We start from the raw sequence: 57215 nt of genomic DNA on the forward strand, positions 1-57215 counted from the left end.
ATCGTCGATATATCCGAGAAATCGTTGATATATTGTAAGTTATGATAGATATATCGAAAAAATCGTTGATATATCCCGAGTTACGATAGATATAATTGAAAAATCGTTGATATATTACTCCGCATTAACGGGCAGTAAAACTTCCACCTTAAAATTCGGCTGGAGCAAAGAAGTTAGTTGGGAAATAAACTGCCCATAAATGCCCGATTGGTTCAACTAATAATCAGTGGGGATTCCCCCCACTGATTAAAGTTTCACTTTATCGTTTCTCAATCGCCACAATAAATGGCGGGTTGTTTTGTTGGTTAATGAAGCCATATCGCAGTACGTGAGCTTGTTTTTGGTCTAGCTCTTCTGCAAATTTGAGAACAGCGTCGCGTTCTACTTGTCCTTCTGGGTGTCCGTGGTAAATGACGAGGACGATGATACCTTCAGGTGCCATTACTTCTAGTAATTGTTCAATTGCCGAAATTGTTGAGTTCGGTTTTGTAACGATATGCTTGTCACCGCCAGGAAGGTAACCTAAGTTGAAGATAGCGCCTGTTACTTTTCCTTTTGCGTCTTCTGGTAGTACGGATAGAAGTGTATCGTGACTATCGTGAACTAAAACAGTACGTTCAAAAAGTTCTTTTTCTTTTAGACGAGTTGTTGAGCTTTCAATCGCTTCTTTTTGAATATCAAATCCAAATACTTTTCCGCTATCCCCAACAATTTCAGCTAGGAAGCAAGTGTCATGACCATTTCCAAGTGTTGCATCTACAGCGTAGTCGCCTTCTTTAACAGCCGTTTGCAGCAGTGTGCGAGCAAACGGTAATACACGTTCTAATTTCATTGTTGTTTCTCCTCATTTGCATATTTTCCTTGCCAGCTTCCGCGGCGTACAAATTCTGCATCGATGGAATTTAATACTTCCCATTTATTTAAGCTCCACATTGGACCAATCATTAAATCAGGTGGGCCGTCACCTGTGATACGGTGCACAATTACGTCTTCTGGAATAATTTCAAGTTGGTCAACAACAAGACTTACGTAATCCTCAAGAGAAAGGAATTCGAGTTGTCCTTTTTCATATTGCTTCACCATTGGCGTTCCTTTTAATAAGTGAAGTAAGTGGATTTTAATTCCTTGTACATCAAGTTTCGCTACTTCACGAGCTGTTTCCATCATCATGTCGTAATCTTCAAGTGGAAGACCGTTAATAATATGAGAGCAAACTCTAATGCCGTGCTTACGTAATTTATTTACGCCTTCCACGTAAGACGGATAATCGTGAGCGCGATTAATAAGGTTTGCAGTGCGTTCATGAACGGTTTGTAGTCCAAGTTCAACCCAAAGATACGTACGTTTATTTAAGTCCGCTAAATATTCAACGACATCGTCTGGTAAACAATCTGGACGAGTTGCGATAGAAAGACCGACAACATCTTTTTCTGCTAGAAGCGGTTCGAATTTTTCTTTTAACACTTCAAGTGGTGCGTGTGTATTTGTGTACGCTTGGAAATAAGCGATACATTTTCCATCTTTCCACTTTGAGCGCATTTTTTCTTTCATTTCATGATATTGTGTTATAACATCATCGCGGCGATCACCAGCGAAGTCGCCAGATCCGGCAGCGCTGCAAAATGTACAACCACCGTAAGCAACTGTACCATCACGGTTCGGACAATCGAAGCCAGCATCTAATGAAACTTTAAAGATTTTTTCACCAAATTCATTTCGTAAATGGTAATTCCATGTATGATAACGTTTATTGTCGTTTGTATATGGAAAAGGGTTTTGAACCTTCATTATTTTCCCTCCTAAGCCGAGTCAAAATGAAACAAAATCCATTATAACATACTCATAAGGTAGAGATGGAAGGGACACACTAAAGGGGAATTGAAGCAAGGAGGGACAATTATGGCAGAGCGTCAATCACTTGAATCGTATATTACACAAGCGGAACAAGCGGTGGAATATGCAAAAGAACAATTAGAACAAGGCATGAGACAAGAGCATTACAATACGATGGAGTATTCAGATGCACAGTTACAATTAGAACAAGCGTATAACGATTTACAAACGATGCAACAACATGCGAATGATGAGCAACGTGAGCAATTAAATAGAGCACGTATGGCAATTCGCCAATTGCAACATCAAATGATTATTACACCGCACTAATAAGGAGTGAATGTAATGGCGAAACGTTCAGATCAAAATAACCCAGAGCAAAAAACACAAAATGGACATAACGCTGAGTTTTCGAATGAACTTGATCCCATTGTTCAAGTAAAACAGCGTAATAGTAAAAAAGGACAACCTCAAAAATCAAAACAATCAGAGTAAACCAGGTCGCAATATGACCTGGTTTTATTTTGTTATATGACAATAATGTAAGATTCCTGTAAGGTTTGCCGATAGTTGTAAGCTTACTTTTCCAGTAGAGTAAGGGAGGATTAAATTTTGGACAAGGAGCTGCTTTATGGGGAACAATATTACAAACAAACGAATTGATGAGTTAGATTACATTCGTGGCTTCGCATTACTGGGGATTATTTTAGTAAATATTCTAGCGCTACTTAATATTAAAACTCCAGATCCTAATACAGTAGATGCTAGCTATCAAAGATTTTTATACTTATTTGTAGAAGGTCGTTTCTTCTCAATCTTCTCATTCTTATTTGGAGTGGGATTCTATATCTTTATTTCAAGAGCGATTGCGAAAGGGAAGAATGGCTATGTTTTATTTTTACGTCGCTTAGTAGCATTATTTATTTTTGGTTTAATTCATCAAATGTTTCAGCCTGGAGAAGCACTAGCGTTATACGCAATTTGTGGGTTAATCGTTTTGCCGTTTTATAAAGCGAAAAAAGAAGTGAACCTAGCACTAGGACTTATTTTGACAATTGCCTTCAGTGTAATGGGAGTTAAAGAACTATTACCACTTGGCTTAATTTTATTAGGACTTGCTGCAGGACAATATCGTGTATTTGAAAATCTTTCAAAAAACATAAAGCAAGTCGCTATTTTTACAGGCATTATGTTTGTTTTAAGTGTGGCAGCTGTATGGTATCAATATGGACACGTGCCTGCTGGCCCATTTGTAAATATGATATTGATGAATGAAGATGGAACAATGGATGCTGCAAGCCAGTTTCTAAAAATTGGTATTACTGTTGGACCAATTATTTCAGCTTTCTATGTAGGAGCATTAATTTTATTACTTCAGTTAAAACCAGTTCAAACATTATTAGCACCATTGAAATACTACGGTCGTATGGCTTTAACAAATTATATCGGACAAACGGCAATGATTTTAATTGCTGGTAGTGTATTTAACTTTGCAGGTAACTTAACATACATGCAGACGCTATATGTATCGCAATTTATGCAATTCAAATTGTGTTTAGTGTAATTTGGATGAAAATCTTTAAAATGGGTCCATTAGAATGGGTTTGGCGTGTTATTACGTACTGGACGGTAACACCTTTAAAGAAATAAAGTGAAACTTTAATCAGTGGGCTGTTCCTTTCGCGGAACAGCCTATTTTTATTGTCATCTTTTGTCGATAAGTCGATATATTTTGGTAATCGCTGATAAAAGTGTAAGAATCGCCGATATATTTGAAAAATCGCTGATAAAAGTGTAAGAACCGCTGATATATTTTAACAATCGCCGATATAATTTCATTTACCGATTTACTATGTCGAAATGTGAACTAGTATGAAAAGCCAACCTTACACGCATCCATTTTCTATCTTACAAAAGTGTAAGGTAATTGTAATGTTAACAAATAGCAGTTCACTTCTAAAAAGCGCAAAATAGGTAATGGAAAAACAAGCGTAGGAGGATATATATGACGAAACCAGTTGTAGACGTGAAAAACGTTCAAAAAGTGTACGGTAAAAAAGGTGAGAACCAATCACACGCGTTAAAGGGTGTTTCATTCTCAATTCAAGAGGGTGAGTTTGTTGGAATTATGGGACCATCTGGTTCCGGTAAAACGACATTATTAAATGTAATTTCAACGTTAGATAAGGCAACAGGTGGCGTTGTTGAAATTGCGGGAACGGATATTACAAAAATGAAGCAAGGTGAGCTTTCAGATTTCCGTTCGCAAAAATTAGGATTTATCTTCCAAGATTTTAACTTATTAGAGAACTTATCTATTTATGAAAACATTGCACTTCCACTTTCTCTTCAAGGTGTCGCATCACGTAATATTGGACCGAAAGTAGAAAAAGTAGCGGATATGTTAGGAATTACAGAAATACTTCAAAAGTACCCATCTGAAGTATCTGGTGGGCAAAAGCAACGTTCGGCAGCAGCGCGTGCTTTAGTGCATGAGCCGGCAATTATTTTAGGGGACGAGCCAACAGGAGCGCTTGATTCTAAAAATGCAACGAGTTTACTTGATGCGATGACAAACTTAAATAAAGATCAAGGCGTATCGATTATGATGGTTACGCATGATCCATATAGTGCAAGTTACTGTCAGCGTATTTTATTCATTCAAGATGGTGAGCTATATAAAGAAATTCATCGCGGTGGTACGCGTGAAGAGTTCTACAAAGAAATTTTAGATGTACTTGCAGATTTAGGTACACAAAAGGCGTAAGAAAGGAGGTTCCAGTATGTTATTTAAACTTTCCATGTCGGGGCTGAAAAGTAAGCTGAAAGATTATATCGTCTTACTTGTCGGTCTTGTCATGTCGATTTCAATTTTTTACATGTTCCAAACGTTAGCACTGAATAAAGCATTTTTAGAATCTAATTCAGTGATTAAATCTATTGGATTCGTATTCCAAGCAGGATCATTTTTATTAGCAATTATAACGTTCTTCTACATTTTATATGCAAACTCTTTCTTATTATCTCTTCGTCAAAAAGAGTTCGGTATGTATATGATGTTAGGTGCGAAAAAACATAAAGTTACATTACTTATGTTTATTGAAACAATCGTATTAGGTGCTGCGTCTCTTGCAATCGGGATTGCAGTTGGAGTAGGACTTGCAGAAGGTATTGGACAGTTATTAATGAAACAGCTTGAATTTGCTGGTGAAGGGTATAAAGCATTTTATCTACCATCTATGACTGTTACTTGCATCTTCTTCTTTGCACTATTTGTATTATCAGCAATTATGAACAGTATTAAATTGTCACGTATTTCTGTATTGCAACTAGTACATGCAGATGCACAAACAGAGCGTGTTGCAGTAAAAGGTAAAAAGACAGTTGTAGTGGCATTCCTTGCTGTTATTTTATTAGGTATAGGTTATGCATCTATGATCTATATGGAAAAACTAAAAGAGATGGGAATCCTTATTGCATTAATTACAACGACAGCTGGTACTTACATGCTATTTGGCTCACTTCTTCCAGTCATTATTAAAAAGTTAAAAAGTAATAAAAAGCGTAGTGAAAAAGGACTTAATGCTTTTACATTTGCACAATTAAACTTCCGAATTAATAGTTTAACAAAAGTACTTGCAACAGTGGCAATGTTAGTTGCACTTGGAGCTGGTGCAATTTCGGGCGGTATGGCGTTCAAAAATAACGTTATAAAAATGGTAGATGGTTTAGTAATATATGATTCAGTAGTTCATAATCCAACAGCTGAAGAAAAGAAAATTTTAGATGGTATTACATTTAAAGAGAAAAGCGAATATCGTTATAAAGTTGATGATAAATACGTTTACTATGTAAAAGAAGATTTAGAGAAAAATCGTCCTTTCGTAAAAGATATGGCAAAGATGAAGTCTATGAAGGATTTAGTAAATACGAAAAAAGTTTCAGAGGAACTACCGGTAGGTGCAGTTTCTAGAGAGATGAATCAAAAAGATGCGAATACTAAAGAACTTTCAGCGGAATGGACAGATGCTTTTAGTACAATCCATCCATATTATTTATACAATGATCATGCAATTAAAATTGTAGATCAAAAAATGTATGATGGGATAAATGGTAAAGAAGGTATAGCATTTATCGGAAAAACAGATGATTTTTTAACATATAAAAAAGAATGGAAAAAACTTGACGAGTTGCAGCTAGATAAATATAAAAATGTAAAAGCTGAACAAATGGATAGTAAATATCAAGCTTATAGTGGGTTCTATGGCATTGCGAGTGGAACAGTATTTATGGGATTCTTCCTTGGAATTGCGTTCTTAGCAATGATGGCAAGCTGTCTTATGTTTAAAATTCTTTCTGGTGCATCAAAAGATATTACGCGTTATCAAATGCTTCGTAAAATCGGTGTGCGCCGTGAGTTATTAACGAAATCGATTTATAAAGAGTTATTCTTAGTATTCTTATTCCCAGCAATTGTGGGTATCGCTCACGTATTAGTTGGTATGAATATTTTCGGATTTATTTTAATCGATCCGTACTTCCGTATTTGGATACCAATCGTAATTTTCGTAGTTATTTATGCGATTTATTACTTCATTACAGTTCAATTGTATAAAGGAATTGTTCTTCCGAAAGAAGATTAATAATAAAAACCGAGCAAAAACGCTCGGTTTTTATTATTTTCAGAAAAAACACTTTAATGTTACTGAAATGTATAATATAATGTAAGTAAGTAACGTAATATAAAAGTAGAAGTAGCTGTATAAGGAAAGGAGGAATCCAATCTGTAGAAAGAAGCTGAACTTTTATCCCCACATTTTTTTACCGCAACGTATTTATACAATCGTAAGTTTCCACATTGAAAGTTTTCAGAACCACCTGAGTATATTGTGAAAATAATGGATAACACATGGAAATCTCATAGCATGATAAGGTAAAATGGACAACATAATGAGAAAATTACCGTTCATAAGATGAGGAGAATACATGTATGGAAGTTGTAGAGGCATTAAAAGATATAAGCCAAATTGAGGCTATGAAAAAATATTTAAAAGAGCACTCCCAGCGAGATTATCTTTTATTTGTTATTGGAATTAACACAGGATTAAAAATTACAGAACTACTTAGCATGAAATTTGAAGATGTATTAAATGAAGACGGGACTGTTAAAGAGTTTTATGCTCTTCCTGTGAAAGATGAAAAATTTAAACAAGATATTTATTTAAATACAAAAGTAAAAGAAGCGCTTTTAGATTACGTACAATCTATTGGCGTTAAAAGAGAAAATTACGTATTCCAATCTAATAAAACGCCAAATTCAATTACGCGCCAACAAGCGTATCGTGTAATTCATAATGCTGCAGAAGCAGTTGGAGTTGTTGGTAAAATCGGAACGAATTCAATGCGAAAAACGTTCGGATTTCATGCGTACAAAAGAGGGATAGCGATTGCACTATTGCAAAAACATTTTCATCACGCGACTCCATCAGAGACACTAAAGTATTTAGGTATCTCAAAGGATGAGAGCTTTAAAACGGAGATTGATGTCGATTTATAAAAGCCGTAACTAAAAAATTAGGAGGCGGAAAATATGAATATTAGAGAGAGTGAACTGCCGGGTATTGGATGTAAGTTTGAAGTGATTACAAAAGGTAATGAAAAGATGGTTATCGTTATTCATGATGATGGCCGAAGAGAAATGTACCATTTTGATGCTGATCATGAAGAGAGTATTTCAAGCGTCTCTCTTCGTGATTCTGAAGCGAGACAAATTGCAGCTATATTGGGCGGAATGGTATATAGGCCACAAGCTTTAGATACGATTGAAATGGCTTTTGAGGGATTATCAATTGAGTGGTTTAAGGTGGAAAATAATGCACCAGTTGTACAAAAAACAATTGGTAGTTTACATGTTCGAAACACATATAACGTAACGATTATTGCCATTTTGAAAAAGAATATGAAGAAGTTCTTTAATCCAGGCCCAGATTCTATCATTGAAGCTGGCGATATGCTCGTATTATCAGGTGAAAGACATGAAGTGAAAAGAATTATTAATGAGTTGCTTTCAGTAGGAGGGGATTCATAATCGATGGATACTTTAATCTTTGAAGTTGGAACTGCGTTAGTATTAGTCGCTTTTGCAGCTATTCTCGCTGCAAAGTTAAAGTTCTCGATTATTCCGTTTCTTATTATACTCGGTATGCTAGTGGGGCCTCATGCCCCAGATTTAGGGCTTATCGATTTAAGATTTATTGAAAGTGGAGAAGTTATTTCCTTCCTCGGCCGTGTTGGCGTCATATTCCTCCTATTTTACTTAGGTTTAGAATTCTCAATTAAAAAATTAATTAAATCAGGAAAATCAATTGCTTTTGGGGGAACTGTTCATATATCGCTTAATTTTATATTAGGTTTACTTTACGGATATATAATGGGTTTCCCCTTATTAGAAACATTAATTATTGCTGGGATCATAACAATTTCATCGAGTGCAATTGTTGCGAAAGTAATTGTTGATTTAAGAAGATCTGGTAATAAAGAGACGGAGCTAATTTTAGGAATCATTATGTTTGATGATATCTTTTTAGCGGTATATTTATCAGTCGTTTCAGGATTAGTACTTGGAGGGGCAACATCATTTGTAGGTGCTCTTACATCTATTTTAATCGCAGTAGGTTATATGCTACTATTCTTTGTAGTTGCTAGAAAAGCTACACGGTTTTTAAATAAAATGTTAGATATTTCGTCCAATGAAATTTTTATTATTGTAATATTCGCTATTTTGTTCTTTGTAGCAGGATTTTCAGAAACGATTCATGTTGCAGAGGCAATTGGAGCATTATTACTAGGACTCGTTTTTTCTGAAACAGAGCATAGTGATCGAATTGAACAGCTTGTCGTTCCGTTTCGTGATTTCTTTGGAGCTATATTCTTTTTCAGCTTCGGTTTAAGTATAGACCCATTTTCACTTGGCGGAGCAGTGTGGTTGGCATTAGGAGCAGTTTTCATTACTCTTATCGGTAATTTTACTGCTGGAATGGTTGCGGGGCGTAAAGCTGGGTTATCGCATAAGGCTTCTACGAATATCGGTTTAACACTTGTATCACGCGGAGAATTTTCTATTATCGTCGCGAATATTGGAATTGCGGGTGGCTTAATGGCAGCGATTAAACCGTTCTCAGCTTTGTATGTTTTAATATTAGCATCGTTAGGACCTTTGTTAACGAAAGAATCTGGGAGAATATACTCGCTACTAGATAAGGTGTTTAAATGGAGTGCTAAAGAACGTGTGAAGCGAGAAAAGGAAGTTGGATAGTACAAATAAGGGTAGATTGCATGAAAATTTCATGCAGTCTACCCTTTTATATATTGTTACTGTTGTCGTTTTTTGTCGGTAAGTCGATATATTTTAATAATCGCTGATATATTTGTAGTTGCGCCGATATATTCTGATAATCGCTGATATAATCCAAGAAGCAACCAATATAAATTCATTTACCGACGAACTATTATCTGAATTTCATCAACTATTAATCAGTTGCCTTCCTATTTAAAAACGACTACAATTTTACTGTTATATATATGAACGAAAAAAATAGAATAGGAGGGGAAGCTATGCCAAGGAAAGTATGGCTATTAGTAGCTGGGATGATTATTAATGTCACGGGTGCTTCTTTTTTATGGCCTTTTAATACAATTTATTTACATGATCACTTGGGAAAATCTTTATCTGTGGCCGGAATGGTATTAATGATCAACTCGCTTACTGGTGTAATCGGAAACTTGCTCGGCGGTGTTTTATTTGATAAATGGGGCGGTTATAAATCAACTTTAGTAGGGATAGTGATTACACTTGTATCAATTTTAGGTCTTGTGTTCTTCCACGGTTGGCCGTTATATGTTGTATGGCTAGCGTTAATCGGCTTCGGTTCTGGAATGGTCTTCCCATCGATGTATGCGATGGTTGGTACGGTTTGGCCAGAAGGCGGAAGACGGGCATTTAATGCGATGTACGTTGGACAAAATGTTGGTATTGCGATCGGAACAGCATGTGGTGGATTAGTTGCATCGTATCGTTTTGATTATATTTTCTTAGCGAACTTTATTTTATACTTTGTTTTCTTCTTAATTGCTTTTATTGGATTCCGTGGTATGGAAGACAAGAAGGAGCCAGGAGTACAAAAAGAAGTGGAAATGAAAAAAGGGTGGTCACTTACACCTGGATTTAAAGCACTTCTTATCGTGTGTGTAGCATATGCTTTATGCTGGGTTACATACGTACAGTGGCAAGGAGCGATTGCAACACATATGCAAGAATTGAATATTAGCCTTCGTCACTATAGTTTATTATGGACGATAAACGGAGCAATGATTGTTTGTGCACAGCCACTTGTTAGTATGCTAATTCGCTGGATGAAGCGTTCTTTAAAACAGCAAATTATGATTGGAATCTTCATTTTTGCAGCTTCATTCATTGTGTTAAGTCAAGCGCAACAATTTACGATGTTCCTCGTTGCGATGGTAACATTAACAATAGGTGAGTTATTTGTATGGCCTGCGGTTCCAACGATTGCAAATATACTTGCACCAAAAGATAAATTAGGGTTTTATCAAGGGGTTGTAAATAGTGCGGCGACTGTAGGGAAAATGTTCGGGCCGGTCGTTGGCGGAGCAATTGTGGATTTATACAATATGGAAGTATTGTTTATAGCAATCATGGTAATGCTTGTAGTAGCGCTTATAGCAACGAGCATTTATGATAAACGAGTAAAAGTAGAAGAAACAGTTGAAGAAAAAATTGCAGTTTAGTTTGACGGAACATGTAACATGTTTTAGAATATATTTAAATAAAACAACCTTTAGAACAAGGGAGATAGCTCGGCTGTCTTAAGATGAATTCGTTAGTTATTAAGAGTAACGATTAACCGAGAAGTCCTCGCTTTAAGTAAGCTCTTAAGAGATACTAGGTGAAGGATAGTTCACGTAACTTATATGTGTAATAACAGTGAGAAGGAGTAGTAGTAATAGAAGCTGGTTTAGAGAGTTGACGGTCGGTGCAAGTCAATCCACGTTTCGTTATGAACTCGCCTTTGAGTTGCAGTTGTGAAACTAATAGTAGCAATTGCCGTTAATCCACGTTACGGATCTAAGCGAATGTATATTTGTACATTAATTTAGGGTGGTACCGCGGGAATCTATAACCTCTCGTCCCTTTTTAGGGATGAGAGGTTTTTTGTATTTTGGGCGGTGAAAATAAATAGAATTTCAAGGAGGGTATCTCATGAGCTTTAATCATCAAGAAATTGAGAAGAAGTGGCAAGGGTACTGGGAAGAGAATAAAACATTCCGTACGCCAGATGAGACAGAAAAACCAAAATTTTATGCACTAGATATGTTCCCATATCCATCAGGTGCAGGCTTACACGTAGGACATCCAGAAGGTTATACAGCGACAGATATTTTATCTCGTATGAAGCGTATGCAAGGATATAACGTTCTTCATCCAATGGGATGGGATGCATTTGGTCTTCCAGCAGAGCAATATGCACTTGATACTGGAAACAGCCCAGCTGAATTTACAGAGCATAATATTAATACGTTCCGTAACCAAATTAAATCATTAGGTTTCTCTTACGATTGGGACCGTGAAGTAAATACAACAGATCCAAACTACTATAAGTGGACGCAATGGATCTTCCTAAAACTATTTGAAAAAGGCTTAGCTTACGTTGATGAAGTACCTGTAAACTGGTGCCCAGCACTTGGTACAGTACTTGCAAACGAAGAAATCATTGACGGTAAGAGTGAGCGTGGTGGACATCCAGTTGAGCGTCGTCCGATGAGACAGTGGATGTTAAAAATTACAGCTTACGGAGATCGTCTATTAGAAGATCTAGATGAGCTTGATTGGCCTGAAAGCTTAAAAGATATGCAACGTAACTGGATCGGTCGTTCTGAAGGTGCAGAAGTACACTTCAACATCGATGGTACAGACGAGAAATTCACAGTTTTCACAACGCGCCCTGATACATTATTTGGTGCAACATACTGTGTACTAGCTCCAGAACATGCACTTGTTGCAGAAATTACAACAGCAGAACAAAAAGAAGCGGTAGAAGCTTACATTAACGCTGTAAAAATGAAGAGTGATCTAGAGCGTACAGAACTTGCGAAAGAAAAAACTGGTGTATTCACTGGTGCTTACGCAGTTAACCCAGTAAACGGTGAGAAATTACCAATCTGGATTGCTGACTATGTTCTTGCAACTTACGGAACAGGTGCTGTAATGGCAGTTCCAGCTCACGATGAGCGTGACTATGAATTCGCATCAGTATTTAATCTTCCAATGAAGGAAGTTGTAAAAGGCGGAGATATTACGAAAGAAGTGTACACAGGTGATGGTGCACACGTAAACTCAGCATTCCTTGATGGTTTAAATAAAGAAGAAGCAATCGCAAAAATGATTGAATGGCTTGAAGTAACGAGCGCAGGAAATCAAAAAGTAACGTACCGTCTACGTGACTGGTTATTCAGCCGTCAACGTTACTGGGGTGAGCCAATTCCAGTAATTCACTGGGAAGATGGTACAATGACAGCTGTGAAAGAAGAGGAATTACCATTAGTTCTTCCGAAAACAGAAAACATCCGTCCTTCAGGTACAGGTGAATCACCACTTGCTAACATTGACGAGTGGGTAAATGTTGTTGATCCTGAGACTGGTAAAAAAGGTCGTCGTGAAACAAATACAATGCCGCAATGGGCTGGTAGCTGTTGGTATTACCTACGTTACATCGATCCAAACAATAGCGAAGCACTTGTAGATCCTGAAAAAGTAAAACAATGGCTTCCAGTTGATATTTATATCGGTGGTGCAGAGCACGCTGTACTTCACTTACTATATGCTCGTTTCTGGCATAAAGTATTATACGATATCGGTGTAGTTCCAACGAAAGAACCGTTCCAACAATTATTCAACCAAGGTATGATTCTAGGTGAAAACAACGAGAAAATGAGTAAATCAAAAGGTAACGTTGTAAACCCTGATGATATCGTAGCAAGCCACGGTGCAGATACACTTCGTCTATACGAAATGTTCATGGGACCATTAGATGCTTCAATCGCTTGGTCTGAAAATGGTCTTGACGGAGCTCGTCGTTTCCTAGACCGCGTATGGCGTCTATTCGTTCAAGATAACGGTGAATTAAGTGAGAAAATTACTGACGCACCAAATAAAGAGCTTGAAAAAGCTTACCATCAAACAGTGAAGAAAGTAACAGAAGACTATGCAGAGCTTCGCTTCAACACAGCGATTTCTCAAATGATGGTATTCATCAACGATGCATACAAAGCTGAAACACTTCCAAGAGAATATGTAGAAGGTTTCGTAAAAATGATTGCACCAGTTGCACCTCATATCGGGGAAGAGCTATGGAGCAAACTTGGATACAATGAAACAATCACATATGCAAGCTGGCCAACATTTGATGAGTCTAAACTTGTAGAAGATGAAGTTGAAATCGTTGTTCAAGTTATGGGTAAAGTTCGCGCAAAACTAACAATGAGTAAAGACGCATCAAAAGAAGAAATGGAACAACTTGCACTTGAAGCAATTCAAGACCAAATTGAAGGGAAAACAGTTCGTAAAGTAATTGTTGTTCCTGGAAAACTTGTTAACGTTGTTGCAAACTAAATCATTTGAAAAAGCTCAGAGCGTTTATGTTCTGAGCTTTTTTGTATAGAAAATAATCTCAGGGTCACCTTCATCTAAGTTTTCAACTATTCCGCTACGTATAAAACCATTCGAGTTAAATACTTTCTGCATACTTTCATTCGATTCGTTCGTTGAAGAAAATATTTTTTGAGTAGGAGAATGACTTAACATATATGAGATTAACGAGCTTGCATAGCCTTGCCTTCTTTTAGTTGGTGAAACAATGATTAATGAGAGGAAAGTACAACCAAAGAAATTTGTATCGTATGTTAGAAAGCCAGAGATAGAATTTTCTTCTGTTACAATGATGCATCTGCCTTCACGGATAGTGTGCTTAATATAATTTCGTCTACTATCGTTTCCAATTACGTCAATATCTATATGGACGATTGAATCTAAATCATTGATAGAAGCCTTTGTTACATTCTTCAATATAAATACCTCCTAGAAAAAATATTCAGTTAATTAATTTTATCATGAATGAAGAAAAAGAAGCGGAATTCTAGTGCAGACAAACACCTATTCTTCTATAGGAAATATGATAAAAAAGGTAGGCTAAATTGAGTAGAAGAGGTGAAAGGAATGAAAGGGATGGACAATAATGCACCACATGGTTTCTTCGGGAGTGGATCGGATAGTTATGAACAAATGATGTTAATGGGAGGAGGACAACAAGGATACGGTGGAATTCCGAGCTGGATGGGCGGAACACCTGGAGGGTTTTCTACATCAGTAGCGGGTGTACAAACTGGAATTCCAACATTAACAGGAGGATTTCCATCATCGGTAGCCGGAGTGCAAACTGGAATCCCAACATTTGTTGGCGGAGCAGCGGGAGGAGTACCAGTAGGCGTACCAACTGCATTTCCATCTTTCGTTGGAGGAGTACAGACAGGATTTCCTGTACCGGGAGTAGGTGTTGTAGCAGGAGGAGTAGGTGGATATCCGCAAGTAGTTCACGGCTACCATGGTCATCATCACCACCATCAAGGTCAACATGGCCATCATGGACATCACCACCATCAAGGTCAACACGGCCATCATGGACATCACCACCATCAAGGTCAACACGGCCATCATGGTCATCACCACCATCAAGGTCAACACGGCCATCATGGTCATCACCATCATCAAGGTCAACATGGTCATCAGGGGCAACAAGTACATCACCACGGTCACCACCACATTCATCCGCAAGCTGTTCTTTATCAAACTCACCAAGGCCAACATCATGGACACCAAGGTCACCACCATCACCAAGGTCATCAAGGCCAACACGGTCATCATGGGCACCAAGGCCAACATCATGGACACCAAGGTCAACAGCACCAACAGCACCAACAGCACCAACAGCACCAACAATATCAGCAATATCAACAACAACAACAATCTTCTCCTTGGACAGGTGGAATTGGAGCAGGAGGAGCAGGGGCAGCAGCAGGAGCAGCTAGTATTAGTGGAGCAGCAGGACACGCAGGGCACGTGGGTCATTAATGATTGGCAGAAAAAAAGCCATAATAAAAAACTGCTAGGAAATCCTAGCAGTTTTTTTCAGCTTCTTGACGCTGACGTTCAATTTCAGCACGAAGTTGTGGTTCCGGTGCTTGCCAGCCTTCTGGCTTTAGAATCTTACCGTCGCCTTCACGGAATCGAGGCTTCCCATCAGGGAATAGTTTTGCCATGTTGGCGTTGTTTACAATTTCGAATCCTTTATCTGGACGTACGCCCATTTCTGCAAACGTTCCGAATGCAAAGTAAATAAGGTCAATCAGTGCATCGTATTGATCTTCAACAGTCGTTGCCTCTAGAAATTCTTCTAGTTCTTCCTGCATAAAACTTGCACGGATTTTTGCACGCTCTTCTGTTAATTTTGTTGGAGTATTTGTCACAGGATGTCCGAATACTTCATGCATTTTCGCAACAAGTTCGTATCCTTTATCTAAACCTTTTTCGTTTGTCATGTTGTTTCATCCTTTCTTACGTTATGCCGAAGTTTATTGTAACATAAGGTGATTATGAAATGAAAAGAACATCTTATCGAAATAAGATGTTCGCTCGTTATTCTTCTTTTTTTATTAAAAGCGATGAAATAAGATCGATGCCAAAAATACCGACGAGTAACATTGGTATAACGACAAGTAAGTAACGTGTGAAGGAAACATTTTTTAAGTATGTATGAGCAAATAAAAAGACGCCGAGAAATAAAATACCATTTAAAATAGGCTTTACTAATTTTTTAGACATAAGCTCCCCCATAAATATCTTCTCTCTCTATTTGATAATAAAAAACTCCTCTCTCCGTTGTATCATGCTGGAGAGAGGAGTTCAATCATTTCTCATTCAATAACACCAGAATTTGTAATATTTACGGTGTATTTTATATGAACCGGAACATCTTTATACATTTGTCTCCATTCTTCTAATTTGAATGGGCGATAATGTTGTTTATACTTTGCACCTAGCCCGAGAGGATCGACGCCTAAAGATTTAAATTGCTTAATTAACTTAGCAGCTTGTTTATCTAATTGTTTTTGTACATCTTTTTCAATGTTTTTTGTGTTCTTGTTATTTTCTAAGTTAATTTGTTTTGATAGTTCTTGAATACGTGCATCAAGACGAACGTGAATGAAAAAAGAAGGCTTTCCGTTTTTAATTTTTATATCGTAAGTTGGAACAGAACGAATATTATTAATCATTACGTACGCAGAATCTGTTTTAAATTCATGTGAATCTAATTTATGTTTCTCTAATAGTCCTTTAAATATGAACATATCTTTTTCCGCAATTTTACCGATATATTTATCCTTTTTAAAAAGGCCAATTCCGGTAATTTTTATTTTATCACCATGCTTCTTTAGAATGGGAATATAGTAGTCTTTTCCTTCTTGATAATAGCGAAATGCTCCTATATGTAGATTATCCGCTGGTAAAGGTCCGGTCTCCATGTTATGTTCTAGCAATTTTTTTATATAAATTGCAACGTTGTATGAAGTCGAATATTTGCCTTTTAAAAGTTCAGTACCATTCCCATCTAATAAAGCAGCATATAAAGCGTTCCCTATATTCACATCTCGGAGTAATGTATCGAATGAAGTAGACATTCCTGTTTTGGCAAGTCTTATCGTATATAGAGCGACACGCATTTGTCCACTAGCAAAAGGTTGAGAAGACTCTAAAGATGTGTCTGCTTTTACTTGTTTTACCGCATTTGCACTGCCTTCAAAAACTTGAACTTTATTTCCTTTTTTTTGAATGGGACAAACGAATGTCACTTTTACTTTATTATCTTTTGCAACGTCAAATACGGATCCTTGAATAAGTTGTACATCGTCGATAATATTTTTTTGTAAACATCCAATTAGACTGAAGAATGTTATACAAGAAATAAGTATTAATTTGCTTGTGCTTTTGATTTTTTCCATTTTCTTTTCACCCACACAATAATAAATAGGATTGGGATGTATACATAAATGAGCCAAAAACTAACCTTTGATACATTACTAATAAAGTTATTAATATCGTGTCTGTTTGTTAAAAGTTGCGAAACAATGAGAGTGATAAAGATAAAAGCAATTAAAACACCCCTTTGTTTTACACGGAATATTTCATGAGTTGCTCTCATTGACGCCCATAAAGGGAGGATAAAACTTGAAATAATAACGAGTGCATAGCCTGAAATTGCAATATATTCGAGTCTTTCTATAAATGGTAATTGAATAACTTGGGTCATAGAAAGTTGGGCCCATATCGTTTTTAACAATTGTTTTTCACTAAAAAATGCAAAGGCTAAAAGGGTGCTAAATAAATATAGAAGATTTGAAAATAGTGCTCCAAACTGAGCGTATTTATGAGATTGCATAGGCTTTTTCACAAATGGATACACCATGAGGTAAATCTCAAAACCGGTCATACTGTAGATTGACAGTTGAGCGGATTTTAAAATGTCTGAAAAAGAATGTGTGAATATAGGTAGTAAATTATCCCAATGTGAATATTTCAAAACGAATAAGCTTAGAAATAAATATCCTAATGTACCACCAACAGAGATGACGCAAATACCGGTAATTACACGAAATCCAGAAGAGATAATGTAATAGCTAACTAAGCATAAAAAGAGTGTTAACATAAAGGTAGAAGCGGTAGGAAACATCCATACTTGAATAATTTCAACATATGTTCGGATGACTGAAATACTAACGATTAAAAAATAAGCCATAAAGATGATGCTAATGCCATTTCCTAGCCATTTTCCAAATGTTTGCCGATGTAAATCAACTAAATTCCCATTTGTTTCTTTTAATAAGACATACATCATCCATATAAGAATGTGGATTAAAATTCCTGTGATTATAACTCCCATCCATCCGTCGTATCCAGCGGCCTTTGCGATGATTCGAGCGAAGCCGAGAACGCCAGCACCGAACTGTGCACCGTGAATTAAGAAGAAAACAAAGATAGGAGATATTTGATATTTTTCTTGAACTTTACTCATCGAATGCACCTCATTTCTTAATCATCAAAGTCTGATCTATGCTTTGTTGAAATTCCTTTCGCTGCTTTTTTTACATGTTGTGGCCTTGCTTGTACATCTCTTGTATCAATCATTGTTAAAGGAAAACGGATCCAAGAATCTTTAACAGATTGTTGTCTTGTTGGATAAAATAAAGCGTACGGCTTGCGTAAAGAAGTAAGTCTAAATAGATGGGTGAATAAAAAGATAAATCCAAGTGAAATACCGAAAAGTCCTCCTATTTCTGCAAATATGAGAAACGGGAAACGTAGTAATCGAACCGCATTACCCATTTTATAAATAGGTGTAATAAAGGAAGCGAGTGCTGATAAGGCAACGATAATTAATAAAATATTACTCGTTAAACCTGCTTGTACAGATGCTTGCCCGATTACGATACCCCCTACGATACCGAGCGTTTGACCAACTTTCATCGGTAACCTTGCGCCGGCTTCTCTTAATAAATCAATTGCAAGTTCTAAAAAGAGAGCTTCAATTAAAGGCGGGAACGGTACTTGTGCTCTTGATAAAATTAAAGTTTCAAGTAAATCACTCGGAATAAGTTCATAATGATAATTTAAAACTGCAACGTATAACGGTGTAGCGCAAATTGAAAATAGAACGGCAATTAATCTTAAAATCCTTGAAAATGTAGCGTACATCCAGGAGACGTTATAGTCTTCTGGTGAAATGAAAAAATCGAAATAGGATACAGGTGTTAGTAAAACACTCGGAGAACCATCAACAAAAATAGCAATTTTCCCATCAATTAGTGCTTTTGTAACTCTATCAGTACGTTCTGTATTGATATAGAGAGGGAAAATCGATTTTTCACCCATTAATTCTTGTAAATAAGCACTATCATTAATTTGATCATATTCAAGAGCGCGTAATGACTCTTCTAGAAAATCTACATTATCTTTTTCAGCAAGGTTGTCTAAGTACATCATGACAACTTTTGTTTTGGAAAACTCGCCGATAATCATTTCTTTTGTTTGTAAATCTAAAACAGGAAGACGTTTTCGAACTAAATTAATGTTTGTATCAATATCCTCTACGAAACCTTCTTGCGGACCAATAACAGTTGATTCGTTTAAAGGAGGGGTTGGTGCACGATAATTATCAATTGCAATGTTTGCAAGCATACATTTTTGATCTTGCTGATTCAATTGAATAATCGCATGCCCCTTTAAAACCATATCCTCAATTTTTTGTAAGTCGTTCGTAATTGTAATGCCGCTCATCGGGATATGTTCCTTAAGCTCTTCTAGTGATGCGTTAGGTCGTTCTAAAAGAGTGGGCATTAAATACTTTTGTAATTTTTCTCCATCAAGTGAAGGGCGATAGTAAGAAATCCAATAAGGCATCGTTTCATCGTCGGATGTATGATAATTTACAAAATCACTAGACTTTTTCAGCTTCTCTATTAAATTTTGTAAAGAATGAATACGATCTTTTTCTGGTTTTGTAAAGTCATAAATACTATTACCTCCAGAGCTTTGTTGCTTACTTTGAGAAGGTTCATCTTGCTTAGTGTTTTGCTGTTTATCTTGAAACGAATCACCTTGTTTAGTGCTTTGTTGCTTATCTTGAGACGAATCATCTTGTTTAGCACTTTGTTGCCTATCTTGAGAGGAATCATCCTGTTTAGCGCTTTGTTGCTTATCCTGAAACGAATCACCTTGTTTAGCACTTTGTTGCCTATCTTGAGACGAATCATCTTGTTTAGCGTTTTGTTGCTTATCCTGAGACGAATCACCTTGTTTAGCGTTTTGTTGCTTATCCTGAGAGGAATCCTCTTGTTTAGCGTTTTGTTGCTTATCCTGAGAGGAATCCTCTTGTTTAGCACTTTGTTGCTTATTCTGAGAAGAATCTTTTTGCTCGTTATTTTTACCTTTATTATGTTTCATACTTCTAGTCTGTTCTTTGTTATCATCCTCTTGATTGTTAGAATGCTGCTCCTGATTATCTGTTTCGTTTGCTTCTGGTTTATTTGATTTTTTTTTCTTACGTAACCAATTCCAAATCATATGTACGCCCTCTTTAATCTTGTAATATAGTGCTATTTTGTGGCTAATTTTGTATATTATTCATTTATTTATGAAAAGAAGAAGGAGATTAGTTTGCATAGAAAAAAAACTTTAGTAAGCAGTTCATACTATAACGGGGAGAGGGAGAGTCTGTGCAAATTGTAAAAAAGGAGAAGTTTGTTTTAAAAGGGTTTACGTTTGAAAATGGCAGAGAAATTCCTGTTCAAATGGGATACGAGACATATGGCACTTTAAATAGAGAAAGGTCAAATGTGATTTTGGTTTGTCATTATTTTAGTGCAACAAGTCATGCGGCAGGAAAATATACAGTGCATGATGAGGAGTCTGGTTGGTGGGATGGGCTAATTGGACCTGGAAAAGCAATTGATACAAATAAGTATTTTGTTATATGTACGGATAATCTTTGTAATGTGCAGGTGAGGAATCCATATGTAATTACAACAGGACCGAAATCAATTAATCCAGAAACTGGAGAAGAATATGCTATGGATTTTCCGATTTTTACATTTCTTGATGTAGCTTGTGTGCAATATGAGTTAATAAAAGGTATGGGAATTTCAAGGTTACACGCTGTAATCGGACCGTCGGCGGGGGGGATGATTGCACAACAATGGGCGGTTCACTATCCACATATGGTAGAGCGGATGATTGGCGTTATTACGAACCCACAAAATCCAATTATTACGTCAGTAAACGTAGCGCAAAATGCGATTGAAGCAATTCAACTGGATCCAAGTTGGAAAGAGGGGAAATATGGAGAACAGCAGCCGATAAAGGGGCTTCATTTAGCAAATAGAATGATGTTTATGAACGCGTTTGATGAGCATTTTTATGAAATGGCATTTCCTCGTAATAGTATAGAGATAGAACCTTATGAAAAGTTTGCTACACTAACATCATTTGAAAAAGAAATAAATAAAGCGACATATAGAAGTATGGAGTTAGTAGATGCAAATTCATGGATATATACTGCGAAGGCAGTTTTATTGCATGATATTGCACATGGGTTTTCTTCACTAGAAGAATCTCTTTCTAACATAGAAGCGAATGTACTTATGATTCCGTGTAAACAAGATTTGCTTCAGCCGTCTCGTTATAATTATAAAATGGTTGATATTTTGCAAAAACAAGGAAAATATGCGGAAGTATATGAGATAGAAAGTATAAATGGGCATATGGCAGGAGCATTGGATATTCATTTATTCGAAAAGAAAGTTTATGAATTTTTGAATCGGAAAGTATCTAGTTTTGTGTAGAAGGAAAATGATGGGGAAAAGGTGCAGTGTTTGAAGTAGGCACCTTTTTTCACATGATTTGTAGACGGAAAATATATGTAGCAATTGCTATACCGAAAAACGCTATGCTAAGCAATAGAAATAAGAATGACATTTCTTGTGGCGATTTTATCTTTTTATTATTTTTCATACTAAGTACAATAATTGCAGCGAGTAAGAACACAATGCCTATAATGAAAAGAAAAAGCGTCATTTTAATCGACTCCTTTCATAAAACAAGTATATTGAGGATACAATGTGCTAGTTATGTTTGTAAAGAATAAGTTTTACGAGAAAATTGAGAAATAGCTTTTCGATTCTTTGCGTTCTTTCTTTTGCATGCTAAAATTGGTAGAGAATGTTTGTGAAAAAGAAACTAAAGGTTTTATTGTATATAAGGAGGAACTACATATGACAGAAGTTAAAACAATTACTACAGAAGAGGTGCAAGAGCGTTTAGAAAATGGAGAAACGTTATTTTTAGTAGATGTAAGAGAAGATGAAGAAGTAGCGGCAGGAAAGATTCCAGAAGCTGTACATATTAAAATGGGCGATATCCCACATAAAGTAGATTTCTTTAATAAAGAGAATGAATATATCTTTATTTGTCGTTCAGGAATGCGCAGTGAAAATGTATGTCATTATTTAAATGAACAAGGGTTTAAAACAGTGAACATGGTTGGCGGTATGCTTCAATATGAAGGTGAAACGAAATAGTTAATTGTAAAAAACTTGAAACGAGTCTGTTTCAAGTTTTTTTCTTTTGCATACAGTATAAAAAAGGAGGAGGGGTAAATGGGGATTAATTTGCGTAAAGTAAAAATTATTAATAATACAGGAGCTGTTAATGTCGGTGACTGTTATGATCTCTCACCTTTAGCTGTAGCAAAAGTATATGCAGGTGCTGGAGGATCGAGTGCGGCTATTTTTTTAAATGGAAAAAGGCAGCCAGAAGCGGTCATTAGAACATCAGTATTTCTTCCGCCTTTGGCAACGAGTACACGTACGTTAGGTTCATAGAGGAAAGGTAGAGTGTAATTATGCCTGCTCATATAAAAGAGTTTGTTATTGTGAATAACACTGGAAATATATTTACCGGTGATAATTTGAGCGACACTTCATTTACTGCTTCGAAATCATATAGTGGTTCAATGGGGTGTACTTGGATTGATGTTGTTACAGTAATAGGGACGGAGACGAAGCTTTGTTTACAGCCGGGAGATTCGGTGACGACGACGTATACAAGGGGCACTCCTGCTGGTACTGTAACAGGAGCAAATATGGGGCAAAATGTAAATACATCGAGTATAGCGCAGGCTGTCCCTAATACAGATAATATGGATTCAATTGCAGGACTCCCTTAAGAAATTAAGGGAGTTTTTATTATTTAAAATAAAAATAGTCTTGGAAATTATTTTTGTAAATAGATTAAGAAGAGGCTTATTTATTATGAAAAAGACGGTTTGTAGGCGGTGAAAGTGTGAAGAATCGTGATAATAATCGGAAGCAAAATTCGTTAAGCTCTAATTTTAGAATTCCACCCGAACTTATTGGGCCTACTTTCCCCCCTGTTCCAACTGGGTTTACAGGTATAGGGATTACTGGTCCAACCGGTCCACAAGGCCCAACAGGACCTCAAGGACCAAGAGGATTACAAGGTCCGATGGGGGAGATGGGCCCGACAGGACCTCAAGGTGTGCAAGGGATACAAGGATCAGTTGGGCCAATAGGTGCAACTGGACCAGAAGGACAGCAGGGCCCACAAGGATTGAGAGGACCACAAGGAGAAACTGGAGCGACAGGACCTCAAGGGGTGCAAGGGTTACAAGGTCCGATTGGTCCAACGGGAGCGACTGGGGCACAAGGTATACAAGGGATACAGGGATTACAGGGGCCAATTGGAGCGACGGGACCTGAGGGACCTCAAGGAATTCAAGGCGTCCAAGGGTTACCGGGTGTAACTGGTCCACAAGGAATACAAGGAGCACAAGGGATACAAGGAACACAAGGACCGAGTGGAAATACAGGTGCAACCGGAGCAACTGGTCAGGGGATAACAGGCCCGACTGGAATAACAGGTCCAACTGGGATAACTGGACCATCTGGAGGACCTCCTGGTCCGACGGGGCCGACTGGTGCGACAGGTCCGGGCGGTGGACCGAGTGGAAGTACAGGTGCGACTGGAGCAACTGGGAATACTGGAGCTACAGGAAGTACAGGGATAACAGGAGCAACGGGAAGTACAGGTCCGACTGGAAGTACGGGAGCACAGGGCTTGCAAGGAATCCAAGGGATTCAAGGGCCAATTGGTCCAACAGGTCCAGAAGGTCCGCAGGGTATTCAAGGTATTCCTGGTCCGACGGGAGTAACTGGTGAACAAGGAATACAAGGAGTTCAAGGTATTCAAGGGGCAACGGGAGCAACAGGGGATCAAGGTCCACAAGGTATACAGGGGGCTATAGGGCCTCAAGGGGCCACAGGAGCAACAGGAGATCAAGGTCCACAAGGAATACAAGGAGTACCAGGGCCATCAGGAGCAACAGGCCCACAGGGAGTTCAAGGGATACAAGGTCCGATGGGTGATATAGGACCAACAGGTCCAGAAGGTCCAGAGGGACTTCAGGGCCCGCAAGGAATACAAGGTGTGCCAGGGCCAGTTGGAGCAACGGGTCCAGAGGGTCCTCAGGGGATACAAGGTATTCAAGGATCGGTAGGAGCAACAGGCCCACAAGGTCCCCAAGGAATTCAGGGAATACAAGGTGTGCAAGGGATAACGGGAGCAACTGGAGTACAAGGAGCAACTGGAATTCAAGGGATACAAGGGGAAATAGGAGCAACGGGTCCAGAGGGTCCCCAAGGAGTGCAAGGTGCTCAAGGGGAGATTGGTCCAACAGGTCCGATGGGTCCCCAAGGTGTGCAAGGAGTACAAGGAATTCAAGGAGCGACGGGCGCACAAGGAGTGCAAGGTCCACAGGGAATTCAAGGAATCCAAGGTCCGACGGGGGCAACAGGAGATACGGGAGCAACTGGGGCGACAGGGGAAGGCACTACAGGTCCAACAGGAGTAACCGGTCCAACAGGGGTAACAGGCCCATCTGGAGGACCAGCAGGACCGACCGGCCCAACGGGGCCATCAGGTCCGGCGGGAGTAACAGGTCCATCTGGTGGACCACCTGGCCCGACAGGAGTAACCGGGGCGACAGGAGTAACAGGAGATACTGGGGCGACAGGCTCAACTGGAGTGACAGGAGCGACAGGAGAAACGGGAGCAACCGGAGTGACGGGTTTGCAAGGTCCGCAAGGAATCCAAGGTGTGCAGGGAGAGATAGGTCCGACGGGTCCCCAAGGTGTTCAAGGTCCCCAAGGAATTCAAGGAGTAACGGGGGCCACTGGAGATCAAGGTCCGCAAGGGATTCAAGGCCCACAAGGCGACATAGGTCCAACCGGCCCACAAGGAATTCAAGGCCCACAAGGTTCTCAAGGAATCCAAGGAGCGACAGGGGGAACAGGAGCACAAGGTCCACAGGGAATCCAAGGTCCGCAAGGTGACATAGGTCCGACTGGGCCACAAGGTCCAACTGGAATCCAAGGGATACAAGGAGAAATAGGTCCGACAGGTCCAGAAGGCCCAGAAGGACTTCAGGGCCCGCAAGGAATACAAGGTGTTCAAGGGCCAGTTGGAGCAACGGGTCCAGAGGGTCCTCAGGGGATACAAGGCATTCAAGGACCGGTAGGAGCAACAGGCCCACAAGGTCCACAAGGAATACAGGGAATCCAAGGTGTGCAAGGGATAACGGGAGCAACTGGAGCACAAGGAGCAACTGGAATTCAAGGGATACAAGGGGAAATAGGAGCAACCGGTCCAGAGGGCCCCCAAGGAGTGCAAGGTATACAAGGGGTGATTGGTCCAACCGGTCCGATGGGGACACAGGGAGTGCAAGGAATTCAAGGGATTCAAGGAGCAACAGGTGCACAAGGAGTGCAAGGCCCACAAGGAATTCAAGGGATACAAGGTCCGACGGGAGCAACAGGAGATACGGGGGCAACCGGAGCGACGGGAGAAGGAACTACCGGTCCAACAGGAGTAACCGGTCCAACAGGGGTGACTGGTCCGTCAGGAGGACCAGCAGGACCGACCGGCCCAACGGGGCCATCAGGTCCGACAGGAGTGACAGGTCCATCAGGTGGACCACCTGGCCCGACAGGAGCAACAGGTGCGACAGGAGTAACAGGAGATAACGGGGCGACAGGCTCAACTGGAGTGACAGGAGCGACAGGAGCAACGGGAGCAACCGGAGTGACGGGTTTACAGGGCCCGCAAGGAATCCAAGGTGTTCAAGGAGAGATAGGTCCAACCGGTCCACAGGGTATTCAAGGTCCTCAAGGAATCCAAGGAGTAACGGGGGCAACCGGAGCACAAGGTCCCCAAGGAATTCAAGGCCCACAAGGCGACATAGGTCCAACCGGCCCGCAAGGAATTCAAGGTCCACAAGGTCCTCAAGGAATCCAAGGAGCGACAGGAGCAACAGGAGCACAAGGCCCACAGGGAATCCAAGGTCCACAAGGTGACATAGGTCCGACCGGCCCACAAGGCCCGCAAGGAATTCAAGGCCCGCAAGGAATTCAAGGTCCAACGGGAGCTACAGGAGCAACCGGAGCGACAGGTCCACAAGGGATTCAAGGTCCACAAGGAATTCAAGGCCCGCAAGGAATTCAAGGTCCAACGGGAGCTACAGGAGCAACCGGAGCGACAGGTCCCCAAGGAATTCAAGGCCCACAAGGAATTCAAGGCCCGCAAGGAATTCAAGGTCCAACGGGAGCTACAGGAGCAACCGGAGCGACAGGTCTCCAAGGAATTCAAGGCCCACAAGGAATTCAAGGCCCGCAAGGAATCCAAGGTCCAACGGGGGCTACAGGAGCAACCGGTTCACAAGGCCCAACTGGAGATACAGGTCCAACCGGAGCTGGAGCCACTGGAGCGACCGGGGCGACTGGAGTTAGTACAACTGCAACATATGCATTTGCGAATAATACATCAGGAACCGCTATTTCTGTTTTATTAGGTGGCACGAATGTACCATTACCGAACAATCAAAATATTGGTCCAGGAATTACTGTTAGTGGAGGAAATACTGTATTTACAGTTGCGAATGCAGGGAATTATTATATAGCTTATACAATTAATCTAACGGCAGGATTACTTGTAAGTTCTCGTATAACTGTAAATGGCAGTCCGCTTGCGGGAACGATAAATGCTCCGACAGTTGCTACTGGTTCATTTAGTGCAACAATAATTGCTAACTTGCCTGCTGGAGCTGCTGTTAGCTTACAGTTATTTGGAGTAGTTGCAATAGCTACATTATCTACAGCAACGCCAGGGGCTACCCTGACTATTATTAGATTAAGTTAATAAGCAGAGAACCTTGAAGCTTTTATGTTTCAAGGTTTTTTTATCTTTGTATTTGTAAGTAAACCTCGTTAACCAGGGGGAGTGAATCCCCTCTAATTATTTAAAGTTTCACTTTATTCACTTGAGCAAAAACATCGCAGTTCGAAAATATATTATAATAGAATGAAAAGAAAGAAATTTGGCAGAAAGGGAGGGTGGCGATGCAGGAGATGGTTAAAGATTTTTTTGGACGCCCACTTCAAGATTTACGTATATCTGTCATTGATCGTTGCAATTTTAGATGTACATATTGTATGCCAGCGGAAATATTTGGGCCAGAATATGCTTTTTTGAAAGACGAGTTTTTACTAACTTTTGATGAAATTGAGCGTTTGGCAAAATTATTTGTTAGCATCGGTGTACGGAAAATTAGACTTACTGGCGGTGAGCCACTGCTTCGTAAAGATTTAACAAAACTTATTGCACGTCTTGTGAAAATTGATGGGCTAATAGATATAGGGTTAACGACAAATGCTATTCATTTAACGAAACAAGCGAAGGCATTAAAAGAAGCTGGATTACATAGAGTGAATGTTAGTTTAGATGCGATAGATGATGACATATTTAAGAATATTAATGGTCGAAATATTAATACGAAACCGGTAATTAAGGGAATTATAGCAGCTAAAGAGGCGGGCTTGGAAGTAAAGGTAAATATGGTTGTGAAAAAAGGGATGAACGATCATCAAGTACTACCGATGGCTGCGTATTTTAAAGAGCAAGGAATCACGCTTCGGTTTATTGAGTTTATGGATGTTGGTAGTACAAATGGGTGGAATTTTGATCAAGTCGTTACAAAACGAGAATTGATTGAGATGATTCATAAGGTGTATCCGCTTGAGCCAGCTGAAGCGCATTACTTTGGTGAAGTTGCGAAGCGATATCGGTACGTTGGAACAAATGTTGAAGTTGGTTTTATTACATCTGTTTCTGAGTCATTTTGTGTCTCTTGTACGAGGGCGAGAATTTCGGCAGATGGAAAGTTTTATACGTGCTTATTTGCGACAGAGGGTTTGGATGTAAGAGAACTTCTTAGAGGAAATCTTTCGGATGAGGAGTTATTAAGTGTTATACAAGATGTATGGATGAATAGAAAAGATAGGTATTCGGATGAACGAACAGAAGAAAGTGCAAAAAATCGTCCAAAAATCGAAATGTCTTATATAGGAGGATAAGAAAGGGGGGTATCGCATGCAGGAGCGATATTCAAGACAAATATTATTTTCTGGTGTTGGAGAAGAAGGACAGAGAAAAATAAGAGAGAAGCATGTGCTTATTATTGGTGCTGGTGCTCTCGGTGCGGCAAATGCAGAAGCGATTGTTAGAGCGGGTGTTGGAAAAGTAACGATTGCTGATCGTGATTATGTAGAATGGAGTAATTTACAAAGACAACAACTATATACAGAAGAAGATGCAAAGCAGTATAAACCGAAGGCGGTAGCGGCAGCAGAGCATTTAAGAGCGATTAATTCTGAGGTGGAAATAACTCCGGTTGTGACAGATGTAACGGTGCAAGAAATGGAAGAATTAGTGAATGGTGTAGATTTAATATTAGATGCGACAGATAATTTTGAAACGCGTCTTCTTATTAATGATATTTCACAAAAGTATAATATTCCGTGGATATATGGTGGGTGCGTTGGAAGCTACGGAGTAACGTATACAATTTTACCAGGGAAAACACCGTGTTTTCGCTGTTTAATGGAGCATCCGGCGAGCGGAGCAACATGTGACACAGCTGGTATTATACAACCGGCAGTACAATTAGTAGTTGCGCATCAAACTACGGAAGCGCTGAAAATATTAGTAGAAGACTACGGAGCGCTTCGTGAAACGATGTTATCATTTGATCTTTGGAATAATCAACAGATGGCATTTAAAGTGAATAGGCAGAAAAAAGATACTTGTTTATCTTGCGGAAGGTTACGTACATATCCGAGTTTAACATTTGAAGCACAAACGAAAACAGAAGTGTTATGTGGGCGAAATACAGTGCAAATTCGTCCAGGTGTGCGGAAGAATTTTAATTTGGAAGAAATTAAAAAGCGCTTACAAAGAAGCGTAGAGATAAAGGCGACACCTTATTTATTGTCGTTTCCGGTAGAAGAATATCGTTTTGTTTTATTTACAGATGGCAGAGCTTTCATTCATGGGACGAATGATATAAATGTAGCGAAAAGTTTATATGCAAGATATATAGGTTGAACCTAAAGGGAATCCTTTAGGTTCAACGGAGAAAGGATTATGAATTTCTCGTATAATCTCCACTTTTTCCGCCTGTTTTTTCAAGTAAGTACGTTTCGCCGATAATCATACCTTTATCGACAGCTTTACACATATCATACACAGTAAGAGCGGTAGCCGAAGCAGCTGTTAAAGCTTCCATTTCAACACCGGTGCTACCTTCTGTTTTAACTTTTACTTCAATGAGTAAACGATATTGTTCTTCTGATTGTTTCCAATCGAAAGAAACGTCAACACCTTTTAATAGTAAAGGATGGCACATTGGGATAATATCAGAAGTTCGTTTCGCAGCCATAATGCCTGCGATTTGCGCAACTGCTAATACGTCACCTTTCCCAATTTCATTGTGAGAGATTTTATCGTAAATTTCTTTCGTAACGACAATGCTAGAGCACGCAATTGCTGTTCGAACGGTTGCTTTTTTGTCACTTATATCAACCATCTTCGCGCGTCCTTGGTCATTAAAGTGTGTAAATGAAGACATGGAATTCCTCCTTGAAGTAATTTCTATTGAATATATAAAGTTTAATCGAGATAAAAAAAATTGCAAATATGAGGTGAGAAACGATGGTAGAAAAACGAATTCCAATTCAAGTTGCTGAGGCAGTAGAACGGGTAATGAAATATGCAAAGCATGGTGAAGTAGAAGAAATTTCTATTACGGAAAGTTACGGGAGAATTCTCGGGGAAGATGTTGTCTCAGATCATGACGTTCCTCATTTTGATCGTTCCCCTTACGATGGTTTCGCCATTCGAGCAGAAGATACGAAAGAAGCAACTCAAGAGAATCCAGTTGAATTTGAAGTAATAGGAGAAATCGGGGCAGGTTCTGTTTTTACAGAAGAAGTAGGATCTTTTCAGGTGGTTCGTATTATGACAGGAGCAGCTATTCCACAAGATTGCAATGCAGTCGTAATGCTAGAGCTGACAGAAGGGTTTGAGAAGAACGGGAAAACATATATGAAGTTAAAACGCCCTTTTAATAACGGTGACAATGTGTCGTTTAAAGGAGAAGATATAAAACAAAATCAAGTTCTCGTTCAGAAAGGCGTTGCAATTAATCCAGGTGTTGCCGCCTTATTAGCAACGTTTGGATATAGCACTGTGAAAGTTGTAAAACAGCCTGTTGTCGGTATTGTAACGACAGGAAGTGAATTATTAGAAGTACATGAGCCGTTAGAACCGGGGAAAATTAGAAATAGTAACTCTTATATGATCGCAGCTCAAATTATGAAAGCTGGCGGGAAAGTTCGTTATTATGGTCAACTCGCGGATGAGTTAGATGCATGTTTTACAGCTGTTCAATCAGCGGTGGATGAGGTCGACATTTTAATTACAACAGGCGGTGTATCAGTAGGAGATTATGACTACTTACCAGCTATTTATGAAAGGTTACAGGCAAATGTACTCTTTAATAAGATAGCCATGAGGCCCGGAAGTGTAACGACAGTAGCTGAAGTTGATGGAAAGTTACTCTTTGGTTTATCAGGAAATCCGTCTGCTTGTTATGTAGGCTTTGAATTATTTGTGCATCCAATTATAAAAACGTATTTGTATGCGAAGGAACCTCACGTATATAGAGCGGATGCTATTTTACAAAAAGATTTTCCAAAGCCAAATCCATTTACTCGTTTCGTAAGAGCGAACGTAACAATTGTGGACGGGGCGTTACAAGCGATGCCAGTTGGTTTAGATAAATCGAGTGCGGTATCTTCACTTGCAGATGCGAATGCTTTTATCGTGTTACCTGGAGGAACGAGAGGATTTGAGACCGGAATGAAAGTATCCGTATTATTGTTAGAGCACTCTGAGGGATGTGATTGGCCATGGGCAAAGCCCCTTCAATCTTACAAATAGTAGGATATCAAAATAGCGGGAAAACAACACTTGTTGAGAAAGTGGTGCATGCATTAGCTGAACGAAAAATGAAAGTTGCTACAATTAAACATCACGGGCACGGAGGCTTTCCAGAAGTAGCGCAAAAAGATAGCGAAAGACACCGTAAAGCTGGTGCTGTCGTAAGTAGTGTAGAAGGTGCTGGATTGCTTTCACTTTCTTCACTAAGAAAGAAATGGTCCTTGCAAGAAATTATTCGCTTATATGAGTTTTTTGAAGTGGATACAATTTTAATAGAAGGCTATAAAAAAGAGAATTACTCGAAAGTAGTGTTACTTCGTTCTGCGGAAGACATTGAGCTTTTACATAAAGTAGAAAATATAGTGGCGGTTATTACGTGGTATGATGTTCCGGCAAATATACGAGAAGAATATAAAGTATTTCATATAACAGAAGAAGAGTTGTACATAGACTGGTTTTTACAAACGGTTAGGAGTGCGAAATGATAAATACATATTATGAAGTAATTGATACAGAAATCTCAATTGAAGAAGTAACGAAGAAAGTAATTCGACGTGAATGCGGTGCTGTTACAACATTTATTGGAACGGTTAGAGAGTTTACGAAAGGGCGTCGTACATTATACTTAGAGTATGTTGCTTATAAGACGATGGCAGAAAAGATGCTAGAGAAAATTGGCTTGGAAGTGAAAGAGAAATGGCCAGGTACATATGTTGCGATTACACATCGCATCGGTACGTTGCAAATTTCTGATATAGCGGTTGTTGTTGCTGTTTCAACACCACACCGTAAAGCGGCTTATGAAGCGAACGAATATATTATGGAACGCATAAAACAAATTGTTCCGATTTGGAAAAAGGAGTTTTGGGAAGATGGTGACTCATGGATTGGTGATCAATTAGAAAAAACACCATATCCGGCGGGAGAGCCTGGGAAGGAGCTATAAGTATGATTAGAGTATTGTTATTTGCGCACTTGCAAGAAGAAGCCGGGACAAGTGAATTACAAATAGAGAAAGAAAATATTACGGTTGCACAGTTAAAAGATGTTGTTGCGAACGAATATAATGTACCAGTTTCAGAGCCAATTATGGTTGCGATTAATGAAGAATACGCAAATGAAGATGACAGGGTCCAATCTGGTGATGTTGTTGCACTAATTCCACCAGTGAGTGGTGGTTAATATTGGATTTATTAAAACGACTTTCCTACATAGGGAAAGTCGTTTTTTTATGGCAGTTTTGAGAACACTAATCTATAGAACAAGGAGGGAACTATGAAAAAAATATGTGTAGTTATCACAATGCTATGTGTGGCCTTTTTCTCTTCTCCAAGCGATTCTTTCGCGAAAGAATCAAGAGAACAGCTTTTAGAGAGTGCATTATCAAATAGGTACTATTCAGTTATTAGACAAGTGACAGAAGATCAATATGAATGTGCTTCAGTTATAGATATAAAGCGTCTCGGCAAGAAAGATGAATTTGTTCCTAGATACGAAGTGAAGCTACAATTTCTTACATTTCAAGGAGCGCATAATCCGCCGAACGATAAAGTTACGCTTACTTTGGAAGATCATTTAGATCACGTAAAGATAAAGAAAGTGGAGCGAGAAAAGAATGTTTCTGACGTTATTGCAGAAAAAGTTTGTGAACGGGAAAAAGAAAAAATAAAAGCTCACTCTAACGACTTAGAGTGATAATCTATGGCATTTAGTAAAGAAAGGTAATGAGTGATGGATATATTTTTAGCGATTTTACCAGCTATATTTTGGGGAAGTATTGTGCTATTTAACGTAAAACTGGGCGGGGGCCCGTATAGTCAAACGCTCGGAACAACGTTTGGAGCACTTATTTTCTCAATTGTTGTTTATATTTTTATGAAGCCAGTATTAACACCTACCGTTATCGGAGTTGGAGTTGTGTCAGGTTTATTTTGGGCGCTTGGTCAGGCGAATCAATTGAAAAGTATTGATTTAATGGGTGTTTCGAGGACGATGCCAATTTCAACAGGACTTCAATTAGTCGCGACGACTTTATTTGGCGTTATCGTATTTCATGAATGGTCCACGACAATATCGGTCGTCCTTGGGATTTTAGCGCTCGTTTGTATTATTATCGGTGTTATTTTAACATCGCTTCAAAGTGAAGAAGAAAAGAATGCAGAGCAAGCAGCAAACTTTAAAAGAGGTATCGTAATTTTATTAATTTCAACAGTCGGTTATTTAGTTTACGTAGTAGTAATTAGGTTATTTAACGTAGATGGCTGGTCGGCTTTGTTGCCACAAGCAGTTGGTATGGTGTTAGGTGGGATTTTGCTTACCTTTAAACATCATCCATTTAATAAATATGCAATTCGCAATATTATTCCAGGATTAATTTGGGCAGCTGGAAATATGTTTTTATTCATTTCACAGCCGCGTGTTGGAGTCGCAACAAGTTTCTCGCTATCGCAAATGGGAATTATTATTTCCACGCTTGGTGGGATCCTTATATTAGGTGAAAAGAAAACGAAACGTCAATTAACGGGTATCGTTGTCGGTATCGTTTTTATTATCGCAGCCGGAATTATGTTAGGTATAGCCAAAAGTTAAAGGAGGTATGGAAATGTATAGTGATTTAGCAGGGAAAGTTGTCGTTATTACAGGATCAGCAACTGGTCTCGGAAGAGCGATGGGAGTAAGGTTTGCTAAGGAAAAAGCGAAAGTGGTTATTAATTATCGCTCACGAGAATCAGAAGCGAATGATGTGTTAGAAGAAATTAAAAAGGTAGGCGGCGAAGCGATTGCTGTAAAAGGTGATGTAACCGTCGAATCAGATGTTGTGAATCTCATTCAATCTGCTGTGAAAGAGTTTGGTACGCTTGACGTTATGATTAATAATGCAGGGATAGAAAACGCGGTACCGTCGCATGAAATGCCGCTTGAAGATTGGAATAGGGTAATTAATACAAATTTAACAGGTGCTTTTTTAGGAAGTCGTGAAGCGATTAAATATTTTGTAGAACATGATATTAAAGGGTCTGTCATTAATATGTCTAGTGTTCATGAGAAAATTCCGTGGCCACTATTTGTGCACTATGCAGCAAGTAAGGGTGGCATTAAACTGATGACAGAAACGCTAGCGTTAGAATATGCGCCAAAAGGTATTCGAGTAAATAATATAGGACCAGGTGCAATTAATACGCCAATCAATGCAGAAAAGTTTGCTGATCCTAAAAAACGTGCTGACGTAGAAAGTATGATACCTATGGGCTATATTGGAAAACCTGAAGAAATCGCAGCAGTAGCAACTTGGCTTGCTTCATCAGAGGCGAGTTACGTAACTGGAATTACGTTATTTGCAGATGGTGGAATGACTTTATACCCATCGTTTCAAGCTGGGCGTGGGTAATATGAAAAGGACAAAGAGTGTTATCTCTTTGTCCTTTTTTACAAAAAAAATAGCGTTCAGCTATTTTAAATTTAATGATTAATTGTATCTTGAAGAAATTCTGTTGCTTGATGTTCAGTAACATTTTGTACGAGCGCGACTTCGCTGATCATCATTTTTCGTGCATTATCTAGCATTTGTTTTTCGCTCGCATTTAATGTTCTCTCTTTATTACGGCGAAGTAAATCCCGAACCACTTCTGCGCTATCTTGTAAATTGCCATTTTTCATTTTTTCCATATTCATTGTATATCTTTGTTTCCATGAGAGTGATGGGTCTGACTCCCCGTTTTGAAATTCAAGAAGTATATCATCTAACGTACCTCGATCAACGATATAACGAATACCTGATTTTTTTAATTGTTCCATCGGAAGCATTACTTGCATATCTTTACTAATGATGCGTATCACACAATATTGACGTGAAGTACCTAATATTTCTTTCTCTTCAATTGCTTCGATAATTCCTGCACCGTGCATTGGATAAACGATTTTATCACCAATTTGAAACAAATCATCCACCTCCATATGTGGTAACCACTTTTAATGATAGCATACGCATGTAAAAATGTCAAATTTTATATAATAACATAACATTTATATTAGAGTCAATAATATGGAGTGGTTTTTTTATGTTTTTTTTGAACTTATTTATCCCGCATTAACGGGCAATAAGACCCCCACCTCAAAATTCAGCGAAAGCAAAGAAGTTAGGTGGGTGGTCGGGCTGATTAAAGTTTCACTTTATAGTGATTTTTTTAGAAAAATAGTACAGGTGAGAAAGAGGGCATATCCACTTATTTTTAAGCATAAAATGTAAAAGCGCTAATACAATATACCTAAATCCGTTCTTTGCAAAGGAGGGAGAGAAGGTGGGGCGCACAATAAAAATTGATATTACAAATAAAGTTGTAGCTAAATTTAGACCAAATTATTTGGAATTATATACGAGTAAATTTATGATAGGTAAGTTTTATGTCTATACTGAAGATAAAAAATATGTGTTAGAAGACGGATATATATATGAGAATGGAAAGTTTTATCGCATCATAGATACGCACCGTGGCAATAATCAAGCGGCGGAGGGCTGCGATCTAGGATGGTGTTAACATGATTCGTGTGAAAGTTTTTGATGAAAGTCACGAAAAAGACTTAGAAGACGCTGTGAATGTGTTTTTGAAAAAGATTGATGATAGCAACTTTGTAGATATTAAGTATCAAGTTGGTGTTTCCATTAACGACGATGAAAACCAAATTTATTGTTTTTCAGCAATGATCGTTTATAAAGCATAAAAAAGAGCTGGCTCACCCAGCTCTTTTTTATGTTTTATGTTGGGACAACATGTGTCGGTAATACGTTCATAATAGATTGGGGTGTGCCTAATTTCTTTGTCGTTAAAAGAGGCTCCCCTGTTTCATGATTTTGGGCATCTTTACACATACCAAGGTGATAACGATCACCTAAAAATGGATCAATATAAAAACCGTTTTTGAATACTTTATCATTCGGATGTTTTTCATGATGAATATCAGAGCAGTTAATGCAATAGAACATAGCTTTCATCCCCTTTTTATTTTTGTTTGAAAAAAGTGAGTCGGTAGTCATTTCGCTCCTGAGGAAATGTTGAGGAGAAGAGAAATAACTACCTACTCAAATGGTGGGCATATTCCTTCTGATTTGTCATATCTCGCGTATTGTCCCTTGAGGGAAGGAGGAGAGACGAAGTACGCATGATATAAGTAAGGCGCTTCTTTCAATATGAATGATGGAGTTTCATGTTGAGAGAAGTTTTTATTTTGTATTGCCTTTGTGAGTATATTATGAGGGAATGCTAAGAGGGTGTTTGTCCTGTTGAAAAAATGTTGAGAATTTCTCAACAGTAAAAGAATTGGCGTTGACATGAAACTAAAAGGTGTTATATTATCGAAGTATAACCAAAAGGTGTTATGTTGTAACGCCGAGTAAAGGAGAATGAAAATGGAACAACAAAATACATTAAATGATATTAAACAAACAATCGTTTTTAACGCGTCTATTCAAAAGGTATGGAGTGTAGTATCAACTGCAGAAGGGATTGCGTCATGGTTTATGCCAAATGATTTTGTATTAGAGGTAGGACATGAATTTCATGTGCAATCACCATTTGGGCCATCACCATGTAAAGTGTTAGAAATTGATGAGCCAAACCGTTTATCTTTCTCATGGGATACAGATGGCTGGGTTGTTTCATTTAATTTGAAAGACTTAGGAGATAACAAAACAGAATTTACGTTAATTCACGGCGGCTGGAAACATCCTGATGAAATTCTTCCGAAAGCAAATGCGAAGAGCTCTATTATTCGCGATAGAATGAGCGGTGGTTGGGTAGCGATTGTAAATGAAAAACTGAAAAAGGTTGTCGAAGGCTAAGTGTCCTCGTCAGCAGCGAAATATGATGTATTTCAAGCAATTGCTGATCCAACCCGCCGAGAAGTAATACGGTTATTAAGTGACAAAGAGTTACCGATTTCCAAAATAACGGATCATTTTCCGATGAGTCGTACTGCGGTTGTAAAGCACCTTCATATTCTTTCGGAAGCGAATTTAGTAAGTGGAAGAAAAAGCGGAAGAGAGAAGATATATCGTTTGCATCCAGAACCATTAGAAGAATTACAACAGTGGCTCTCATATTATGAACGTTTTTGGGATAATAAATTATCCATGCTGAAACATATTGTGGAGAATGAAGAATAAAAAAAGGATGACCAAAATGGTCATCCTTTTTATTGTTGCTCACTTGTTTGTGTAGCTGGCTTTAATAAAAGCCAACCGATAATTAATGTACATACTGCTAATACGAAAGTGCTCATATAAATAACGTGTACACTTGCAGCTAATGCGGATTGTGATTCAGTGGCTACACTTGCTGTAGTCCCGCCGTGTCCACCAGATACAAGATCAAGGTTTTTAATGCCGCGTGCATGAATCATCGTATTAAAGATTGTTCCAAAGATTGCAGCACCTAACGTTTGACTGAATGTATTAATAAATGTGTTTAAACCAACGGCTGTTCCGCGTGTATGAGCTGGTACGGCTGCTTGAATTGTTACCATGTAAATCGGTGTCACAAGCCCCATTCCTAAGCCGAATAATCCGACTGCTACATAAATAAGGAACGATGGTGAATTTGTTGATAGTGTAAATAATAAGAACGTAGCGACTGATAAAATGCTAGCTCCAAGTAAAATGATTTGTTTCGTTTTTAATTTGCCTACTAAGTTACCAGAGAAAATAGCGCCAAATGTCCACATAACAGGGATTGGCATTAAAATAAGTCCAGCTTCTGTAGCATTTTTCCCTAATACACCTTGGCTCCAAATTGGAAGGTACATTGTAATACTAATAATCATTGCGCCAGCAATAAGAGTTAATATATTTATCGTAGATAATGTACGGTTAGAGAAAAGTGCTAGCGGAATTAATGGTTCTGGAGATTTTTTCTCGATGAATAAGAAAATAATAAATGAAATAGCGGCAAAGATTAATAGGCCGATAATTGTCATGTCTCCCCAGTTTTGCTTACTGCTACCTGTTAATAATGCATATAGTAGAGCGATTGTACTTAATGAGAAGACTGTTGCACCAAGATAATCGATATGATGCTTAGCAGGTTTAATAGATTCTTTGTAGTAAATTGCAATCATTAAGCAAGCGATAATTCCGAATGGAACGTTTAGGAAGAAAATATAGCGCCAAGAAAGGGAATCAACTAAAAATCCACCTACTAACGGTCCGATAACACCGGATACACCCCAAACGGCACTCATCCAACCTTGTGCTTTCGCGCGGTCTTTCGCTTCGCTATATAAGTCTCCAATAATCGTCATTGTGATTGGCATAACAGCACCAGCACCGATACCTTGAAGCGCGCGGAAAAAGATTAATTGTTCCATCGATGTAACGACGCCGCAAAGTGCAGAACCGACTAAAAAGATTGTAGCTCCGATCAGTAAAACTTTTTTACGGCCAAATAAATCAGCGAGCTTTCCGTATATTGGAGTCGAAACAGCTGTTGCAAGCATATAAATTGCATATACCCAACTAACAAGTTCGACGCCTGACAAATCACTCGTTATACGAGGGATTGCTGTACTAACAATCGTTCCTTCTACCGCAGAAAGAAACGTCATTAACATTAAAGACATCATGACTTTTTTTCTCATTTGTTTTCCCCTTACCCTTTTTTAAATATTCAACAATATAAAATATAAAGGTACTAAGGTAAATAAAGCAACAAAAAAGCAATGGAAAGTTACATGGAGCAGATATTTGTCGCTTCTTGTCGGTAAGTCGATAAATTTGGAAAATCGCCGATATAAGTTGCAGAATCGCTGATAAATTTGGGAAATCGCCGATATAAGTTGCGGAATCGCTGATATATTTGTGGAATCGCTGATATATTTGTGGAATTGCTCATATAATTTCATGTACCTATAAAAAAAAGAAACAGGAATCCCTGTTTCTTTTTTTAATACTGCATTTTCGCGTTTTCTCCAGCTGTCGTTCCGGCAATTCTACCAGTAACAAGGGCTGATGTAATATTATAGCCACCAGTATAACCGTGAATATCAAGAACTTCTCCGCAGAAATATAAGCCGTTCGTAAATTTAGAAGACATTTCTTTCGGGTTAATTTCTTTCACGGATACACCGCCGCCAGTAACGAATGCTTTTTCAATTGACTGCGTACCATTTACATTCACAGTAAACTCTTTAAAGTCTTTCACAAGTGCACGAATCTTTTCGTGAGAAACTTGTCCAGCTTGTTCGCTGCCGTCAATTTCATTTTTTTCTAATAAGAATAGGAAGTAACGTTCAGGAACATAACCTTTTAAAACGTTTTTAATTCCTTTTTTCGGATCTTCTTTCATTTGTTTCAGCATGCGCTGAAATAGTTGCTCACTATTTTCCTCTGGCAATGCATCAATACTCATTTGTATTGTATTCGTTTTAAACTTTTTCAGTGCTTTCACGACGAATTGACTACAGCGAAGAGCAGCGGGTCCAGATAGGCCGAAATGAGTGAAGAGCATGTCCATTTTGTGAGAAATGATAGCTTTTCCTTTCGGGTTTAATACACTTAAGTTTATATCACGTAAAGCAAGACCTTGTAATGAGCGGTCACGTATAAACGGCTCGTTTGAAAGGATAGGTACTTCTGTTGGGAATAATTCTGTGATTGTATGACCCGCTTTTTCAGCCCAAGCATATCCGTCTCCAGTAGATCCAGTTTGAGGAACTGATTTTCCGCCAACAGCGATAACGACGTGATTTGTTTCTAACACTTCACCTGTTTGCAGTATAACTGCTTTCGTTTGACCATTTTCATATTCAATCGTTTCAACAGGCGTATTTGTACGAATTTTTACACCTAAGTCTTTTAATCGTGTTAAAAGTGCGTCTACAACAGATTGTGCTTTGTTTGACACAGGGAACATGCGACCATGGTCTTCTTCTTTCAATTTAACACCAAGATTTTCGAAGAATGTAATAATATCTTCATTATTAAAAATAGAAAAAGCGCTGTATAAGAAGCGACCGTTTCCTGGTATATGTTTAACAATTTCATCAAGTGGTAGACGGTTCGTTACGTTACAGCGTCCGCCACCAGAAATTGCAAGTTTACGCCCAAGTTTATTTCCTTTATCAAGAAGTAAGACATTTGCGCCTTCTTCTGCAGCACCAATTGCAGCCATTAGCCCAGAAGGACCGCCGCCGATGACAATAACATCATAATGCATAATATATCGACCTCATTTTCTACATTTCCTGCCTAAAAGAATAGCATGTTTTCCCTTAAAAGAAAAATAGAGTGAAGTACTGCTTAATGAGAGAATTGTGGTACAATACAAAAGTTAGAGTTCAGCACTATCCTGCCATTTGTAGGCGATAAGACTAAAACCTCAAGATTTAGGAGAAGTAAATAGGGAGTCTGTTAGCCTGTAAATGCTCGAATGGTTCAACTAATAAGGAGTAGGAGAGAAGTCTCCAACTAATTATAGTTTCACTTTATGTAGATGTAGGAGGATTTTTGTATGTCCGATTCGAAATTTCTGCGCGGAACGCTTATTGTTACGCTAGGGACATTTTTAGTAAAGTTCTTAGGCATGATTTACGTCTTTCCGTTTCATGCATTAGTAGGAACAGAAGGCGGAACGCTCTATACATATGGATACATTCCATATACGATCTTTTTAAGTATCGCAACGGCAGGTGTGCCACTTGCTGTTTCAAAATTTGTTTCCAAATATAATGCGCTTGGCGATTATAAAACGAGCCGGAGAATGTTCCGCTCGGGAATGGTTATGATGATAGTAACAGGAGTTCTTTCGTTCCTAGTACTGTACATGACGGCGCCATTGTTTGCAGAAGCGATGCTTGGTAAACAAAGTATACACAATAATGTAGGAGAAGTTACGACGATTATTCGTCTTGTAAGTTTCGCACTTATTGTTGTACCAGCAGCGAGTTTAATTCGTGGTTATTTCCAAGGTCACCAGTCTATGGGACCAACTACCGTTTCACAAATTATTGAACAAATTATTCGTATCGTCTTTTTATTAGCAGGTAGTTTTATCGTTATTAAAGTACTTGGCGGTACAGTTGCAACAGCAGTTGGAGTAGCGACATTTGCTGCGTTCGTTTCAGCGGTTGGAGCACTCGGTGTGTTAATTTGGTACTGGTTAAAACGTAAAAAATATTTGGATCAATATCTAATTGAACAAACTGTACCAGAATCAACAGTAAGCACCGTTCAATTGTTTAAAGAGTTATTTGCATATGCGATTCCTTACGTTGTAATTGGGTTAACAATTCCTTTATATCAACAAATTGATACATTGACATTTAACTCAATTATGCAGGCGATTGGTCAAGGTGATATCGCAGAGCGAGCTCTCGGTATTTTCACAATGTGGACGCATAAGTTAATTATGATTCCTGTATCACTTGCAACAGCGTTTAGTTTAACGCTTGTACCAGCAATTACAAAATCATTTACTGAAAAACAATACCGCTATTTGAAATTGCAAATTACACAAACATTCCAGGCGAATATGTTTTTAACATTGCCAGCAGTTGTCGGTATTTCTTCACTGGCATATCCAATTTATACTGCGTTTTACGATTCAGATCCACTAGGTGGACAAGTATTAATGTGGTATGCACCAGTTGCGTTGTTATTCGCTTTATTTACAGTAACAGCGGCAATCCTGCAAGGTATTAACCAGCAGAAGCATGCGATTATTGCGCTTATAATGGGCGTTATTTTGAAATTTGTATGTAACGTAATCTTTATTCGTTATTTCGGTACAGTAGGAGCAATTCTAGCAACAGCAGTTGGTTTCTTAGCTTCTGTTTGGTACACAAATCAACAAATTAAAAAATACGCACACTATTCATTCGGTGTTGTATATAAAAGAACATTCCAAATTGCAGTACTAACACTTATAATGGTCGTTGCTGTAAAACTATCACAATGGCTTCTATCCTTCATGATTTCGCCTGATGGCCGTATTGGTGCTCTTATAACAGTTGCAATTTGTGCAGGTATTGGCGGTCTTGTTTACGGATTGTTAGCAATTCGCACAGGAGTACTTGAAAGAGTATTTGGCGGAGAAGCATTAGATAAAATTCAACGTAAACTTGGTAGTAGATTTAAAATAAAGTTGAAATCAAGAGGGGCGTAATTACGTCCCCTTTTCTATGATAAATAAAGAAGGTGAAAAACGTGAGATTAGATAAATTATTAGCAAATATGGGATATGGAAGTAGAAAAGAAGTAAAGAAATTATTGAAAGACGGCGTTGTGAAAATTGATGGAACGCCAGTAAAAGATGCGAAAGTTCATGTAAATGTAGAAGAGCAAGAAGTTATGATTCACGGTGAAGTTGTGGAATACAAAGAATTTGTTTACTTAATGATGCATAAACCACAAGGTGTTATTTCAGCGACGGAAGATGATAATCATGAAACAGTAATAGATTTATTAGAATTAGAAGATGCAATCTTTGATCCGTTCCCAGTTGGACGACTTGATATCGATACGGAAGGTTTCTTATTGATAACAAATGATGGGAAGTTATCACATCAATTATTATCTCCGAAAAAGCATGTGCCGAAAAAATATTATGCACACGTTGCAGGAGTAGTAACAGAAGAGGATGTAAAAGAGTTTGCTAAAGGTGTTATTTTAGATGATGGCTATGAAACGAAGCCAGGTGCACTTACAATATTGAAAAGCGATGATATTTCTGAAATTGAGCTTGTGATTACGGAAGGGAAATTCCATCAAGTGAAGCGTATGTTTGAAGCGGTAGGGAAAAAAGTAGTCTACCTAAAGAGAACAGAGATGGGTCCGTTAGTATTAGATGAAGAACTAGAACTTGGACAATACCGAGAGCTAACAGATGAAGAAGTAGAAATGTTAAAAACATATCAAGTAGATACTGAAAAGTAGTACCTTTATAGGCGCAGAAAAGACCCCTTTCTAATTATTAGAAAGGGGTATGTATTTATTTACATACAATTATTTTTCATTATGAGGTCATTCTCACTTTCTTTCCTGTTGTTGTCCACTTACCGCGGCAAGGGCTATACACGAGTTCATTAAACTGCAACACATTTAGATCACGTTGTATCGTTCGCGGTGTGATCCCGAACTCATCTACAAGGTCTTTCGTCGTTACCGTTCCGTTTTCATTGATGTACATATAAATTGATTTAATGCGTGTTAGCATACGAGTAGTTGTAGGTTTCAAGAGAAAACCACTCCTCTACTAGTTTTTTTGACCCCATTCAGGAAAGAAGGTCGTTACTACCATTGTACTCTACATGATAAAATTCATGCTTTAATCTACTTAAATTTTACAGAAATTTAACAAATATTCATATAGAAAAATATTGGTAGTTGACATTGTATATATGGTCAGTCAACTAACACATAAAATTCTACGTAAAACGCCAAATTCCTGCAAATTTTTTTGAAAAAATAAAAGAAAAACTAATAAGAAATATCTGAAATATTACAATTGTTCGGTATTTAGTTTTCGTGTATGGCATAAGAGATTTCGGTTTGTTATGATGAAAGAAACAATATAGTGAAGGATGGATGCGTGATGTCAGCAATTAATTGGACAGAAGAAGTTGCGAAACGAAAAGATGATTTAATTCGTGATACACAACAATTTTTACAAATTAAAAGTGTATGGGAAGAAGAATCGGCGAAAGAGGGCGCACCATTCGGTGAAGGTGTAGAAAAAGCTTTATCTTTCATGTTACATAAAGGAGAAACTGAAGGTTTTGCCTCTAAAAATTTAGAAGGATATGCAGGTCATCTTGAAATGGGACAAGGAGAAGAGTTAGTAGGCATTCTTTGTCACGTTGATGTTGTACCAGAAGGAGATGGCTGGACGACTCCTGCATATAGTGCGGATATTCGCGATGGAAAGATTTTTGCACGTGGTGCAATTGACGATAAAGGCCCAACGATGGCAGCATATTATGCGATGAAAATTGTGAAAGAATTAGGCTTACCTCTTTCCAAACGTGTTCGTATGATTATAGGAACAGATGAGGAAAGTAATTGGAAATGTGTAGATCACTACTTTAAAAATGAAGAAATGCCAACAATCGGTTTTGCACCAGATGCAGACTTTCCAATTATTAATGCAGAAAAAGGAATTTCTGACATACAAGTTGTGCAAAATGGTAGTGAAGAGAAAAAAGGTACATATGAACTTGTTTCATTTGATTCAGGGCGCCGTTTAAATATGGTTCCTGATTTTGCAGAAGCGGTTATTACAGGAGAAGATGTAAATGCACTTACAGTAGCATATGAAGAGTATTTACAAACTGCTAAAAAAATAGGGAAATCGACTATAGAAGGAAATGCAGTGACGTTGCAAATAGAAGGAATTTCAGCGCACGGATCTACTCCTGAAAAAGGTGAAAATGCAGGTTTATTATTAGCAAACTTCTTAACTACAGTTTCACTTGATGGAAAAGCAACTGCATTTGCGACATTTGCAACAGAAACATTTACTGGTGATATTTTTGGTGAAAAAGCTACTATTGCTTATAAAGATGAAATTAGCGGTCCGTTAACAGTGAATGTCGGTCGCATTTCTTATACGAAAGAAAACGGTGGTAACTTAGGGCTAAACGTACGTTACCCAGTTACAACTAACTTTGAAGAAACAATTGTGAAGTTGAAAGAATATGTTGGTACGCATGGTTTTGAAGTGGCTGACTATTCTAATTCTCGCCCACATCACGTCGATAAAGATCACGTATTAATCCGTACGTTACAACGTGTGTATGAAGAACAAACAGGTGAAAAAGCAGAACTATTAGCAATCGGCGGCGGTACTTATGCTCGTTCATTAAAAGCTGGTGTGGCATTTGGCCCGCTATTCCCTGGAAAAGAAGAACTTGCACATCAAAAAGATGAGTATATCGAAATTGAAGACTTATTAAAAGCAACAGCAATTTACGCGCAAGCAATTCATGAATTAGCGAAGTAATGGATATATAAATAATGTCCGCTCTCTATTTTGGAGAGCGGCTTCTTTTTACCTGAATGAGATAAGAAAGAAAAGCAACAATAGAAAGAAGGAGAAGATGTACATGGAACTGCATTATTTTGTCGCAATTACGTTACCGAATCATATAAAAGAAATGCTGTATAACTATAAAAAGGACATGCAAGAGGAATTACAATTTCGTTCATGGGTACATAAAGAAGACTATCATATTACCCTTTCATTTTTAGGGAGTGCAACGGAGGAACAATTAGAGGGAATAAAAAATGGATTACAAACAGTTGCAGAAACAAAAGAACTATCGTTCACGTTACAAGGTTTTTCAACGTTTGGTAGGGAAAATCAGCCCCGTATTTTTTGGGCGAAGGTAAGTGAGAATCACGATTTGTTTCAGTTGCAAAAGCAAGTACATGCCATTTGTGAAGAAAATGGATTTTCTCTAGAAATACGCCCGTATCACCCGCATATTACCGTTGCTCGTAAATGGATAGGAGAAGAAAAGTTTCGTTTAGAAAGTATAAAAGAAGTGCCTGAAATATCATTTCAAGCAGATACAATTACTTTATACGAATCCCACGTGAAAGAAACCCCGAAGTATAAATCGATTGCTGAAATAAAATTACAAAAATAGAATGTTGAAAACGTTTTTTATGCAGGTGAATATACTATAGAGAAGAATGGAGTTACTGTATAGAGTCTTGTTGATAAGAAAAGCCTTATCATTTGCAGCTCATTTTATCTCGCCTAATTGGTCAAGGCTAATAATAAGTGAGGATGGAAAAATTTTCTCGCTCATTAAAGTTTCACTTTATTTTAACTTTGAGAATGATGGTGATTTTTTTATGTTGAAAGTAAAACGTCCATTTGATGCCTATTTAGATGAAATGAATAAAATTACAATTTTGCTCCCACATGCGTATGGAACAAGTCGGACATTTCGTTTGCAAGAAGGAAGTAATGTGAAAGATTTACCGATTGCTCATACTATTGCGCTTCCAGATGCAACGAAGTATGAGTGCTTTATAGAAGAGCCGCTAGATGTGGGGAAGTATTATACAGTACGAGATGAACGGAATGAAGAAACTGATTTACAAATAGGTGCTGTTATTCGAACAAAAATTTTCGATGAAAAGTATTATTACGAAGGTACAGATTTAGGTGCTGTGTATCAAAAACAAGAAACGACATTTAAAGTATGGGCCCCAACTGCAAGGCTTGCGAAAGTAAGAATTTATAAGAGTGATAAAGAATATACCGATCATGAAATGTACAGGGGAGAAAACGGAGTTTGGATTCAAACATTACAAGGTGATTTAGACGGAGCACGCTATACATTTCTTGTTTGTATTAATTTAATATGGAACGAAGCGGTGGATCCTTACGCAAAGTCAGTGACTGTAAATGGAAAGTATGGCATTGTTATCGATTTAGAAAAGACGACTGTAACGAAACGAGAGCAATTACCACCATTACAAGCAATGACAGATGCCATATTGTATGAATTGCATATTCGTGATGCTACTATTCATCCGAACAGTGGAGTGAGTAAAAAAGGGACGTATAAAGGGCTAATGGAAGAAGGAACAACAGGACGAAATGGGACATTGACAGGTTTGTCTCATATAAAAGATTTAGGCGTTACGCATGTTGAATTATTACCTTTATATTGTTTCGGTGGTGTAGATGAGGCGAATCCTTCGTCCGCCTATAATTGGGGATATAATCCATTATATTACAATGCACCAACAGGATTTTATGCTACAAACCCCTCTGATCCGTATAACAGGATAGTTGAGTGCAAACAACTAATTGAAACATTTCATGAACAAGGTATTAGGGTGATTATAGATGTTGTATATAATCATGTTTATGAAAGAGAGCTATCATCATTTGAGAAGCTTGTTCCAGGATATTATTTTCGTCATGGTGAAGATGGTATGCCTTCTAATGGGACGGGAGTCGGAAATGATGTAGCGTCTGAACGGAAAATGATGAGGAAATTCATTGTAGAGTCTATTTTATATTGGCTTACTGAATACAATGTCGATGGATTCCGATTCGACTTAATGGGAATTTTAGATGTTGATACAATGAATATGATAGAGAAAGAAGTGCGAAACATAAAACGAGATGCTTTGTTATTAGGAGAAGGATGGGATTTACAAACACCGCTTCCTCTTGAGGAAAAAGCAACGTTAAATAATGCGAAGAAAATGCCACATATCGCGCAGTTTAATGATCAATTTCGTGATGGGATAAAAGGGAGTACATTTCATATAAATAAGCGTGGTTTTGCATTTGGTGGGCATGTAGACTGTAATCATTTGCAGTATATTGCAGCAGGAAGTCTTTTAAGTATGAAAGAAACAGGGCTGTTTTTAGAGCCGGCGCAAAGCATTAACTATGTAGAATGTCATGATAATATGACGATGTGGGATAAACTAGTGCGCAGTAATGAAGAATCAGAAACGATTTTGAAAAAACGTCACCTATTAGCGAGCGCAATGGTTATTCTTTCACAAGGCATTCCTTTCTTACACGCAGGGCAAGAGTTTTATCGTACGAAGAAAGGAAATGAAAATAGTTATAATGCAAATGATGAGATCAATCAATTAGATTGGGATCAAAAAGAGAAAGAGATAGAGACCGTTAACTATATAAAAGGTTTAATTGCGATTCGTAAAGAGCATGGGGCATTCCGATTACAAAATGCAGACCTTATAAAAAAACATATGACTTTTTTACAAACATCTACAGAAGTACTTGCATATCACCTAGAGCATGCAGAATCGTTTGGGCCGTGGAAAGAGATTATCGTCTTATTTAATAGCGGTTTAGAAGCTAAAACTGTGCAACTTCCGAAAGAAGCAACGTGGCATGTGTTAGTAAACGAAAACGAAGCGAAAATAGAGCCAATTTCTTCATTTAGAGGAAAGGAACTTAGGCTCGCTCCAATTAGCACGTATATATTGACGATAATGTGACAAATCGCTACTTGACGATGAGAATGTAATAAATGTAGAATTGACAAAGGTGACGATTTTGATAAGTTGTCATTCTATGACAGGTTTTGTAAAATAAAATAGAGAATTTTTGGCTTAGGCTAATTTTTCTTTTCATTTACAGTAAAATATATGAATCCACAACGTGTGTAGAACTGTTGCGGTTTTTCTTTTCATAACTATAAAAGATAAGGATTTGTTAACGGGTAATGAATATGGAATGGTTGGAACAATTATTAGGAAAAGAGTGGAGTCTTGTACCGGCTGGTGGAGTAACGGGCGATGCATATATTGCGCAAAACGGACAACAGAAGTTATTTTTAAAGCGGAATACATCGCCCTTTTTAGCGGTATTGTCAGCAGAAGGAATTGTTCCAAAATTACTTTGGACAAGAAGGGTAACGAATGGTGATGTAATTTCTGCTCAAAAATGGCTTCCGGGACAGAAGCTAGAGCCAGAGGATATGAAACTAGAACGTGTTGCGAAACTTTTGAAGAAAATACACTCCTCTAAAGCGCTTGTACAGATGATTCAAAGACTTGGGAAGCAGCCGCTTCACGCACAAGAGTTATTACAACAACTGCAACTCGTTTTAAGAGGAGATATAAGGGATGATGAAACAATTCAGCAAGGCCTTCAATATTTAATGGATTCATTAAAAGCTATTGAATACAATGAATTCGTTGTATGCCATTGTGATGTAAACCATAACAACTGGCTATTGTCGGATGAAGATGAATTGTTTTTAATTGATTGGGATGGAGCTGTAATTGCTGACCCAGCTCTAGACCTCGGTATGTTATTATATTGGTACATTCCGCGCCAGGAGTGGAGTGAGTGGCTCGGTTATTATGATATTGAAATGGATGAATCGCTGCTTAGGCGTATGAGATGGTATGTGATAGCACAAACGATTTTGTCTATTCAATGGCATACAACAAAAAAACAGCAAGCAGAAGCTGAATATTGGCATCAATATTTACAGCAACTACTTGCTTCAGAATAATACTTAAGAAAAATTGTCCATTCCAGCAATCCACTGAGTAAGTTGTTCTTGATTATTGGAAATATGGTTGTCCAAATTAGAGGAAGATTTACCCGATTGACTATAAGAATATACATCGTTTAGCATTGTTTTAGCGTCACTACTTATATTATCGTTTGCGAGTAACGATTGAATGAGGCGCTCTAATTGCTCGCATTCTGAAACTGTCCCGCAGCAATCACTTTGGTGGTTGACTAAAATATCTTTCAGCACTTCTAATTGATGTTGTTGATTAATTGGCATGAACGGATCATCCTTTCGATTGTTTTTCTCTTCAAATGTAAGAGAAAAAGCTGTTTCGTCATGGAATGTTTAATGCTGTATGTAGTTTTTATCAAAATGGTACATCTTATACTTGAAAGAAACGGACCGAGTGCTCGTACGTACTTGGTTTTTTGTTTGGTAGATTGATTAAAAAAGAAAGAAGGAATTATTCCTTTAAAATAGCTATGTAAAGAGAGGGAAACATCTATGCGTTTAAGACACAAACCGTATGCAATGGATCGAATTAATGAATATTCACATATCGTAATCGGAAACCCAGAGGAGCGCGCTGGTAGCTGGAAAGAAGTATTTGGAAACGAACAACCAATTCACATTGAAGTAGGTACAGGTCGTGGCCGCTTCATGTATGATATGGCAAAAGCGAATCCACATATTAATTATATTGGAATTGAAAAATTCACAAGTGTTGTTGTAGATGCACTTGATAAATTAATTGAAGAAGAATTACCAAACTTAAAGTTAATTAATAAAGATGCTGAAGATTTAACAGTTTTCTTTGCGAAAGGTGAAATTGATCGCGTTTATTTAAACTTCTCAGATCCATGGCCAAAGAAACGTCATACGAAGCGTCGTTTAACGTATAAAACATTTTTACGTAATTACGAAGAAGTGTTAGTAGAAGGCGGAGAAATTCATTTCAAAACAGATAACCAAGGTCTATTTGAATATTCTCTTATGAGTATGGCTGAGTATGGTATGTTACTAACGTACTTAAGCTTAGATCTTCATAACAGCGACTTTGAAGGTAACATCATGACTGAATACGAAGAGAAATTCTCTAGTAAAGGTCATCGTATTTACCGAGTTGAAGCAAAATATCGTACAGAGCCTATGCAGTAATGCATAGGTTTTTTTACATCTAAAATAATCAGAATTTTATGTTAAGATTAATTGAAAGGGGGATGTGTAATGGAACAGTTACAAATTGGAGATATAAAAGTAACGTGGTTAAAAGGCGGGAATACACATTTAGACGGGGGAGCGATGTTTGGTGTTGTGCCGAAAGTACTTTGGTCACGTAAGTATAAACATAATGATACAAATCATATTTATTTACGAACAGATCCGTTACTTTTGCAAACGAAAGACGGAAATATGCTCATTGATTCCGGAATAGGAAACGGTAAATTGAATGAGAAGATGAAGCGGAATCAAGGTGTAACAGAAGAATCATCGGTTTATGAATCATTAGAAAAACTAGGATTAAAGCCAGAAGATATTCACTATGTTTTAATGACGCACCTTCATTTTGATCATGCATCTGGTTTAACAAAATGGGAAGGTGATCACCTTGTACCAGCGTTTCCGAACGCGAAAGTTTACGTAAGTGAAACAGAGTGGAATGAAATGAGGAACCCAAATATTAGATCCCGTAATACATATTGGAAGGAAAATTGGGAGCCGATTGTAGATCAAGTTGTTACGTTCCAGCAAGAAATAGAAATTACAGATGAAATAAAAATGGCGCATACAGGTGGTCATAGTGATGGACATGCAGTTATTGCTTTAGAAAGCCATGGGGAAACGATGCTTCATTTAGCAGACCTATTACCGACGCACGCACATCAAAATGTATTATGGGTAATGGCATACGACGATTATCCGATGACCTCGATTGAAAATAAGCAAAAGTGGATGAAGTATGGTGCTGAAAAAGAGGCATGGTTTACGTTTTACCATGACGCATATTATCGCGCTGTGAAGTGGAATGAGGAAGGGCATATCGTAGAAAAAATAGAACGGAAAACGAGTATAGAAGCATAAAAATAGGAGGTTGTTCCATCATATTTATTGGAGCAGCCTCTTTTTTATTGTCGGGTTTTGTCGGTAAGTCGATATATTTAAACAAACGCTGATATAAATTGAGTTGCGCCGATATAATTGGGAAATCGCTGATATAAATTGAGTTGCGCCGATATAATTGGGAAATCGCTGATATAAATTGAGTTGCGCCGATATATTCGGAAAATCGCTGATATAATTTTAATCAATACCCGCAATTTCAAAAAAATAAGAGGTTCACCTAATGGGAACCCTCCTTTTTATGCTGCTATAACCTCTAAAACAGTACCTGTTTTAGCATCAACTAAAAATTCAAATCGTTCTTGTATATCATTTAACATTGTTGTAAGACCGCCGCGATAAACTTCATATGCGACATCATATTTTTCAAATGTCTCTGGAACCATATGTACCCAAGAGCCAGTAATTTCACCTTTATGACTTAATGCTTGTTTCACCATTTTCAATGCTTTTTCTGAAGAAATATGGGATTGTTCTTGTACTTTGTTTGCAACGAGATAACCAGCTGCGAACCCAACGCCAAGACCTGCTACTAAACCTTTCCAGCTCATATATTCACCTCAATTCTATAAAATAAAAATAGTGTACCGATAATAATTATAAAGCAAATACAGCCAAAAAAGAAGAAACTAGAAACATTTCGAAAATTTCGTTACAATAAAAGAGGTATTCTACTAAGGTTTGAAAGAAGGGGACTTCGTGAATAAAGAGACATTACAATTATTTCGTACGTTAACAGAATTACAAGGTGCATCAGGTTTTGAACATGATGTACGCCGTTTTATGAAACAAGAATTAAGCAAATATGCGGATGAAATTGTACAAGACGGTTTAGGTAGCGTATTTGGTCTGAAAAAAGGGGACGAAACTGGCCCGCGTGTTCTTGTAGCAGGTCATATGGATGAAGTAGGTTTCATGGTTACGCAAATTACGAAAAACGGAATGCTTCGTTTTCAAACGTTAGGCGGCTGGTGGAGCCAAGTTTTATTAGCACAGCGTGTACAAGTTATGACGAAGAATGGTCCTGTTATTGGGGTTGTTGGTTCTATTCCTCCTCATTTATTAAGTGACGCGCAACGTGCAAAACCGATGGATATAAAAAATATGTTAATTGATATAGGTGCAGATAGTTATGAAGATGCGATTGAAATTGGTGTAAAACCAGGACAACAAATCGTGCCGATTTGCCCATTCACACCGATGGCAAATGAGAAGAAAATTATGGCGAAAGCTTGGGACAACCGTTACGGATGTGGTCTTGCAATCGAATTGTTAAAAGAATTAAAAGATGAAACATTACCAAATACATTATATTCTGGTGCTACTGTACAAGAAGAAGTAGGCCTCCGCGGAGCGCAAACAGCTGCAAATATGATTCAACCAGACATTTTCTATGCGCTTGATGCAAGTCCAGCAAACGATGCATCTGGTGACAAAACACAGTTCGGTCAATTAGGAAAAGGTGCTCTTCTTCGTATTTACGATCGCACGATGGTAACACATAGAGGAATACGCGAATTCATTTTAGATACAGCAGAAACAAACAACATTCCGTACCAATACTTTATTTCACAAGGTGGTACAGATGCGGGCCGTGTACATACAAGTAACTCTGGTATCCCATCAGCAGTAATTGGTGTTTGTGCACGCTACGTTCATACACATGCTTCAATTTTACATGTTGATGATTATGCAGCGGCGAAAGAATTAATTACGAAGCTTGTAAGAACAACAGATAAAACGACGTTAGAGACAATTAAGAATAACGCGTAGAGAAGAAGGGCGAAAAACCCTTCTTTTTTTAGGTTGAATAGATGACCCAGCGATGAGTGGTGGCGGTTAGTGCCTAATGGGTGCTCGAATGATGTATTAAGACCGCGGGTAGGAAGAAAGAAGAAGCCTGTTTTTGTGTTTAGGACCAGTAATATTGTAGAAAGCGACCTTCTTTTATGGGGAGAAGGAATTCCCTGATGGTGTGTGGTAGTGGTTGGTACTTAATTTGTGCCGAAGCGGATATTAGAATAGAATGATGAATTTTTATAGAGGTGAACGAAATGAAAGTAGTAGTTGGATCGAAGAATAAAACGAAGGTTGGCGCTGTGGAGAAGGTTTGGAAAGATGCTGAAATTACATCTCTTTCTGTTCCGTCAGGAGTATCAGCTCAGCCTTTCTCAGATGAAGAGACGATGCAAGGAGCGATCAATAGAGCGAAGCGAGCGCTAGAGGACGGAGAAGCTCCAATTGGGATTGGGCTAGAAGGCGGCGTAATGAAAACGGAGCACGGTTTATTTATGTGTAACTGGGGCGCGCTAGCAACAAGTGATGGGAAAGTATTTGTGGCCGGAGGAGCGCGTATTACGTTACCAGACGATTTTTTAGCACCTCTTGAAGATGGTAAGGAATTAAGCGAAGTGATGGAAGAGTTTGTGCAGCGAAAAGATATTCGTAGTCACGAAGGTGCGATCGGTATTTTTACAGATGATTATGTCGACCGTACGGAATTATTTGTACACGTTGTTAAGTTGTTAGTTGGGCAATATAAGTATGACAAAAAGCAAGCATAAACCTTGCACCGTGCGCGATGTATGGTAGTATAAAAGAAAGATTATAACATGAAAAATGTACCCGTTAGAGGAGGAAATATAGATGAAGTCATTAGAAAGCATGGAGCAATTCCAACAGTTAAAAAATGAAGAGAATGTAGTCTTTATGTTCTCAGCAGAATGGTGCCCAGACTGCCGCTTTGTAGACCCATTTATGCCAGAAGTAGAAGAGAAATATAGTGATTTCTCATTTTACTATGTAGATCGCGATGAGTTTATTGATCTATGCGTAAAATTAGACGTATTTGGCATTCCGAGCTTTGTAGCGTACAATAAAGGTGAAGAAACTGGTCGCTATGTAAACAAAGATCGTAAAACACAAGAACAAATCGAAGAGTTCATTGAAGGTTTAAAATAAGGCAATTTGCCAATTGAATTGTAAAACAACCTCTACCTTCGCGGGGGAGGTTATTTTTTTGGAAGGGAGGAAAAAGAGATGAAGATGACAAGTAAAAAGATGAAAGATGAGTTAATAAAGAAATTATCTCGCCCAGAATGGGACTTTCAGTATGATAGTGAGAAAGAAGTTTTACGTATTGAACAAAAAGACTCCAAAAAAGGTATTAACGTATCGCTTCCAGGAGTTGTGGCAAAATGGGAAGTGAACAAAGAAAAGGCAATTGAAGAAGTTGCTTATTACGTACAAGAAGCGCTAATTGCGATGCATAAAGAAGAAAATAGCGGAGCGAAAATTTTACCTGTTATTCGCTCTACTTCTTTCCCGAAACAAGCAGAAGAAGGAAATCCGTTTATTATGACGGATCATACGGCGGAAACACGTATTTACTATGCGTTAGATTCGAATAAAACGTATCGACTAATTGACGAGCGTCTATTACAAAAATTAGAACTTACAGAACAGCAAGTGCGTGAAATGGCATTATTCAACGCACGCTCATTAGGTTATGAATTTAAACAAGACACAGTAGCGGGGAATACATTCTACTTTTTAAACACAAATGATGGGTATGACGCGACTCGTATTTTAAACGAATCGTTACTACAATCGATGCGTGAAAAGATTTCTGGTGACATGGTTGTTGCTGTTCCTCACCAAGATGTATTAATTATTGCTGATATCGTCAACGAAATCGGTTATGATATTATTGCACAAATGACAATGAAATTTTTTGCCGAAGGGCATGTTCCGATTACATCACTTTCATTCGTATATGAAGATGGAGAATTTGAACCAATCTTTATTTTAGCGAAAAATCGGAAGAAGACAGATGGAAAAGAGAAAGGATGAACGAAGTGAACGTTTTTTACAACCTTGAAGGAATTGGTGACACTTTAATTGTTGCCTTACAAGATATTACTTTAGAGAACCGTACTTTTGATCGCAAAGGAGATGTTGCACGCGTATACGATCGTGAAAGCAACGAGACAGCAGGATTCAACATCTTTAATGCATCTTCTTACTTAGAAGTAAAAGAAACAGGCAACCTTACATTAACGAAAGAGCTTGTAGAGAAAATCAACGAAATTTTAGCGAAGAATGGCTTTGAAGAAACAGTAGAAGCAGATCTTTCTCCGAAATTTGTTGTAGGCTATGTAGCTGAAAAAGAAAAACATCCAAATGCTGATAAGTTAAACATCTGTAAAGTAGAAATCGGTACAGAAACATTACAAATCGTATGTGGTGCACCAAACGTTGATGCAGGACAAAAAGTTGTCGTTGCAAAAATCGGCGCTGTAATGCCAAGCGGTATGTTAATCAAGCCAGCTGAGCTTCGCGGTGTTCCTTCTTCTGGAATGATCTGCTCTGCACGTGAATTAGAGCTTCCAGATGCTCCACAAGAAAAAGGTATTCTTGTATTAGAAGATAGCTTTGAAGTTGGACAAGAGTTCAAATTTTAATTGATATAAGAAAAGAGAGGTTGTCCTTTTGGACAACCTCTCTTTTTTTGCATTCATTGTTGGTAATTCGAAATTTCGTGTTGAATCGTTGATATATTGAGAATAGTGATAGATATATTTAAAAAATCGTTGATATATTGAGAATAGTGATAGATATATTTAAAAAATCGTTGATATATTGAGAATAGTGATAGATATATTTAAAAAATCGTTGATATATTGAGAGTAGTGATAGATATATTCAAAAAATTGTTAATATGATAAGGATGTCACCTTTTTTCTTAAAATCTATATTGTATTTTATAAACAAACTAGTTAAAATTTAGAAAAATAGAAGGAGATAGACGTATGAAACAGCAACCAAAAATCGCAGAACTTCTAAAACGAATTGAAACTTCAAAACAGCAAGATGTTGAGCTAGGTACTTATGAAATATATTTGTTTAGTGAAAGTGAATTAGAAAAAGGACAAATCGGTTACCGATACGATAAACATAAAAATTCATTAATAAGTGAAGAACACGGAAAATGGAAAGAAGAATGGATTACAATTGGATATGAAACGGATATGGGCGATCCAGTTTTCGTAAATATAGATGATGCCGCTTATCCGCTTTATACTGCAGAACGTGGTACAGAAAAATGGCAGCCAGTTTATATTGGAAATATAGATGAGATTATAGGGCAATTATAAGAAAAACTTTGAATCCGGTGCAAAGTGATGGGGGAGAAGTATGAAGTATATAAAAATAATGAGCATGATTGCATTCATTGGAATATATATGGCCGGTTGTTCACAAGAGCAGCCGAAAAAAGAAACTACATCTTCTATACAAGAGAAAAACAAAGATACCAAAGAAGACGCACCGGTAGAAAAGAAGCAAGAACAAGAAAAGAACGAAGAATCGCAAGCAATTCAAACGAATGACCAAGTAGAACATAAGCAAGAGGAAGTATCATCTGATGAAAAGAAAGAAGAAACTACGCCAGTGCAGCCGACTGAGCAACCAGTGCAAAATAATGAACAAAAAATAGAGAGTAATGAAAAACAAGAGAAGTTTCTCGTCGTTATTGATCCAGGGCATCAACAAAAAGCGAATTTAAATTTAGAGCCGATTGGACCAGGGGCAACAACGCAAAAATATAAAGTGACAGACGGTACAACAGGTGTTGTGACGAAAAAGAGAGAGGCTGTACTTGTATTAGAAATGGCTTTTTTATTAAAAGAAAAGCTTGAAGCAAAAGGGATACAAGTATTAATGACGAGAACATCACAAGACGTTGATATAAGTAATAAAGAAAGGGCGACATTCGCAAATAATCATAAGGCTAATTTATTTTTACGTCTTCATGCAGATGGTTCTGAAAATCCAAACCAAAGTGGATTCGCTGTATTGACGCCGGCAGAAGGAAGTCCGTATACGAAAGAGATTTATGCGGAAAGTCTTCAAATCTCTCAAATGATTGTAAATAAAATGAGGGAGAACCAGCAAGTAAAAGTAAATGGAATTAAATTTCGGGATGATCTTTCTGGATTTAATTGGGCAAAGGTTCCTGGTGTGTTATTAGAACTTGGGTTTATGTCAAACCATGAAGAAGATAAAAAATTATCTGACCCGCAATATGTAAATTCTTTATTGCAAAGTGTAACGGATAGCATAGATGCATATCAGAAGAGTAAAG

The 57215-nt window shown here is 38.1% G+C and carries 60 protein-coding genes, 1 pseudogene and 1 other annotated feature (1 of these 62 only partly in view); of the genes and pseudogenes, 44 read left to right on the forward strand and 17 right to left on the reverse strand.

The genetic code is table 11. The features are described 5' to 3' along the window. Positions 1 to 259: 259 nt before the first annotated feature. Both mnmM and mnmL read right to left on the reverse strand, forming a co-directional pair. Positions 260 to 832, reverse strand: a complete 573-nt coding sequence (gene mnmM, locus AC22L0_RS12925; RefSeq protein WP_000764497.1) for a tRNA 5-(aminomethyl)-2-thiouridylate-methyltransferase MnmM — start codon at positions 830 to 832, stop codon at positions 260 to 262. Continuing rightward, the gene (gene mnmL, locus AC22L0_RS12930; protein WP_000868034.1) at positions 829 to 1788 is read right to left on the reverse strand and encodes a tRNA modification radical SAM protein MnmL/YtqA; all 960 of its coding nucleotides are present in this window, start codon (positions 1786 to 1788) and stop codon (positions 829 to 831) included. The genes mnmM and mnmL overlap by 4 nt, the downstream gene beginning before the upstream one ends. Positions 1789 to 1899: 111 nt before the next feature. Between mnmL and AC22L0_RS12935 the strand changes: the two genes are divergently transcribed. From AC22L0_RS12935 to leuS, 10 genes and pseudogenes are all read left to right on the forward strand, one after another. After that, positions 1900 to 2163, forward strand: coding sequence for a YtzC family protein (locus AC22L0_RS12935; protein ID WP_000840871.1), 264 nt, complete (start codon positions 1900 to 1902; stop codon positions 2161 to 2163). Between the two features lie 15 nt (positions 2164 to 2178). Then, positions 2179 to 2328, forward strand: a complete 150-nt coding sequence (locus tag AC22L0_RS12940; RefSeq protein WP_001129340.1) for a hypothetical protein — start codon at positions 2179 to 2181, stop codon at positions 2326 to 2328. Between the two features lie 136 nt (positions 2329 to 2464). Next, positions 2465 to 3483: pseudogene (locus AC22L0_RS12945) on the forward strand (DUF418 domain-containing protein). A 355-nt stretch (positions 3484 to 3838) separates the two neighbouring features. Continuing rightward, positions 3839 to 4600, forward strand: coding sequence for an ABC transporter ATP-binding protein (locus AC22L0_RS12950; RefSeq protein WP_000165837.1), 762 nt, complete (start codon positions 3839 to 3841; stop codon positions 4598 to 4600). A 16-nt stretch (positions 4601 to 4616) separates the two neighbouring features. Then, complete coding sequence (locus tag AC22L0_RS12955) at positions 4617 to 6476, forward strand: FtsX-like permease family protein (RefSeq protein WP_000897799.1); 1860 nt, start codon at positions 4617 to 4619, stop codon at positions 6474 to 6476. Positions 6477 to 6823: 347 nt separating this feature from the next. Continuing rightward, complete coding sequence (locus tag AC22L0_RS12960; RefSeq protein WP_000454205.1) at positions 6824 to 7390, forward strand: tyrosine-type recombinase/integrase; 567 nt, start codon at positions 6824 to 6826, stop codon at positions 7388 to 7390. A gap of 33 nt (positions 7391 to 7423) precedes the next feature. After that, positions 7424 to 7921, forward strand: a complete 498-nt coding sequence (locus AC22L0_RS12965) for a cation:proton antiporter regulatory subunit (RefSeq protein WP_001026053.1) — start codon at positions 7424 to 7426, stop codon at positions 7919 to 7921. A 3-nt stretch (positions 7922 to 7924) separates the two neighbouring features. After that, complete coding sequence (locus AC22L0_RS12970) at positions 7925 to 9148, forward strand: cation:proton antiporter (RefSeq protein ID WP_000380174.1); 1224 nt, start codon at positions 7925 to 7927, stop codon at positions 9146 to 9148. Between the two features lie 299 nt (positions 9149 to 9447). Continuing rightward, the gene (locus AC22L0_RS12975; RefSeq protein ID WP_001137554.1) at positions 9448 to 10641 is read left to right on the forward strand and encodes an MDR family MFS transporter; all 1194 of its coding nucleotides are present in this window, start codon (positions 9448 to 9450) and stop codon (positions 10639 to 10641) included. Between the two features lie 187 nt (positions 10642 to 10828). Beyond that, positions 10829 to 11048: a binding site (T-box leader), on the forward strand. Positions 11049 to 11113: 65 nt separating this feature from the next. Next, positions 11114 to 13522: a leucine--tRNA ligase gene (gene leuS, locus AC22L0_RS12980; protein ID WP_000009466.1), complete on the forward strand. Its 2409-nt coding sequence runs from the start codon at positions 11114 to 11116 to the stop codon at positions 13520 to 13522. Positions 13523 to 13546: 24 nt separating this feature from the next. Here the strand turns inward: leuS and AC22L0_RS12985 are convergent, their stop codons facing one another. Continuing rightward, positions 13547 to 13975 (reverse strand): GNAT family N-acetyltransferase, encoded by a 429-nt coding sequence (locus tag AC22L0_RS12985; protein ID WP_000800325.1) that lies wholly within the window; start codon positions 13973 to 13975, stop codon positions 13547 to 13549. Positions 13976 to 14125: 150 nt separating this feature from the next. On the opposite strand from AC22L0_RS12985, the gene AC22L0_RS12990 reads away from it, so the two are divergent. After that, positions 14126 to 15037 carry a hypothetical protein gene (locus tag AC22L0_RS12990; protein ID WP_487272430.1) on the forward strand — a complete coding sequence of 304 codons (912 nt, stop codon included), beginning with the start codon at positions 14126 to 14128 and terminating at the stop codon, positions 15035 to 15037. A gap of 44 nt (positions 15038 to 15081) precedes the next feature. On the opposite strand, the gene AC22L0_RS12995 is transcribed toward AC22L0_RS12990, so the two are convergent. From AC22L0_RS12995 to AC22L0_RS13015, 5 genes are all read right to left on the reverse strand, one after another. Then, entirely contained in the window at positions 15082 to 15504 is a 423-nt protein-coding gene (locus tag AC22L0_RS12995) for a pyrophosphohydrolase domain-containing protein (protein ID WP_000180554.1), read from the reverse strand. 97 nt (positions 15505 to 15601) lie between these two features. After that, positions 15602 to 15787 (reverse strand): hypothetical protein, encoded by a 186-nt coding sequence (locus AC22L0_RS13000; RefSeq protein ID WP_000038781.1) that lies wholly within the window; start codon positions 15785 to 15787, stop codon positions 15602 to 15604. Positions 15788 to 15879: 92 nt separating this feature from the next. Beyond that, positions 15880 to 16965, reverse strand: coding sequence for a spore germination protein GerHC (gene gerHC, locus AC22L0_RS13005; RefSeq protein ID WP_000411387.1), 1086 nt, complete (start codon positions 16963 to 16965; stop codon positions 15880 to 15882). After that, positions 16935 to 18035 carry a spore germination protein gene (locus AC22L0_RS13010; RefSeq protein WP_000049056.1) on the reverse strand — a complete coding sequence of 367 codons (1101 nt, stop codon included), beginning with the start codon at positions 18033 to 18035 and terminating at the stop codon, positions 16935 to 16937. The genes gerHC and AC22L0_RS13010 overlap by 31 nt, the downstream gene beginning before the upstream one ends. A 17-nt stretch (positions 18036 to 18052) precedes the next feature. Continuing rightward, positions 18053 to 20083, reverse strand: coding sequence for a spore germination protein (locus AC22L0_RS13015; RefSeq protein ID WP_087967204.1), 2031 nt, complete (start codon positions 20081 to 20083; stop codon positions 18053 to 18055). 152 nt (positions 20084 to 20235) lie between these two features. On the opposite strand from AC22L0_RS13015, the gene AC22L0_RS13020 reads away from it, so the two are divergent. Then, positions 20236 to 21360 carry a homoserine O-acetyltransferase family protein gene (locus AC22L0_RS13020; protein ID WP_001167634.1) on the forward strand — a complete coding sequence of 375 codons (1125 nt, stop codon included), beginning with the start codon at positions 20236 to 20238 and terminating at the stop codon, positions 21358 to 21360. 49 nt (positions 21361 to 21409) lie between these two features. Here AC22L0_RS13020 and AC22L0_RS13025 read toward each other — a convergent pair whose 3' ends face one another. Continuing rightward, complete coding sequence (locus AC22L0_RS13025) at positions 21410 to 21592, reverse strand: hypothetical protein (protein ID WP_000171881.1); 183 nt, start codon at positions 21590 to 21592, stop codon at positions 21410 to 21412. Between the two features lie 197 nt (positions 21593 to 21789). Here AC22L0_RS13025 and AC22L0_RS13030 point away from each other — a divergent pair, with 197 nt between their 5' ends. From AC22L0_RS13030 to AC22L0_RS13055, 6 genes are all read left to right on the forward strand, one after another. After that, positions 21790 to 22095, forward strand: coding sequence for a rhodanese-like domain-containing protein (locus tag AC22L0_RS13030; protein WP_000141207.1), 306 nt, complete (start codon positions 21790 to 21792; stop codon positions 22093 to 22095). A 78-nt stretch (positions 22096 to 22173) separates the two neighbouring features. Beyond that, a complete protein-coding gene (locus AC22L0_RS13035; RefSeq protein ID WP_000512465.1) occupies positions 22174 to 22398 on the forward strand; it encodes a spore germination protein in 225 nt (74 codons plus the stop codon). 20 nt (positions 22399 to 22418) lie between these two features. After that, entirely contained in the window at positions 22419 to 22742 is a 324-nt protein-coding gene (locus AC22L0_RS13040; protein WP_001110848.1) for a hypothetical protein, read from the forward strand. A 116-nt stretch (positions 22743 to 22858) separates the two neighbouring features. Beyond that, positions 22859 to 26788 (forward strand): BclA-related collagen-like exosporium protein, encoded by a 3930-nt coding sequence (locus AC22L0_RS13045; RefSeq protein ID WP_098382522.1) that lies wholly within the window; start codon positions 22859 to 22861, stop codon positions 26786 to 26788. A 200-nt stretch (positions 26789 to 26988) separates the two neighbouring features. Beyond that, entirely contained in the window at positions 26989 to 28002 is a 1014-nt protein-coding gene (gene moaA, locus AC22L0_RS13050; RefSeq protein WP_001157117.1) for a GTP 3',8-cyclase MoaA, read from the forward strand. Between the two features lie 16 nt (positions 28003 to 28018). After that, positions 28019 to 29032 (forward strand): molybdopterin-synthase adenylyltransferase MoeB, encoded by a 1014-nt coding sequence (locus AC22L0_RS13055; RefSeq protein WP_001158108.1) that lies wholly within the window; start codon positions 28019 to 28021, stop codon positions 29030 to 29032. A 37-nt stretch (positions 29033 to 29069) separates the two neighbouring features. Here the strand turns inward: AC22L0_RS13055 and moaC are convergent, their stop codons facing one another. After that, positions 29070 to 29555, reverse strand: a complete 486-nt coding sequence (gene moaC, locus AC22L0_RS13060) for a cyclic pyranopterin monophosphate synthase MoaC (protein ID WP_000094146.1) — start codon at positions 29553 to 29555, stop codon at positions 29070 to 29072. An 83-nt stretch (positions 29556 to 29638) separates the two neighbouring features. Here moaC and moeA point away from each other — a divergent pair, with 83 nt between their 5' ends. The 7 genes from moeA to AC22L0_RS13095 all read left to right on the forward strand — a co-directional run bounded on the left by moeA (position 29639) and on the right by AC22L0_RS13095 (position 34316). Continuing rightward, positions 29639 to 30928, forward strand: a complete 1290-nt coding sequence (gene moeA, locus AC22L0_RS13065) for a molybdopterin molybdotransferase MoeA (protein ID WP_000229698.1) — start codon at positions 29639 to 29641, stop codon at positions 30926 to 30928. Continuing rightward, positions 30898 to 31413 carry a molybdopterin-guanine dinucleotide biosynthesis protein B gene (gene mobB, locus AC22L0_RS13070; RefSeq protein ID WP_000513645.1) on the forward strand — a complete coding sequence of 172 codons (516 nt, stop codon included), beginning with the start codon at positions 30898 to 30900 and terminating at the stop codon, positions 31411 to 31413. Before moeA ends, mobB begins: the two co-directional genes overlap by 31 nt. Beyond that, positions 31410 to 31874: a molybdopterin synthase catalytic subunit MoaE gene (gene moaE / locus AC22L0_RS13075; protein ID WP_000611226.1), complete on the forward strand. Its 465-nt coding sequence runs from the start codon at positions 31410 to 31412 to the stop codon at positions 31872 to 31874. The genes mobB and moaE overlap by 4 nt, the downstream gene beginning before the upstream one ends. A 2-nt stretch (positions 31875 to 31876) precedes the next feature. Beyond that, positions 31877 to 32110, forward strand: a complete 234-nt coding sequence (gene moaD, locus AC22L0_RS13080) for a molybdopterin converting factor subunit 1 (protein WP_000621778.1) — start codon at positions 31877 to 31879, stop codon at positions 32108 to 32110. 93 nt (positions 32111 to 32203) lie between these two features. Then, positions 32204 to 32623: a DUF3888 domain-containing protein gene (locus AC22L0_RS13085; RefSeq protein WP_000717679.1), complete on the forward strand. Its 420-nt coding sequence runs from the start codon at positions 32204 to 32206 to the stop codon at positions 32621 to 32623. A 36-nt stretch (positions 32624 to 32659) separates the two neighbouring features. Further along, positions 32660 to 33517 carry a glucose uptake protein GlcU gene (glcU, locus tag AC22L0_RS13090; RefSeq protein ID WP_000350861.1) on the forward strand — a complete coding sequence of 286 codons (858 nt, stop codon included), beginning with the start codon at positions 32660 to 32662 and terminating at the stop codon, positions 33515 to 33517. Between the two features lie 13 nt (positions 33518 to 33530). Further along, positions 33531 to 34316 carry a glucose 1-dehydrogenase gene (locus AC22L0_RS13095; RefSeq protein WP_000286673.1) on the forward strand — a complete coding sequence of 262 codons (786 nt, stop codon included), beginning with the start codon at positions 33531 to 33533 and terminating at the stop codon, positions 34314 to 34316. 71 nt (positions 34317 to 34387) lie between these two features. Here AC22L0_RS13095 and AC22L0_RS13100 read toward each other — a convergent pair whose 3' ends face one another. Continuing rightward, positions 34388 to 34882 carry a CarD family transcriptional regulator gene (locus AC22L0_RS13100; protein WP_000451446.1) on the reverse strand — a complete coding sequence of 165 codons (495 nt, stop codon included), beginning with the start codon at positions 34880 to 34882 and terminating at the stop codon, positions 34388 to 34390. Between the two features lie 344 nt (positions 34883 to 35226). Here AC22L0_RS13100 and AC22L0_RS13105 point away from each other — a divergent pair, with 344 nt between their 5' ends. Together AC22L0_RS13105 and AC22L0_RS13110 are read left to right on the forward strand one after the other, a co-directional pair. Beyond that, positions 35227 to 35463: a DUF2553 family protein gene (locus AC22L0_RS13105; RefSeq protein WP_000533804.1), complete on the forward strand. Its 237-nt coding sequence runs from the start codon at positions 35227 to 35229 to the stop codon at positions 35461 to 35463. 1 nt (position 35464) lies between these two features. Then, the gene (locus AC22L0_RS13110; protein WP_000621751.1) at positions 35465 to 35647 is read left to right on the forward strand and encodes a sporulation protein Cse60; all 183 of its coding nucleotides are present in this window, start codon (positions 35465 to 35467) and stop codon (positions 35645 to 35647) included. A 34-nt stretch (positions 35648 to 35681) separates the two neighbouring features. Here the strand turns inward: AC22L0_RS13110 and AC22L0_RS13115 are convergent, their stop codons facing one another. Next, complete coding sequence (locus tag AC22L0_RS13115; protein ID WP_000498988.1) at positions 35682 to 35909, reverse strand: DUF3973 domain-containing protein; 228 nt, start codon at positions 35907 to 35909, stop codon at positions 35682 to 35684. A 423-nt stretch (positions 35910 to 36332) separates the two neighbouring features. Between AC22L0_RS13115 and AC22L0_RS13120 the strand changes: the two genes are divergently transcribed. Together AC22L0_RS13120 and AC22L0_RS13125 are read left to right on the forward strand one after the other, a co-directional pair. Beyond that, positions 36333 to 36764, forward strand: coding sequence for an SRPBCC family protein (locus AC22L0_RS13120; protein ID WP_087967211.1), 432 nt, complete (start codon positions 36333 to 36335; stop codon positions 36762 to 36764). Beyond that, positions 36765 to 37088, forward strand: coding sequence for an ArsR/SmtB family transcription factor (locus tag AC22L0_RS13125; RefSeq protein ID WP_000098837.1), 324 nt, complete (start codon positions 36765 to 36767; stop codon positions 37086 to 37088). Between the two features lie 29 nt (positions 37089 to 37117). On the opposite strand, the gene AC22L0_RS13130 is transcribed toward AC22L0_RS13125, so the two are convergent. Together AC22L0_RS13130 and AC22L0_RS13135 are read right to left on the reverse strand one after the other, a co-directional pair. Next, entirely contained in the window at positions 37118 to 38557 is a 1440-nt protein-coding gene (locus tag AC22L0_RS13130) for an MDR family MFS transporter (RefSeq protein WP_001228022.1), read from the reverse strand. Positions 38558 to 38862: 305 nt separating this feature from the next. Beyond that, complete coding sequence (locus tag AC22L0_RS13135; RefSeq protein ID WP_000558859.1) at positions 38863 to 40134, reverse strand: BaiN/RdsA family NAD(P)/FAD-dependent oxidoreductase; 1272 nt, start codon at positions 40132 to 40134, stop codon at positions 38863 to 38865. A gap of 294 nt (positions 40135 to 40428) precedes the next feature. On the opposite strand from AC22L0_RS13135, the gene AC22L0_RS13140 reads away from it, so the two are divergent. Both AC22L0_RS13140 and AC22L0_RS13145 read left to right on the forward strand, forming a co-directional pair. Further along, complete coding sequence (locus AC22L0_RS13140) at positions 40429 to 42081, forward strand: putative polysaccharide biosynthesis protein (RefSeq protein WP_001284029.1); 1653 nt, start codon at positions 40429 to 40431, stop codon at positions 42079 to 42081. 41 nt (positions 42082 to 42122) lie between these two features. Then, positions 42123 to 42851 (forward strand): pseudouridine synthase, encoded by a 729-nt coding sequence (locus tag AC22L0_RS13145; RefSeq protein WP_001234947.1) that lies wholly within the window; start codon positions 42123 to 42125, stop codon positions 42849 to 42851. 79 nt (positions 42852 to 42930) lie between these two features. On the opposite strand, the gene AC22L0_RS13150 is transcribed toward AC22L0_RS13145, so the two are convergent. Further along, a complete protein-coding gene (locus tag AC22L0_RS13150) occupies positions 42931 to 43152 on the reverse strand; it encodes a DeoR family transcriptional regulator (protein WP_000805512.1) in 222 nt (73 codons plus the stop codon). A gap of 357 nt (positions 43153 to 43509) precedes the next feature. On the opposite strand from AC22L0_RS13150, the gene pepV reads away from it, so the two are divergent. The 4 genes from pepV (at position 43510) to AC22L0_RS13170 (ending at position 48943) form a co-directional block, all read left to right on the forward strand. Further along, complete coding sequence (gene pepV, locus AC22L0_RS13155) at positions 43510 to 44916, forward strand: dipeptidase PepV (RefSeq protein ID WP_001274251.1); 1407 nt, start codon at positions 43510 to 43512, stop codon at positions 44914 to 44916. A 103-nt stretch (positions 44917 to 45019) separates the two neighbouring features. Next, entirely contained in the window at positions 45020 to 45565 is a 546-nt protein-coding gene (thpR, locus tag AC22L0_RS13160; protein WP_087967215.1) for an RNA 2',3'-cyclic phosphodiesterase, read from the forward strand. Positions 45566 to 45776: 211 nt separating this feature from the next. Then, complete coding sequence (gene pulA, locus AC22L0_RS13165) at positions 45777 to 47918, forward strand: type I pullulanase (RefSeq protein ID WP_000921745.1); 2142 nt, start codon at positions 45777 to 45779, stop codon at positions 47916 to 47918. A gap of 227 nt (positions 47919 to 48145) precedes the next feature. After that, positions 48146 to 48943: a phosphotransferase family protein gene (locus AC22L0_RS13170; RefSeq protein ID WP_001986674.1), complete on the forward strand. Its 798-nt coding sequence runs from the start codon at positions 48146 to 48148 to the stop codon at positions 48941 to 48943. Positions 48944 to 48946: 3 nt separating this feature from the next. Here the strand turns inward: AC22L0_RS13170 and AC22L0_RS13175 are convergent, their stop codons facing one another. Further along, complete coding sequence (locus tag AC22L0_RS13175; RefSeq protein WP_001122235.1) at positions 48947 to 49225, reverse strand: YtzH-like family protein; 279 nt, start codon at positions 49223 to 49225, stop codon at positions 48947 to 48949. Positions 49226 to 49453: 228 nt separating this feature from the next. Between AC22L0_RS13175 and trmB the strand changes: the two genes are divergently transcribed. Together trmB and AC22L0_RS13185 are read left to right on the forward strand one after the other, a co-directional pair. Next, on the forward strand, positions 49454 to 50107 hold the full coding sequence (gene trmB, locus AC22L0_RS13180; protein ID WP_001239385.1) for a tRNA (guanosine(46)-N7)-methyltransferase TrmB: 654 nt from the start codon (positions 49454 to 49456) through the stop codon (positions 50105 to 50107). A 69-nt stretch (positions 50108 to 50176) separates the two neighbouring features. Beyond that, positions 50177 to 51031 (forward strand): YtnP family quorum-quenching lactonase, encoded by an 855-nt coding sequence (locus AC22L0_RS13185; protein ID WP_061654602.1) that lies wholly within the window; start codon positions 50177 to 50179, stop codon positions 51029 to 51031. A 278-nt stretch (positions 51032 to 51309) separates the two neighbouring features. Here AC22L0_RS13185 and AC22L0_RS13190 read toward each other — a convergent pair whose 3' ends face one another. Continuing rightward, positions 51310 to 51621: a PepSY domain-containing protein gene (locus tag AC22L0_RS13190; protein WP_000118543.1), complete on the reverse strand. Its 312-nt coding sequence runs from the start codon at positions 51619 to 51621 to the stop codon at positions 51310 to 51312. A 148-nt stretch (positions 51622 to 51769) separates the two neighbouring features. Between AC22L0_RS13190 and AC22L0_RS13195 the strand changes: the two genes are divergently transcribed. From AC22L0_RS13195 to AC22L0_RS13225, 7 genes are all read left to right on the forward strand, one after another. Then, positions 51770 to 52843 (forward strand): M42 family metallopeptidase, encoded by a 1074-nt coding sequence (locus AC22L0_RS13195; RefSeq protein WP_001031514.1) that lies wholly within the window; start codon positions 51770 to 51772, stop codon positions 52841 to 52843. Positions 52844 to 53124: 281 nt separating this feature from the next. After that, positions 53125 to 53634: a DUF84 family protein gene (locus tag AC22L0_RS13200; RefSeq protein WP_000869937.1), complete on the forward strand. Its 510-nt coding sequence runs from the start codon at positions 53125 to 53127 to the stop codon at positions 53632 to 53634. 82 nt (positions 53635 to 53716) lie between these two features. Continuing rightward, positions 53717 to 54031, forward strand: coding sequence for a thioredoxin family protein (locus AC22L0_RS13205; RefSeq protein WP_000838193.1), 315 nt, complete (start codon positions 53717 to 53719; stop codon positions 54029 to 54031). A 78-nt stretch (positions 54032 to 54109) separates the two neighbouring features. After that, positions 54110 to 54922, forward strand: a complete 813-nt coding sequence (locus AC22L0_RS13210) for a DUF1444 domain-containing protein (protein WP_000784588.1) — start codon at positions 54110 to 54112, stop codon at positions 54920 to 54922. Beyond that, a complete protein-coding gene (gene ytpR / locus AC22L0_RS13215) occupies positions 54919 to 55533 on the forward strand; it encodes a YtpR family tRNA-binding protein (RefSeq protein ID WP_001006761.1) in 615 nt (204 codons plus the stop codon). Before AC22L0_RS13210 ends, ytpR begins: the two co-directional genes overlap by 4 nt. Before the next feature lie 348 nt (positions 55534 to 55881). Beyond that, positions 55882 to 56226, forward strand: a complete 345-nt coding sequence (locus AC22L0_RS13220; RefSeq protein ID WP_000813342.1) for a hypothetical protein — start codon at positions 55882 to 55884, stop codon at positions 56224 to 56226. A 40-nt stretch (positions 56227 to 56266) separates the two neighbouring features. Continuing rightward, on the forward strand, positions 56267 to 57215 hold the 5' portion of the coding sequence (locus tag AC22L0_RS13225) for an N-acetylmuramoyl-L-alanine amidase (protein WP_000874039.1). Its footprint extends 5 nt past the window's final position; only the first 949 of its 954 coding nucleotides appear in the window; the start codon lies at positions 56267 to 56269; its stop codon lies off the right edge, out of view.

This window comes from Bacillus sp. LQ01, from assembly GCF_057624735.1.

What these genes read in the sequence shown, in the direction of transcription:
- AC22L0_RS13110 (WP_000621751.1), top strand. Translation starts at nt 35,465, where the DNA reads ATGATTCGTGTGAAAGTTTTTGATGAAAGTCACGAAAAAGACTTAGAA.
- AC22L0_RS13015 (WP_087967204.1), bottom strand. Translation starts at nt 20,083, where the DNA reads ATGATTTGGAATTGGTTACGTAAGAAAAAAAAATCAAATAAACCAGAA.
- AC22L0_RS13120 (WP_087967211.1), top strand. Translation starts at nt 36,333, where the DNA reads ATGGAACAACAAAATACATTAAATGATATTAAACAAACAATCGTTTTT.
- AC22L0_RS13210 (WP_000784588.1), top strand. Translation starts at nt 54,110, where the DNA reads ATGAAGATGACAAGTAAAAAGATGAAAGATGAGTTAATAAAGAAATTA.
- AC22L0_RS13170 (WP_001986674.1), top strand. Translation starts at nt 48,146, where the DNA reads ATGAATATGGAATGGTTGGAACAATTATTAGGAAAAGAGTGGAGTCTT.
- AC22L0_RS13100 (WP_000451446.1), bottom strand. Translation starts at nt 34,882, where the DNA reads ATGGAGGTGGATGATTTGTTTCAAATTGGTGATAAAATCGTTTATCCA.
- AC22L0_RS13085 (WP_000717679.1), top strand. Translation starts at nt 32,204, where the DNA reads ATGAAAAAAATATGTGTAGTTATCACAATGCTATGTGTGGCCTTTTTC.
- AC22L0_RS13025 (WP_000171881.1), bottom strand. Translation starts at nt 21,592, where the DNA reads ATGACGCTTTTTCTTTTCATTATAGGCATTGTGTTCTTACTCGCTGCA.
- AC22L0_RS12975 (WP_001137554.1), top strand. Translation starts at nt 9,448, where the DNA reads ATGCCAAGGAAAGTATGGCTATTAGTAGCTGGGATGATTATTAATGTC.
- mobB (WP_000513645.1), top strand. Translation starts at nt 30,898, where the DNA reads ATGGGCAAAGCCCCTTCAATCTTACAAATAGTAGGATATCAAAATAGC.
- AC22L0_RS13035 (WP_000512465.1), top strand. Translation starts at nt 22,174, where the DNA reads ATGGGGATTAATTTGCGTAAAGTAAAAATTATTAATAATACAGGAGCT.
- AC22L0_RS13200 (WP_000869937.1), top strand. Translation starts at nt 53,125, where the DNA reads ATGAAAGTAGTAGTTGGATCGAAGAATAAAACGAAGGTTGGCGCTGTG.
- moaE (WP_000611226.1), top strand. Translation starts at nt 31,410, where the DNA reads ATGATAAATACATATTATGAAGTAATTGATACAGAAATCTCAATTGAA.
- AC22L0_RS13055 (WP_001158108.1), top strand. Translation starts at nt 28,019, where the DNA reads ATGCAGGAGCGATATTCAAGACAAATATTATTTTCTGGTGTTGGAGAA.
- moeA (WP_000229698.1), top strand. Translation starts at nt 29,639, where the DNA reads ATGGTAGAAAAACGAATTCCAATTCAAGTTGCTGAGGCAGTAGAACGG.
- AC22L0_RS12990 (WP_487272430.1), top strand. Translation starts at nt 14,126, where the DNA reads ATGAAAGGGATGGACAATAATGCACCACATGGTTTCTTCGGGAGTGGA.
- mnmM (WP_000764497.1), bottom strand. Translation starts at nt 832, where the DNA reads ATGAAATTAGAACGTGTATTACCGTTTGCTCGCACACTGCTGCAAACG.
- AC22L0_RS13135 (WP_000558859.1), bottom strand. Translation starts at nt 40,134, where the DNA reads ATGCATTATGATGTTATTGTCATCGGCGGCGGTCCTTCTGGGCTAATG.
- AC22L0_RS13190 (WP_000118543.1), bottom strand. Translation starts at nt 51,621, where the DNA reads ATGAGCTGGAAAGGTTTAGTAGCAGGTCTTGGCGTTGGGTTCGCAGCT.
- moaA (WP_001157117.1), top strand. Translation starts at nt 26,989, where the DNA reads ATGCAGGAGATGGTTAAAGATTTTTTTGGACGCCCACTTCAAGATTTA.
- trmB (WP_001239385.1), top strand. Translation starts at nt 49,454, where the DNA reads ATGCGTTTAAGACACAAACCGTATGCAATGGATCGAATTAATGAATAT.
- moaD (WP_000621778.1), top strand. Translation starts at nt 31,877, where the DNA reads ATGATTAGAGTATTGTTATTTGCGCACTTGCAAGAAGAAGCCGGGACA.
- AC22L0_RS13175 (WP_001122235.1), bottom strand. Translation starts at nt 49,225, where the DNA reads ATGCCAATTAATCAACAACATCAATTAGAAGTGCTGAAAGATATTTTA.
- thpR (WP_087967215.1), top strand. Translation starts at nt 45,020, where the DNA reads ATGGAACTGCATTATTTTGTCGCAATTACGTTACCGAATCATATAAAA.
- AC22L0_RS13130 (WP_001228022.1), bottom strand. Translation starts at nt 38,557, where the DNA reads ATGAGAAAAAAAGTCATGATGTCTTTAATGTTAATGACGTTTCTTTCT.
- AC22L0_RS13010 (WP_000049056.1), bottom strand. Translation starts at nt 18,035, where the DNA reads ATGAGTAAAGTTCAAGAAAAATATCAAATATCTCCTATCTTTGTTTTC.
- ytpR (WP_001006761.1), top strand. Translation starts at nt 54,919, where the DNA reads ATGAACGAAGTGAACGTTTTTTACAACCTTGAAGGAATTGGTGACACT.
- AC22L0_RS13205 (WP_000838193.1), top strand. Translation starts at nt 53,717, where the DNA reads ATGAAGTCATTAGAAAGCATGGAGCAATTCCAACAGTTAAAAAATGAA.
- AC22L0_RS13095 (WP_000286673.1), top strand. Translation starts at nt 33,531, where the DNA reads ATGTATAGTGATTTAGCAGGGAAAGTTGTCGTTATTACAGGATCAGCA.
- AC22L0_RS12970 (WP_000380174.1), top strand. Translation starts at nt 7,925, where the DNA reads ATGGATACTTTAATCTTTGAAGTTGGAACTGCGTTAGTATTAGTCGCT.
- moaC (WP_000094146.1), bottom strand. Translation starts at nt 29,555, where the DNA reads ATGTCTTCATTTACACACTTTAATGACCAAGGACGCGCGAAGATGGTT.
- AC22L0_RS13185 (WP_061654602.1), top strand. Translation starts at nt 50,177, where the DNA reads ATGGAACAGTTACAAATTGGAGATATAAAAGTAACGTGGTTAAAAGGC.
- AC22L0_RS12950 (WP_000165837.1), top strand. Translation starts at nt 3,839, where the DNA reads ATGACGAAACCAGTTGTAGACGTGAAAAACGTTCAAAAAGTGTACGGT.
- mnmL (WP_000868034.1), bottom strand. Translation starts at nt 1,788, where the DNA reads ATGAAGGTTCAAAACCCTTTTCCATATACAAACGACAATAAACGTTAT.
- AC22L0_RS12935 (WP_000840871.1), top strand. Translation starts at nt 1,900, where the DNA reads ATGGCAGAGCGTCAATCACTTGAATCGTATATTACACAAGCGGAACAA.
- AC22L0_RS13220 (WP_000813342.1), top strand. Translation starts at nt 55,882, where the DNA reads ATGAAACAGCAACCAAAAATCGCAGAACTTCTAAAACGAATTGAAACT.
- AC22L0_RS13040 (WP_001110848.1), top strand. Translation starts at nt 22,419, where the DNA reads ATGCCTGCTCATATAAAAGAGTTTGTTATTGTGAATAACACTGGAAAT.
- AC22L0_RS12955 (WP_000897799.1), top strand. Translation starts at nt 4,617, where the DNA reads ATGTTATTTAAACTTTCCATGTCGGGGCTGAAAAGTAAGCTGAAAGAT.
- AC22L0_RS13115 (WP_000498988.1), bottom strand. Translation starts at nt 35,909, where the DNA reads ATGTTCTATTGCATTAACTGCTCTGATATTCATCATGAAAAACATCCG.
- pulA (WP_000921745.1), top strand. Translation starts at nt 45,777, where the DNA reads ATGTTGAAAGTAAAACGTCCATTTGATGCCTATTTAGATGAAATGAAT.
- glcU (WP_000350861.1), top strand. Translation starts at nt 32,660, where the DNA reads ATGGATATATTTTTAGCGATTTTACCAGCTATATTTTGGGGAAGTATT.
- pepV (WP_001274251.1), top strand. Translation starts at nt 43,510, where the DNA reads ATGTCAGCAATTAATTGGACAGAAGAAGTTGCGAAACGAAAAGATGAT.
- AC22L0_RS12965 (WP_001026053.1), top strand. Translation starts at nt 7,424, where the DNA reads ATGAATATTAGAGAGAGTGAACTGCCGGGTATTGGATGTAAGTTTGAA.
- leuS (WP_000009466.1), top strand. Translation starts at nt 11,114, where the DNA reads ATGAGCTTTAATCATCAAGAAATTGAGAAGAAGTGGCAAGGGTACTGG.
- AC22L0_RS13140 (WP_001284029.1), top strand. Translation starts at nt 40,429, where the DNA reads ATGTCCGATTCGAAATTTCTGCGCGGAACGCTTATTGTTACGCTAGGG.
- AC22L0_RS12940 (WP_001129340.1), top strand. Translation starts at nt 2,179, where the DNA reads ATGGCGAAACGTTCAGATCAAAATAACCCAGAGCAAAAAACACAAAAT.
- AC22L0_RS12995 (WP_000180554.1), bottom strand. Translation starts at nt 15,504, where the DNA reads ATGACAAACGAAAAAGGTTTAGATAAAGGATACGAACTTGTTGCGAAA.
- AC22L0_RS13030 (WP_000141207.1), top strand. Translation starts at nt 21,790, where the DNA reads ATGACAGAAGTTAAAACAATTACTACAGAAGAGGTGCAAGAGCGTTTA.
- gerHC (WP_000411387.1), bottom strand. Translation starts at nt 16,965, where the DNA reads ATGGAAAAAATCAAAAGCACAAGCAAATTAATACTTATTTCTTGTATA.
- AC22L0_RS13000 (WP_000038781.1), bottom strand. Translation starts at nt 15,787, where the DNA reads ATGTCTAAAAAATTAGTAAAGCCTATTTTAAATGGTATTTTATTTCTC.
- AC22L0_RS12960 (WP_000454205.1), top strand. Translation starts at nt 6,824, where the DNA reads ATGGAAGTTGTAGAGGCATTAAAAGATATAAGCCAAATTGAGGCTATG.